This window comes from Collinsella sp. CLA-ER-H7 (assembly GCF_040092345.1).
Taxonomy (GTDB): domain Bacteria; phylum Actinomycetota; class Coriobacteriia; order Coriobacteriales; family Coriobacteriaceae; genus Collinsella.
This window is the reverse complement of the sequence record NZ_JBBNLT010000001.1, coordinates 230,687-287,027: the sequence shown is the minus strand read 5'-3', so window position 1 is coordinate 287,027 and position 56,341 is coordinate 230,687. Positions and strand designations below refer to the sequence as shown.

54 protein-coding genes and 6 tRNA genes (1 of these 60 only partly in view) are annotated in these 56,341 nt (G+C 59.0%); 48 read left to right on the top strand and 12 right to left on the bottom strand.

Features of this window, described 5'->3' with window-relative positions; all coding sequences use genetic code 11:
• The 34 genes from AAAX75_RS01315 to folB form a co-directional block, all read left to right on the top strand.
• Positions 1-56 carry the 3' end of an ABC transporter permease gene (locus AAAX75_RS01315; protein WP_022094871.1) on the top strand. It extends 901 nt beyond the left edge of the window, so the window shows 56 of its 957 coding nt (coding positions 902-957); the start codon falls outside the window, past its left edge; the stop codon is at positions 54-56.
• Between the two features lie 3 nt (positions 57-59).
• Positions 60-2,075, top strand: a complete 2,016-nt coding sequence (locus AAAX75_RS01310) for a dipeptide/oligopeptide/nickel ABC transporter permease/ATP-binding protein (protein WP_117848733.1) — start codon at positions 60-62, stop codon at positions 2,073-2,075.
• A complete protein-coding gene (locus AAAX75_RS01305) occupies positions 2,076-2,903 on the top strand; it encodes an ABC transporter ATP-binding protein (protein ID WP_006236159.1) in 828 nt (275 codons plus the stop codon). It abuts the gene before it with no gap.
• A gap of 80 nt (positions 2,904-2,983) precedes the next feature.
• Positions 2,984-3,961, top strand: a complete 978-nt coding sequence (locus AAAX75_RS01300) for an acetylxylan esterase (RefSeq protein ID WP_349090840.1) — start codon at positions 2,984-2,986, stop codon at positions 3,959-3,961.
• The gene (locus tag AAAX75_RS01295) at positions 3,954-4,805 is read left to right on the top strand and encodes an acetylxylan esterase (RefSeq protein ID WP_349090839.1); all 852 of its coding nucleotides are present in this window, start codon (positions 3,954-3,956) and stop codon (positions 4,803-4,805) included. The genes AAAX75_RS01300 and AAAX75_RS01295 overlap by 8 nt, the downstream gene beginning before the upstream one ends.
• A gap of 68 nt (positions 4,806-4,873) precedes the next feature.
• The gene (locus tag AAAX75_RS01290; protein ID WP_035138887.1) at positions 4,874-5,794 is read left to right on the top strand and encodes a dihydrodipicolinate synthase family protein; all 921 of its coding nucleotides are present in this window, start codon (positions 4,874-4,876) and stop codon (positions 5,792-5,794) included.
• 171 nt (positions 5,795-5,965) lie between these two features.
• Entirely contained in the window at positions 5,966-6,931 is a 966-nt protein-coding gene (locus AAAX75_RS01285; protein WP_270226818.1) for an ROK family protein, read from the top strand.
• Positions 6,932-7,001: 70 nt separating this feature from the next.
• Positions 7,002-7,688: an N-acetylmannosamine-6-phosphate 2-epimerase gene (locus AAAX75_RS01280; RefSeq protein ID WP_022094877.1), complete on the top strand. Its 687-nt coding sequence runs from the start codon at positions 7,002-7,004 to the stop codon at positions 7,686-7,688.
• Between the two features lie 101 nt (positions 7,689-7,789).
• Positions 7,790-8,710 (top strand): RNase adapter RapZ, encoded by a 921-nt coding sequence (gene rapZ / locus AAAX75_RS01275; protein WP_022094878.1) that lies wholly within the window; start codon positions 7,790-7,792, stop codon positions 8,708-8,710.
• 6 nt (positions 8,711-8,716) lie between these two features.
• Positions 8,717-9,646, top strand: a complete 930-nt coding sequence (whiA, locus tag AAAX75_RS01270; RefSeq protein WP_117800625.1) for a DNA-binding protein WhiA — start codon at positions 8,717-8,719, stop codon at positions 9,644-9,646.
• Between the two features lie 193 nt (positions 9,647-9,839).
• A complete protein-coding gene (gap, locus tag AAAX75_RS01265) occupies positions 9,840-10,865 on the top strand; it encodes a type I glyceraldehyde-3-phosphate dehydrogenase (RefSeq protein ID WP_055286941.1) in 1,026 nt (341 codons plus the stop codon).
• A 140-nt stretch (positions 10,866-11,005) separates the two neighbouring features.
• The gene (locus AAAX75_RS01260) at positions 11,006-12,196 is read left to right on the top strand and encodes a phosphoglycerate kinase (RefSeq protein ID WP_035138885.1); all 1,191 of its coding nucleotides are present in this window, start codon (positions 11,006-11,008) and stop codon (positions 12,194-12,196) included.
• Positions 12,189-12,956, top strand: a complete 768-nt coding sequence (tpiA, locus tag AAAX75_RS01255; protein WP_035138884.1) for a triose-phosphate isomerase — start codon at positions 12,189-12,191, stop codon at positions 12,954-12,956. Before AAAX75_RS01260 ends, tpiA begins: the two co-directional genes overlap by 8 nt.
• 5 nt (positions 12,957-12,961) lie before the next feature.
• On the top strand, positions 12,962-14,515 hold the full coding sequence (gene gpmI / locus AAAX75_RS01250) for a 2,3-bisphosphoglycerate-independent phosphoglycerate mutase (protein ID WP_006236146.1): 1,554 nt from the start codon (positions 12,962-12,964) through the stop codon (positions 14,513-14,515).
• A gap of 165 nt (positions 14,516-14,680) precedes the next feature.
• Positions 14,681-14,935 carry a preprotein translocase subunit SecG gene (secG, locus tag AAAX75_RS01245; RefSeq protein ID WP_006236144.1) on the top strand — a complete coding sequence of 85 codons (255 nt, stop codon included), beginning with the start codon at positions 14,681-14,683 and terminating at the stop codon, positions 14,933-14,935.
• Between the two features lie 293 nt (positions 14,936-15,228).
• Positions 15,229-16,905, top strand: a complete 1,677-nt coding sequence (locus AAAX75_RS01240) for an ABC transporter substrate-binding protein (RefSeq protein WP_349090838.1) — start codon at positions 15,229-15,231, stop codon at positions 16,903-16,905.
• 156 nt (positions 16,906-17,061) lie between these two features.
• Positions 17,062-18,099 carry an ABC transporter permease gene (locus AAAX75_RS01235; RefSeq protein WP_022094885.1) on the top strand — a complete coding sequence of 346 codons (1,038 nt, stop codon included), beginning with the start codon at positions 17,062-17,064 and terminating at the stop codon, positions 18,097-18,099.
• Between the two features lie 14 nt (positions 18,100-18,113).
• Complete coding sequence (locus tag AAAX75_RS01230; protein ID WP_055310513.1) at positions 18,114-19,049, top strand: ABC transporter permease; 936 nt, start codon at positions 18,114-18,116, stop codon at positions 19,047-19,049.
• 2 nt (positions 19,050-19,051) lie between these two features.
• The gene (locus AAAX75_RS01225; RefSeq protein ID WP_022094887.1) at positions 19,052-20,143 is read left to right on the top strand and encodes an ABC transporter ATP-binding protein; all 1,092 of its coding nucleotides are present in this window, start codon (positions 19,052-19,054) and stop codon (positions 20,141-20,143) included.
• On the top strand, positions 20,143-21,171 hold the full coding sequence (locus AAAX75_RS01220) for a dipeptide ABC transporter ATP-binding protein (RefSeq protein WP_022094888.1): 1,029 nt from the start codon (positions 20,143-20,145) through the stop codon (positions 21,169-21,171). Before AAAX75_RS01225 ends, AAAX75_RS01220 begins: the two co-directional genes overlap by 1 nt.
• A 593-nt stretch (positions 21,172-21,764) precedes the next feature.
• A tRNA-Leu gene (locus AAAX75_RS01215) sits at positions 21,765-21,854 on the top strand.
• A 59-nt stretch (positions 21,855-21,913) separates the two neighbouring features.
• A complete protein-coding gene (locus AAAX75_RS01210) occupies positions 21,914-24,259 on the top strand; it encodes a SpoIIE family protein phosphatase (RefSeq protein WP_349090837.1) in 2,346 nt (781 codons plus the stop codon).
• 78 nt (positions 24,260-24,337) lie between these two features.
• Positions 24,338-25,084 (top strand): anti-sigma factor antagonist, encoded by a 747-nt coding sequence (locus tag AAAX75_RS01205; protein WP_055286928.1) that lies wholly within the window; start codon positions 24,338-24,340, stop codon positions 25,082-25,084.
• A 105-nt stretch (positions 25,085-25,189) separates the two neighbouring features.
• Positions 25,190-25,265, top strand: a tRNA-Gly gene (locus AAAX75_RS01200).
• A gap of 34 nt (positions 25,266-25,299) precedes the next feature.
• Positions 25,300-25,373 (top strand) — tRNA-Cys (locus tag AAAX75_RS01195).
• Positions 25,374-25,415: 42 nt separating this feature from the next.
• Positions 25,416-25,491 (top strand) — tRNA-Gly (locus AAAX75_RS01190).
• A 179-nt stretch (positions 25,492-25,670) separates the two neighbouring features.
• The gene (locus AAAX75_RS01185) at positions 25,671-27,404 is read left to right on the top strand and encodes a glycoside hydrolase family 13 protein (RefSeq protein WP_349090836.1); all 1,734 of its coding nucleotides are present in this window, start codon (positions 25,671-25,673) and stop codon (positions 27,402-27,404) included.
• Between the two features lie 132 nt (positions 27,405-27,536).
• Positions 27,537-27,612 (top strand) — tRNA-Gly (locus AAAX75_RS01180).
• A 3-nt stretch (positions 27,613-27,615) separates the two neighbouring features.
• A tRNA-Val gene (locus AAAX75_RS01175) sits at positions 27,616-27,690 on the top strand.
• Between the two features lie 633 nt (positions 27,691-28,323).
• Positions 28,324-30,546 carry an anaerobic ribonucleoside-triphosphate reductase gene (nrdD, locus tag AAAX75_RS01170; RefSeq protein ID WP_055309732.1) on the top strand — a complete coding sequence of 741 codons (2,223 nt, stop codon included), beginning with the start codon at positions 28,324-28,326 and terminating at the stop codon, positions 30,544-30,546.
• 427 nt (positions 30,547-30,973) lie between these two features.
• Positions 30,974-31,555 (top strand): anaerobic ribonucleoside-triphosphate reductase activating protein, encoded by a 582-nt coding sequence (gene nrdG / locus AAAX75_RS01165; protein WP_349090835.1) that lies wholly within the window; start codon positions 30,974-30,976, stop codon positions 31,553-31,555.
• Between the two features lie 66 nt (positions 31,556-31,621).
• Positions 31,622-32,179: a GTP cyclohydrolase I FolE gene (gene folE / locus AAAX75_RS01160; protein ID WP_316366328.1), complete on the top strand. Its 558-nt coding sequence runs from the start codon at positions 31,622-31,624 to the stop codon at positions 32,177-32,179.
• A gap of 1 nt (position 32,180) precedes the next feature.
• Entirely contained in the window at positions 32,181-32,762 is a 582-nt protein-coding gene (locus AAAX75_RS01155) for an HD domain-containing protein (RefSeq protein WP_349090834.1), read from the top strand.
• 43 nt (positions 32,763-32,805) lie between these two features.
• Entirely contained in the window at positions 32,806-33,291 is a 486-nt protein-coding gene (folB, locus tag AAAX75_RS01150) for a dihydroneopterin aldolase (RefSeq protein ID WP_349090833.1), read from the top strand.
• Positions 33,292-33,297: 6 nt separating this feature from the next.
• On the opposite strand, the gene AAAX75_RS01145 is transcribed toward folB, so the two are convergent.
• Both AAAX75_RS01145 and AAAX75_RS01140 read right to left on the bottom strand, forming a co-directional pair.
• The gene (locus tag AAAX75_RS01145) at positions 33,298-34,074 is read right to left on the bottom strand and encodes a SprT family zinc-dependent metalloprotease (RefSeq protein ID WP_349090832.1); all 777 of its coding nucleotides are present in this window, start codon (positions 34,072-34,074) and stop codon (positions 33,298-33,300) included.
• 74 nt (positions 34,075-34,148) lie between these two features.
• Positions 34,149-35,162: a membrane dipeptidase gene (locus tag AAAX75_RS01140; protein ID WP_117640822.1), complete on the bottom strand. Its 1,014-nt coding sequence runs from the start codon at positions 35,160-35,162 to the stop codon at positions 34,149-34,151.
• 120 nt (positions 35,163-35,282) lie between these two features.
• Here AAAX75_RS01140 and AAAX75_RS01135 point away from each other — a divergent pair, with 120 nt between their 5' ends.
• The 3 genes from AAAX75_RS01135 (at position 35,283) to AAAX75_RS01125 (ending at position 37,172) form a co-directional block, all read left to right on the top strand.
• The gene (locus tag AAAX75_RS01135) at positions 35,283-35,711 is read left to right on the top strand and encodes a peptidylprolyl isomerase (protein WP_055286916.1); all 429 of its coding nucleotides are present in this window, start codon (positions 35,283-35,285) and stop codon (positions 35,709-35,711) included.
• A gap of 3 nt (positions 35,712-35,714) precedes the next feature.
• On the top strand, positions 35,715-36,293 hold the full coding sequence (locus AAAX75_RS01130) for an urease accessory protein UreE (RefSeq protein WP_022094405.1): 579 nt from the start codon (positions 35,715-35,717) through the stop codon (positions 36,291-36,293).
• A gap of 81 nt (positions 36,294-36,374) precedes the next feature.
• Entirely contained in the window at positions 36,375-37,172 is a 798-nt protein-coding gene (locus AAAX75_RS01125) for an HAD family hydrolase (RefSeq protein ID WP_217107720.1), read from the top strand.
• Between the two features lie 77 nt (positions 37,173-37,249).
• Here the strand turns inward: AAAX75_RS01125 and AAAX75_RS01120 are convergent, their stop codons facing one another.
• The 5 genes from AAAX75_RS01120 to AAAX75_RS01100 form a co-directional block, all read right to left on the bottom strand.
• The gene (locus AAAX75_RS01120) at positions 37,250-37,630 is read right to left on the bottom strand and encodes a transcriptional repressor (protein WP_099431458.1); all 381 of its coding nucleotides are present in this window, start codon (positions 37,628-37,630) and stop codon (positions 37,250-37,252) included.
• A gap of 61 nt (positions 37,631-37,691) precedes the next feature.
• Positions 37,692-38,102 (bottom strand): acylphosphatase, encoded by a 411-nt coding sequence (locus tag AAAX75_RS01115; RefSeq protein WP_022094408.1) that lies wholly within the window; start codon positions 38,100-38,102, stop codon positions 37,692-37,694.
• 2 nt (positions 38,103-38,104) lie between these two features.
• Positions 38,105-39,211: a Gfo/Idh/MocA family oxidoreductase gene (locus AAAX75_RS01110; RefSeq protein WP_349090831.1), complete on the bottom strand. Its 1,107-nt coding sequence runs from the start codon at positions 39,209-39,211 to the stop codon at positions 38,105-38,107.
• A gap of 73 nt (positions 39,212-39,284) precedes the next feature.
• Positions 39,285-39,821: a ribonuclease HI gene (rnhA, locus tag AAAX75_RS01105; protein ID WP_349090830.1), complete on the bottom strand. Its 537-nt coding sequence runs from the start codon at positions 39,819-39,821 to the stop codon at positions 39,285-39,287.
• Positions 39,822-39,869: 48 nt separating this feature from the next.
• The gene (locus tag AAAX75_RS01100) at positions 39,870-40,772 is read right to left on the bottom strand and encodes a LysR family transcriptional regulator (protein WP_152067913.1); all 903 of its coding nucleotides are present in this window, start codon (positions 40,770-40,772) and stop codon (positions 39,870-39,872) included.
• A 273-nt stretch (positions 40,773-41,045) separates the two neighbouring features.
• Here AAAX75_RS01100 and AAAX75_RS01095 point away from each other — a divergent pair, with 273 nt between their 5' ends.
• The 3 genes from AAAX75_RS01095 (at position 41,046) to AAAX75_RS01085 (ending at position 43,835) form a co-directional block, all read left to right on the top strand.
• Positions 41,046-42,356, top strand: a complete 1,311-nt coding sequence (locus AAAX75_RS01095) for an O-acetylhomoserine aminocarboxypropyltransferase/cysteine synthase family protein (RefSeq protein WP_349090829.1) — start codon at positions 41,046-41,048, stop codon at positions 42,354-42,356.
• Between the two features lie 312 nt (positions 42,357-42,668).
• Positions 42,669-43,442 (top strand): hypothetical protein, encoded by a 774-nt coding sequence (locus tag AAAX75_RS01090; protein WP_349090828.1) that lies wholly within the window; start codon positions 42,669-42,671, stop codon positions 43,440-43,442.
• Positions 43,443-43,628: 186 nt separating this feature from the next.
• A complete protein-coding gene (locus AAAX75_RS01085; protein WP_238022794.1) occupies positions 43,629-43,835 on the top strand; it encodes a hypothetical protein in 207 nt (68 codons plus the stop codon).
• A 109-nt stretch (positions 43,836-43,944) separates the two neighbouring features.
• On the opposite strand, the gene AAAX75_RS01080 is transcribed toward AAAX75_RS01085, so the two are convergent.
• Entirely contained in the window at positions 43,945-44,859 is a 915-nt protein-coding gene (locus AAAX75_RS01080) for a ketopantoate reductase family protein (RefSeq protein WP_349090827.1), read from the bottom strand.
• A 327-nt stretch (positions 44,860-45,186) separates the two neighbouring features.
• Between AAAX75_RS01080 and AAAX75_RS01075 the strand changes: the two genes are divergently transcribed.
• The 6 genes from AAAX75_RS01075 to AAAX75_RS01050 all read left to right on the top strand — a co-directional run bounded on the left by AAAX75_RS01075 (position 45,187) and on the right by AAAX75_RS01050 (position 51,773).
• Positions 45,187-46,377 carry an aldo/keto reductase gene (locus AAAX75_RS01075; RefSeq protein WP_349090826.1) on the top strand — a complete coding sequence of 397 codons (1,191 nt, stop codon included), beginning with the start codon at positions 45,187-45,189 and terminating at the stop codon, positions 46,375-46,377.
• Between the two features lie 90 nt (positions 46,378-46,467).
• Positions 46,468-47,487 (top strand): Gfo/Idh/MocA family oxidoreductase, encoded by a 1,020-nt coding sequence (locus AAAX75_RS01070; protein WP_349090825.1) that lies wholly within the window; start codon positions 46,468-46,470, stop codon positions 47,485-47,487.
• Between the two features lie 166 nt (positions 47,488-47,653).
• Positions 47,654-48,520 carry a deoxyribonuclease IV gene (locus AAAX75_RS01065; RefSeq protein ID WP_349090824.1) on the top strand — a complete coding sequence of 289 codons (867 nt, stop codon included), beginning with the start codon at positions 47,654-47,656 and terminating at the stop codon, positions 48,518-48,520.
• A 147-nt stretch (positions 48,521-48,667) separates the two neighbouring features.
• A complete protein-coding gene (locus AAAX75_RS01060; RefSeq protein WP_152067906.1) occupies positions 48,668-49,528 on the top strand; it encodes an ABC transporter substrate-binding protein in 861 nt (286 codons plus the stop codon).
• Between the two features lie 118 nt (positions 49,529-49,646).
• A complete protein-coding gene (locus AAAX75_RS01055; RefSeq protein WP_349090823.1) occupies positions 49,647-51,008 on the top strand; it encodes an ABC transporter permease subunit in 1,362 nt (453 codons plus the stop codon).
• Positions 51,009-51,020: 12 nt separating this feature from the next.
• Positions 51,021-51,773: an amino acid ABC transporter ATP-binding protein gene (locus tag AAAX75_RS01050; protein ID WP_349090822.1), complete on the top strand. Its 753-nt coding sequence runs from the start codon at positions 51,021-51,023 to the stop codon at positions 51,771-51,773.
• A 117-nt stretch (positions 51,774-51,890) separates the two neighbouring features.
• On the opposite strand, the gene AAAX75_RS01045 is transcribed toward AAAX75_RS01050, so the two are convergent.
• Both AAAX75_RS01045 and AAAX75_RS01040 read right to left on the bottom strand, forming a co-directional pair.
• The gene (locus AAAX75_RS01045) at positions 51,891-52,310 is read right to left on the bottom strand and encodes a flavodoxin (RefSeq protein ID WP_349090821.1); all 420 of its coding nucleotides are present in this window, start codon (positions 52,308-52,310) and stop codon (positions 51,891-51,893) included.
• Positions 52,311-52,355: 45 nt separating this feature from the next.
• Positions 52,356-53,060, bottom strand: coding sequence for a DUF3793 family protein (locus AAAX75_RS01040; RefSeq protein ID WP_349090820.1), 705 nt, complete (start codon positions 53,058-53,060; stop codon positions 52,356-52,358).
• A 174-nt stretch (positions 53,061-53,234) separates the two neighbouring features.
• On the opposite strand from AAAX75_RS01040, the gene AAAX75_RS01035 reads away from it, so the two are divergent.
• Entirely contained in the window at positions 53,235-53,618 is a 384-nt protein-coding gene (locus tag AAAX75_RS01035; protein WP_117770151.1) for a heavy metal-associated domain-containing protein, read from the top strand.
• 26 nt (positions 53,619-53,644) lie between these two features.
• Here AAAX75_RS01035 and AAAX75_RS01030 read toward each other — a convergent pair whose 3' ends face one another.
• Positions 53,645-54,070 carry a hypothetical protein gene (locus AAAX75_RS01030; protein WP_226812450.1) on the bottom strand — a complete coding sequence of 142 codons (426 nt, stop codon included), beginning with the start codon at positions 54,068-54,070 and terminating at the stop codon, positions 53,645-53,647.
• Entirely contained in the window at positions 54,063-55,634 is a 1,572-nt protein-coding gene (locus AAAX75_RS01025; RefSeq protein ID WP_349090819.1) for a DNA repair protein, read from the bottom strand. The genes AAAX75_RS01030 and AAAX75_RS01025 overlap by 8 nt, the downstream gene beginning before the upstream one ends.
• Before the next feature lie 169 nt (positions 55,635-55,803).
• Between AAAX75_RS01025 and AAAX75_RS01020 the strand changes: the two genes are divergently transcribed.
• Complete coding sequence (locus AAAX75_RS01020; protein ID WP_349090818.1) at positions 55,804-56,328, top strand: iron-containing alcohol dehydrogenase; 525 nt, start codon at positions 55,804-55,806, stop codon at positions 56,326-56,328.
• The last annotated feature ends 13 nt before the right edge of the window (positions 56,329-56,341 follow it).

The window sequence follows — 56,341 nt, the reverse complement described above, 5'->3', positions numbered from 1 at the left end:
ACATCGTGGTTGACATGCTCTACCTGCTCATCAACCCGCGCATCAGGACGGTGTAGATTATGGTAAAGATTCGAGAGAAGCAAACCGAGCAGCTCGAGAAAGCTGCCTCCAAGGGGCTCAAGCTCGGTGGCTGGAAGAAGATGACGTTGTCTTCTAAGATTGCCGCCGTCGTGCTGGCGCTGGTCGCCCTGACCGCGATTCTGGCGCCTCTTCTTGCCCCCTATAGCCCGGTCGAGATTTTCACTGCTCGCCAGGCTCCCGGCAACGGATTTATCTTCGGTACCGACGATAAGGGTCGCGACATTCTGTCGCGCATGCTCTACGGTGGTCGTTACTCGCTGATCATCGGCTTTGGCGCCACTGCCATGGCTCTGGTCTGCGGCTCGGTCGTGGGCGCCCTCGCGGCGGTTTCGCGCAAGTCCGTTTCCGAGGCGATCATGCGCATCCTGGACATCATCATGTCCATCCCGGGCATCGCCCTCGCGGCCGTCTTCGTCTCCATCCTGGGCAATTCCGTGCCGTCGATCATCTTCGCCATCGGCTTTATGTACACTCCGCAGATTGCCCGTATCGTGCGCGCCAACATCGTGTCCGAGTACGGCGAGGACTATGTCCGCGCGGTCATCGTTTCCGGCGCCAAGGCTCCGTGGATTTTGATTAAGCACGTCCTGCGCAACTGCATCGCCCCGATTATGGTCTTCACCGTTACCCTGGTAGCCGACGCCATCATCTTCGAGGCCTCGCTGACCTTTATCGGCGCCGGTATTCAGGAGCCTACCGCTACCTGGGGCAACATCCTCGCCGATGCTCGCGGTGGCGTGCTCGCTGGCCGTTGGTGGCAGGCGCTGTTCCCGGGCCTGGCCATCATGATCACGTGCCTGGCACTCAACATCCTGTCCGAGGGTATTACCGACGCCATGGCCGCTGCTCCCTCCGCCGCCCTGGATCCGACCGATTCCTCCAAGCGCCGCGAGGCCGACCTGCTGGTCTCCGACCCCGTTCGCGCCTACAAGGAGCAGGCTCAGTCCCTGTCCGCTCGCCTTGGCGCCCTGCGCGATGTCGAACTCAAGCGTAACGACCGCCATGTTCCCGATGAGTCCGTTGAGCCGATCCTTTCGGTCCGCGATTTCTGCATCCAGTTTGAGCACCACGGTGACATCAACGTCGTCGACCACGTTAACTTTGACGTCCGTCCCGGTCAGACCATGGGCCTGGTCGGCGAGTCCGGCTGCGGTAAGTCCATCACCACGCTGGCCATCATGGGCCTGACCGACGATGACGAGCATCTTTCCGGTGAGGTTCTCTGGGAGGGCCGCGACCTGCTCAAGATGAGCAAGAAGGAGTGGTTCGGCCTGCGCGGTACCGATATCGCCATGGTCTATCAGGACGCCCTGTCCTCGCTCAACCCCTCCATGCTCATCTCTGCCCAGATGAAGCAGCTCACCAAGCGCGGCGGCACCCGCAGCGCCGAGGAGCTCCTGGAGCTCGTGGGCCTCGACCCCAAGCGTACGCTCGAGAGCTATCCGCATGAGCTTTCCGGTGGTCAGCGTCAGCGCGTTCTGATCGCTATGGCCCTTACCCGCGACCCCAAGCTGGTCATCTGCGACGAGCCCACGACCGCTCTGGACGTTACCGTCCAGAAGCAGGTCATCAAGCTGCTTAACGACCTTCAGGCCAAGCTCGGCTTTGCCATGATCTTCGTTTCGCACGACCTGGCACTGGTCGCCGAGGTCGCCCATAACATCACGGTTATGTACGCCGGTCAGGTTATCGAGCAGGCGCCCACCAAGGAGCTGCTCACCAACCCGATTCACGAGTACACCCGCGGCCTTCTGGGTTCCGTCCTGTCCATCGAGAGCGGTTCGGGCCGCCTGCACCAGGTGCCCGGCGCCGTTCCGAGCCCGCGCGATTTCCCCAAGGGCGATCGCTTCGCACCCCGCTCGAGCCATCCGCGTATTGGCCTGGACACCCGTCCGGTCTTCAAGCGCGTGCCCGGTACCGAGCACTTCTATTCCGAGCTCCCCGACGAGGTGCTCAAGGCAAATGGTTTGACCCCTCACGCGGAGGTGATGTAGATGAGCGAGACCGCAGTCAACGGCGTCGAGCCGATCATCTTCCTTGATGACGTCCACGTCACCTTTAGGACCCGTACCGGCTCGATTCTGCACCCCAACCTGGTTCACGCCGTCCAGGGTGTAACGATTAAGCTCATGCCCGGTCAGACGATCGGCATCGTCGGCGAGTCCGGTTGCGGTAAGTCCACCACCGCCAACGTCATGTGCGGCCTGCAGGCCCCCACGAGCGGCAAGGTCTACTTTAAGGGCAAGGACGTTACCAAACGTACCGCCGAGGACCGTCGCCACATGGGTCGCGTCATCTCAGTTGTGTTCCAGAACCCGGCCACGGCGCTCAATCCCCGCATGGTCGTTCGCGAGCAGCTGCTCGACCCCATGCGCGTCCACAACCTGGGTACCGAGGCCGAGCAGGAGAAGCGCGTCAAAGAGCTCCTGGAGCTCACCGGTCTGCCCAGCTCCGCCGCCGAGGTTCTTCCCGGTCAGCTTTCGGGCGGCCAGCGCCAGCGCGTCGCAATTGCCCGTGCCCTGTCGCTGAACCCCGATGCCATCATCGCCGACGAGCCCACCTCGGCTCTGGACGTTTCGGTCCGCGCGCAGATTCTGAACCTGCTGACCGACCTTAAGAAGGAGCTCGGCCTGGCCATGGTGTTCATCAGCCATGACATCCAGACGGTCCGCTATATCTCTGACGACATCATCGTTATGAATGGCGGCAAGATCGTCGAGCAGGGCGAGGCCAAGCAGGTCTTCCAGCACCCCCAGGACCCCTACACCAAGATGCTGCTCGGCGCTGCGCCGTCGCTGCTGCACCCCAAGCTCGGCGAATAGCCTCGCTTTCCCTCCCGTGCGCCCGGTTCCCTTGCCGGGCGCACCTCCGTTGCGATTTCGAAAGGTTGGGTTCACGAGCCATGCCAAGTGCTCAGGAGCTACAACATCAATTTGGTGAATATCGAGGCGCCATGCCCCGTCCATCAGATTTCGATCTCTTTTGGAAGGATCGCATGGCCGAGGCCGACGCCGTCGGGCTTGACTATGCGATCGACACGGCATCGGTCACCGATGCCGCGACCTGCCAACTTTTCGACCTCTGGTATACCGGCATGTGTGGCGCTCGCCTGCATGCCAAGTACCTTAAACCCGTCTCGGACGAGCCCGTGCCATTGGTGCTTCAGTTCCATGGGTATCCGGGTGCAAGCCGCAGCTGGTTTGAGCAGGCGTCGTTTGCGGGCATGGGCATGGCACTCATCGCCCTCGACTGCCCCGGCCAAGGAGGTCCCTCCGAGGACATTGGTGGATTTGAGGGCACAACGGTTGCCGGGCATATCGTCGCCGGCATCGACGGCGACCCGGCCAACCTCTACTATGTCCGCTTGCACCAAGATATTCGCATCCTGTGCCGTATTGTTCGCGAGCTCGAGGGCATCGATCTTTCCCGTGTGTTTGTGAACGGCGCGTCGCAGGGTGGCGGTTTGGGCATTGCGACCTGTGCGCTTAACAGTGAGCTTATCAATCGTGCCGCCATCCTCTATCCCTTCCTGTCAGATTTCCGCCTGGTCTGGGATTTGGATGCCGACGACATTGCCTACGAGGGCCTGCGCTATTGGTCTCGCTGGTTTGACGAGGACTCGACTCGTATTGACGAAGCCTATGCCAAGCTGGCGTACTTCGATTCCAAGAACTTTGCCCTTATGGTCAAATGCCCCGTGCTGTTTGGCACTGGCACAGCCGATATCGTCTGTCCGCCAGCGACGCAGTTTGCGGTCTATAACAACCTGACCTGTGAAAAGCGTCATGAGTTCTTTGAAGGCTTTGGCCACGAGGAGATTCAGGATTTTGACGATCTGATCATTCCGTTTTTCTGCAAGGGAGGGGAGGCTCATGTCTAAGTGCGAGAGCAATGTCAATGGGCTGATTGTCCCCGGGCTTGTGGGAATTCCTGGAACGGTTTCGTCAAGGCTCGCAGAATATCGGGACTGGCGCGGTGATGTCCATGCAGATGTTTCTGATTTAGAGACATGCGCTTCGAATCTTGAGATTCAAGGCCCGGCCATTACGGCGATTGACTTTGTTAACCCCTGCGCCCGTTACTCGGAGGTCTCCTTTGAGCTCGGTGACGATGCGATTCACGCTCGTTTGATTGAGCCTGTCGGTCGTGCCCGAGTATCTGAGCGCGTGCCGCTGTGCCTGATGTTCCACGACATCGATCGGCCTGTGCGCGGCTGGCATCACATGACGAGATTTGCCGCCATGGGGTATGCCGTGCTTGCACTGGACGATGAGGTGATTGGACCCAGCGATCTGCGGCAGGGGATTACTTCGCCTGCTTTTGTCAGGCGCGTCCGTTGGGGCTGTGCGTTGGCGAAGGTCGCGCGCAATCTTGATGGCATGGACCCCGACCGCATCTTTGCATGGGGCGAGGGTCTAGGCGGTGGAGTCGCGCTGGCGGTTTCTGCTCTGGACGAGCGGGGTCTCGCCTGCACGGCGGTTGCCAATCCGCTTCCCGGCGGCCTCGAGGCGCTGTCGTCTCGGGTGCGCGGCTCGGTGCTCATGGGCACATCGCTCATGGATACCGTGAGCGATCCCAAGGATCAGTTTGCCGTATTCAACGGTCTTGAGTGTGACCGGAGGCATATCATCTATGCCAAATACGCTCACGAGCGCATCAATGCGTTCGAAAACGAAGTCGTCGACTTTTTTAACCAAACGTTCTACCCGTGTTCTTTGGCCTAGACGGCCTGGACACTGCCAACAAGAGTGGGCGGCATAGGGCTGCCCACCAGACAACTAAGGAGATTCTTGTGGCAACTCAGAAATTCACCGGCGTTATCCCTCCCGTCGTTGTTCCCGATACCGAAGACCACCAGCTCGATGTTGCCTCCTTTGAGCGCAGCATCAACCGCATGATCGATGCCGGCGTCGATGGCTTGTTCTTCCTGGGCTCCTCGGGCGAGGTCGTCTTCTCCACCGACGAGCGTCGCCGTCAGATCATCGCCGAGGCCGTCCGCATCGTCGACCACCGCGTTCCCGTTCTGGTCGGCATCATCGACACCGAGACCGAACGCATGATCGAGCACGGTAAGGTCGCTCAGGAGCTGGGCGCCGATGCGCTTGTCGCCACCTGCCCGTTCTATGCCCTGCAGGGCATGACCGAGGTCGAGGAGCACTTCCGCATCCTGCATGAGGAACTCGACCTGCCCATCTTCGCCTACGACATTCCCGTGTGTGTCCACACCAAGCTCCCTTGGAAGCTCCTTGCCAAGCTCGGTGCCGAGGGCGTTCTGGCCGGCGTCAAGGATTCCTCGGGTGATGACATCTCGTTCCGCTACCTCGTTCAGGAGAACGAGAAGAACGGCCATCCGATGAGCATTCTCACCGGTCACGAGGTTGTTGTCGACGGCGCCTACCTCGGTGGCGCCGACGGTTCCGTCCCGGGTCTCGCCAACGTTGAGCCCGAGGGCTACGTACGTCAGTGGAAGGCCGCTCAGGCTGGTGACTGGGCTACCGTCAAGGCCGAGCAGGACCGCCTCAATGAGATTTCGCACATCTGGGATGTCACCTCGGGCGTCCAGGGCTATGCCGGTGGCGTCGGCGCCTTCAAGACCGCTATGAACCTCATGGGCATCTTCGACAGCCCGACCATGCCGCGCCCGGTGAAGGCCATGACCGGCGAGAACGTCGAGGCGATTAAGAAGGTCCTCCAGGACAACGGTCTCCTGTAAAGCTTCCCCGGGCACCCGATCTTGGGGCTCAAGCGGTCGAGCGTGACCCATTAGGTCAACGCCCGACCGCTTGAGCCCCAACCTCGGGCACTCGGGAAACCTTTACCAAGCTGCGGCGATAACGCCGCCTTCATTTCCTGTAGTTGTTTTTTATCTCCTAAGGAGAGCGACATGGAGAACAAGTACATTTGCTCCGTTGATATCGGCGGAACTAAGATCGCGACTGCCATCATGGAGTACCCGGCTGACGGTAGTGTGCCCCATCCCGTTTTTGAGGCCGAGGTTCCCACCGAGGCCCAAGAGGGCGGCGAGGCCGTCTTCCAGCGTATCGAGGCGTCCATCAAGGCTGCTCTCGAGGCGAATCCCGATGTCGAGGTCCTTGGCGTCGGCATTGGTGCCGCCGGCGTCGTCGATCCCAAGACGGGCGCCATCGCGTATGCCAACGAGATCATGCCCGGCTGGTCCGGCGTTCAGTTGGGGCCGCGTCTGCGCGAGGACCTTGGTCTCCCCGTTGCCGTTGTGGGCGACGTGCAGGCTCATGCTCTGGGCGAGGCCCACTGGGGCGTCGGCAAGGGCAAGTTCTCCGTCTTGTGCCTGGGCATCGGCACGGGCATCGGCGGCGCATATGTCGAGAACGGCCGCGTGATGCAGGGCTTCCATGGTGCTGCCGGCCATATGGGCCACATCGAGTGCTCGGCTGCCGCCGGCATTCCCTGCGCCTGCGGGCGTTCCGGCCATCTTGAGTCGGTTGCTTCGGGCACTTCCATTGGTCGTATGTACGATGAGCGCTTTGGTCGCGTCGACCCCAGCCGTCCTTCGGTCGGTCGCGATGTGAACGACCTGTGCCGTGCGGGCGACGCAAAGGCGACCGAGGTTATCCATGACGCCGGCTTTGCGCTGGGGGCCAGCTTGGGCTCGCTCGCTAACATCCTGGACCCAGAGGTCATCGTGCTTTCGGGCGGCGTGATTCACCAAGGTCCCGATTGGCGTTCGCAGACGTGGAAGGATTCGGTGCACGAGGGCTATGCCAGCCAGGCGCTCGATCCGCTTCAGGACACGCCGATCCTCATCGGTTCTCTGGAGGGCGATGCTCCGCTCATCGGTGCCGCTGAGCATCTTCTTGCCTCGTTGAAGTAAACGTATCTGCTGTAGGAGCCTCCCGAGACAACACGCCTCGGGAGGCTGTTCTGAGAAAGGTTACAGCCTTATGACCGTCGATCCTTTGATTCAATCCCTGAAGGGCAAGCTCGTCGTGAGCGTTCAGGCGTATATGGGCGAGCCGCTTCGTACGCCTGAGACCATGGCTCAAATGTCTCGCGCTTGCGAGCTCGGCGGCGCCGCCGCCATTCGCTGCCAGGGCCTTGCCGACATTGCCGCCATTAAGGGTCGCTGTGAGGTTCCCGTCATCGGCCTGTGGAAGGATGGGCACGAGGGCGTTTACATCACGCCGACGCTGCGCCACGCTCGCGCCTGCGTTGCTGCGGGTGCCGATATCGTGGCGATCGACGCCACCGATCGTCCGCGCCCCGATGGCAAAACGGTCGAGGATACCTTCCGCCCGCTGCACGAGGAGGGTGTGCTCCTGATGGCGGATTGTGCCACCATCGAGGACATTCGCCGTGCTGTTGATATGGGCTTTGACCTGGTATCCACCACGCTTTCTCACGGCGTCGCCGCCATCGACTGCACCATGGCCGATGGCCCCGATCTGCCGCTCCTGCGTCAGGCGACCGAGGAATTCCCCGGTCTTCCCATCATCTGCGAGGGCCGCGTGCACACGCCCGAGGAGGCTCGCGCCGCGATCGATGCTGGCGCCTGGGCCGTTGTCGTCGGCACCGCCATCACGCACCCCACGAGTATTACGAGTTGGTTCAAGGCTGCGCTTGAGGCGTAAGACAGGCCTCGTATCCGCTCGGGGCGGTATACTCAATATAGGCAATTGACCGCGCGGGATCCGGGTTGCTGGGTCCCGCGCTTGTTTTCGGGAGGCAGCACATGCAAAAGGGAGATGCCATGGATGCGGCGGAGCGCTCGGAGCGCATCCCCGATATCGTCATCATCACCGGAATGTCCGGATCGGGCCGCACGCAGGCCATGCACGTGTTCGAGGACATGGGCTATTTTTGCATCGATAACCTGCCTCCACGTCTCATCGCCCAGCTTGCCGAGCTCGTCGGCATCAATACGGGCGTGGGCAGGCATCTCGCCGTCACCTGCGATTTGCGTAGCCAGGGACTGTTTGACGAGCTGCTCGATGCGGTCGCCGCGCTCGAAGAGCGCGAGATGAGCTGCGACATCGTGTTCCTGGAGGCTTCTGACGAGGTGCTGATTCGTCGCTACAGCGAAAATCGCCGCCGTCATCCCATTGCCAAGCCGGGGGAGACTACGGCCGATGCCATTCAGCGCGAGCGCCTTCAGCTTCAGGGCGTGCGCGACCGAGCCGATATGATTATCGACACGAGCCGTCTGCGCACCTCTGCGTTGCGCAACAAGCTACGTATGGCATTTTCCGAGCTGTCCGACCAGCAGCTCATGGACGTCCACGTGTTCTCGTTTGGCTTTAAGCACGGCATGCCCGTCGAGGCGGACATTATGATCGACGTCCGCTTCCTGCCTAATCCGTTCTACGATCCCGAGATGCGCACGATGACCGGTCTCGATAAAAAGGTCTCCGATTTTGTTCTGGACCATCCCAAGACGCAGGAGTTTTGGAAGGCTTGGACACAGCTGCTCGATACGGTGATGCCGGGCTATATCGCGGAGGGTAAGCCGCAGCTTTCTATCGCCATCGGTTGCACGGGCGGCCAGCACCGCAGCGTTGCCATTGCCGAGGCCACGGCCCGTTACCTGGAAGGCGCTCAGTATCATGTGAGCATCTCCCACCGCGACCTGTCGCGCGCCAACACGAAGGCATAGGCCTGCATGTCGTTTACCGCTGAGGTGCGCGACGAGCTTGCGCGCTGCGAACCCGAATGTGAATACTGCGACTTGTCGACGCTTGCCGCCCTCACGCGTGTGAGCGGTACGCTCTCGCTTACCGGCTCTGGGCGGTATCGTTTGACGGTTGCGACTGAGACGGGAGCCGTCGCGCGCACGATGATCACGCTGACGCATCGTATCCTTAAGCTCAAAACGGAGTTCACCGTCCGCAAATCTGTCTTGCATAAGGTTCGAAACTACCTCATCACCTTGCCTGATCAGCCCGATTTGGATAAGGCTCTGGTGCTGCTGGGCATTCTCGACCGTAGGGGAGGGCTCGTCGCAGGTGTGCCGCGTCACATTGTCGCCCGTCCTTGCTGTAGACTTGCCTATATCCGCGGCGCGCTCATCGCGGGCGGCTTCGTGGCCGATCCACGCGGCGATTTTCATTTGGAGATCGCTGTGCAGGGCGAGCAATATGCCAAGGGACTTTGCGATCTGTTGGAGCAGATTGGGGTCCATGCTCGTGTTAATGCACGGCGGGGGTCATATGCCGTGTACATTAAGAGCGCCGAGGAAATCGAGCATCTATTAAAGCTGATTGGTGCCAAGCGCAGCGTTGCCGAGATTGAGGAGGCGCGCGCGGTCAAGTTGGTTAAGAACGATGTGAACCGTCGCGTGAATGCCGAGCTCGCCAACCAGACCAGAAGCGCCGGTGCTGCCCAACATCAGCTTGCGCTTATCGATGAGCTCGAGCAGCGTGGCCTTCGCGATGCGCTTCCGGATGCCTTGGCGGTCTTTTGCGACCTGCGCGAGCGCTATCCCGATCTGTCGCTGCGTGATTTGGGGGAGATGGCTGACCCTCCCTTGTCGAAGTCAGCCCTCTACCATCGTGTTTTACGGCTTGAAAAGCTCATTGAAGCAAACAGGTAGTTTGAAGTAACGACTTATATATGGATTTAGCTGCTATTTTAGTCTTTAAAACGTTTTAACGTAAATTTGATTTTCAATTTCGAGCATTCTCGTGAAATTCAAGTCAAAAAAAAGGTATATTAGGCGAGTGGTTAGTTTGTGGGCCTCAACGGCGGGCGCTGTAGCTCGCGGGGGCCTTACGAAAGGAGACACAATGGCAGTAAAGGTTGCTATTAACGGCTTCGGTCGCATCGGTCGTCTGGCTTTCCGTCAGATGTTCGGTCATGAGGGCTCCGAGATCGTCGCTATCAACGACCTCACCTCTCCCGATATGCTCGCTTACCTGCTGAAGTACGACTCCACGCAGGGCAACTACGCTCGCGATCACGAGGTCGTTGCTGGCGAGGATTCCATCACCGTTGACGGCAAGGAGATCAAGATCTACAAGGAGGCCGACGCTAACAACCTGCCTTGGGGCGACCTTGACGTCGACGTCGTTCTCGAGTGCACCGGCTTCTACACCAGCAAGGCTAAGGCTCAGGCCCACATCAACGCTGGCGCCAAGAAGGTCGTCATCTCCGCTCCGGCCGGCAGCGATCTGCCCACCATCGTGTACAACGTCAACCATGAGACGCTGACCGCTGAGGACAACATCATCTCCGCTGCTTCCTGCACCACCAACTGCCTCGCCCCGATGGCCAAGGGTCTGAACGACTTCGCTCCCATCGTGTCCGGCATCATGACCACCATCCACGCCTTCACCGGCGACCAGATGCCGCTCGACGGCCCGCAGCGCAAGGGCAACTTCCGTCGCTCCCGCGCCTGCTCCGAGAACATCGTCCCGAACACCACGGGCGCTGCCAAGGCCATCGGCCTGGTTCTCCCCGAGCTCAACGGCAAGCTCATCGGTGCCGCCCAGCGCGTCCCGACGCCGACCGGCTCGCTGACCAACCTCTACGCCGTCGTTGACAAGAAGGTCACCGTCGACGAGGTCAACGCTGCCATGAAGGCCTACGCCGAGACCATCCCCGAGACCTTCGCCTACAACGAGGACCAGATCGTCTCCCGCGACATCGTCGGCGAGACCCACGGCTCCATCTTCGACGCCACTCAGACCATGTGCTCTGACCTCGGCAACGGCCAGACCCTCGTTCAGGTCACCTCTTGGTACGACAACGAGAACTCCTACACCTCTCAGATGGTCCGCACCATCAAGTACTTCGAGAAGTTCGTTGCTTAATTTAGCTTTTAGCGAATAGCTCGTTGAGCGTCTAAAGAAGGGCGCGGCCTTATAGGGCTTACACCCTAGGGTCGCGCCCTTTTTATAGGAAATCGTCTGCCGTAATGGGAGGCAGACACGTACGAAAGGTAGAAGCAAACATGGCCTTTACCAAAAAGACCGTCCGCGACATCGATGTCGACGGCAAGCGCGTTCTCGTCCGCGTTGACTTTAACGTGCCTATCAAGGATGGCGTCGTTGGCGACACCACCCGTATCAAGGCTGCCCTGCCCACCATCAACTACCTCGTTGAGCACAACGCTCGCGTCATCCTCATGAGCCACCTCGGCCGTCCCGAGGGCACCGGCTTCCAGCCCGAGCTGTCCCTCGAGCCCGTCGCCAAGAAGCTCGCTGAGCTCTCTGGTCTCGACGTTGCCTTTGTCGCTGACACCTACGGCGAGAAGGCTGCTGAGGCTGTCGCCGCCGTCGAGCCGGGTAAGGTCCTCGTTCTCGAGAACGTCCGTTTTGACAAGCGTGAGAAGAAGAACGATCCCGAGATCGCCAAGAAGCTCGCTTCCTATGGTGACGTCTTCGTTCTCGATGCCTTCGGCACCGCTCACCGCGCCCAGGGTTCCGTCGTGGGCCCCGCCGCTTACCTGCCTGCCGTCGCCGGCTTCTTGCTCGAGAAGGAGGTCGACACGCTGACCGGCATCTTCGCCGAGCCCGAGCGCCCCTTCGTCGCCATCGTCGGCGGTTCCAAGGTTTCCTCCAAGATCGGCGTTCTCGATCACCTCATCGACTCCGCTGACACCCTGATCATCGGTGGCGGCATGGCCTACACCTTCTTCCTGGCTCAGGGCCTGTCCGTTGGTCAGTCCCTCAAGGAAGAGGACTGGGTCGAGCGCGCCGGCGAGATGCTCAAGAAGGCCGAGGAGAAGGGTGTCAAGATCCTACTCCCCATCGACAACCGTGTTGCCGATCACTTTGGCGAGGACGCTGTCCCCGAGGTTGTTGCTTCCGACGCTATCCCCGACGATCGTGAGGGTATGGACATCGGTCCCAAGACCGAGGAGCTCTATGCCGAGGCTGTCAAGGGCGCCAAGACCGTGTTCTGGAACGGCCCCATGGGCGTCTTCGAGTTTGACAACTTTGCTCACGGCACCCAGGCTATCGCCGAGGCTCTCGCCGAGGCTGACTGCACCTCGATCATCGGCGGTGGTGACTCTGTCGCAGCTGTCAACAAGTTCAACCTGGCCGACAAGATGAGCTGGATCTCCACCGGTGGTGGCGCTTCCATGGAGCTCGTCGAGGGTAAGGCCCTGCCCGGAGTGGAGGCGCTTCTCGATGCCTAATCGCACCCTTCTTATCGCTGGTAACTGGAAGATGAACAACGACGTCGCCGAGGCCGCCAAGCTCGCCGACGAGCTGGCTCAGGCTCTGCCCGAGGTTCCGGCTGGCGTCGAGGTGCTCGTCTGCCCTCCGACCATCGACATCACCACGGTTCATGACCGCATTCAGGCTGCCCCCATCGCCCTCGGTGCACAGAACGTGTACTGGGAGGCCAAGGGTGCCTTCACCGGTGAGTCTTCTTGCGACATGCTCAAGTCCGCTGGCTGCACCTACTGCATCATCGGTCACTCCGAGCGTCGCGACTACTTCCACGAGACCGACGAGGATCAGAACAAGAAGGCTAAGGCTCTCGTTTCCGCCGGTCTTGTTCCCGTCTTCTGCTGCGGCGAGTCCCTCGAGGTCCGCGAGGCTGGCACCTATGTCGAGCACGTCGTGAACCAGGTCAAGGCTGGCCTTGCTGGCCTTGAGATCACCTGCCCCAAGCAGGTCGTCGTCGCCTACGAGCCCATCTGGGCCATCGGCACAGGCAAGACCGCTACCGCCGAGGACGCTCAGGAGGTCTGCGGCGCTATCCGTGAGACCCTCAAGGAGATGTTCGGCGAGGAGCTCGCCAACGGCATTCGCGTGCTGTATGGCGGTTCCGCCAAGCCCGGCAACATCGCCGAGCTCGTCGCCAAGCCCGACGTTGACGGCGCCCTCGTGGGCGGCGCTTCGCTCAAGGCTGCCGACTTCGCCTCTATGGTCGTCAAGGCAGGCGAGTAGGACATATGGCACAACGTCATCTTCCTGCACTCCTGATCATCATGGATGGTTGCGGCCTTGCTCCGGCCGATGGCGAGAACGCCGTCGCCGCTGCCAAGACGCCCTTCCTTGATAGCCTGTACGAGAAGTACCCCCACACCACGCTCGGCGCTTCGGGCGAGGACGTGGGTCTTCCCGATGGCCAGATGGGTAACTCCGAGGTGGGTCACCTCAACATCGGTGCCGGACGCATCGTGTTCCAGGAGCTTTCGCGCATCAACAACGCCATCAAGGACGGCTCCATCGCCAAGAACGAGGTTTTTGTCAAGGCTATGGACGACGTCAAGGCTGACGGTAAGACTCTCCACCTCATGGGCCTTATGAGCCCGGGCGGTGTTCATTCTCACATGAACCACGTCGAGGCTCTGGTCAAGATGGCTGCCGAGCACGGCGTCAAGACCGTTCGCGTCCACGCCTTCATGGATGGCCGCGACGTCGACCCGCAGTCCGGTGCTGGCTACATGAGCGAGTTCTGCGCCTTCCTGGCCAAGATCTCCGAGGAGACCGGTTGCGACGCTCGCGTTGCCACCGTCTCGGGTCGTTATTGGGCGATGGACCGCGACAACCGTTGGGAGCGCATCCAGCGCGCCTACGACGTCATGGTCAATGCGTCCGATGCTGATACCGACCCCGTTGCCGGTATCAAGGCCTACTACGAGAAGGACCCGCGCGGCGACGAGTTCGTCGAGCCCTTCGCTGCCCACAACGAGGGCATTCACGAGGGCGACGCGGCCATCTTCTTCAACTTCCGTCCCGACCGCGCTCGTCAGATGACCCGCGTGTTCACGGACAAGGAGTTCGACGGCTTTGAGCGCGAGCAGATCAAGCTTTCGCACTTTGTGACGATGACCGAGTACGATCCGACGTTTGACGTCGAGGTCGCCTTCCCCAAGACGTTCCCCGAGAACGTCCTGGCCGACGTTATTGCCGCCAATGGCCTGAAGCAGCTGCACACTGCCGAGACCGAGAAGTACGCCCACGTGACGTTCTTCCTCAACGGTGGCATCGAGGAGCCCAAGGAGGGCGAGGAGCGCGTGCTCGTCGCTTCCCCCAAGGTCGCTACCTACGATCTGCAGCCCGAGATGAGCGCTCCCGAGGTTACCGAGAAGCTCGTCGCCGCCATCAACGAGGATCGCGCTGATTTCTACATCGTGAACTTCGCGAACTGCGACATGGTTGGTCACACCGGTGTCTTCGACGCCGCCGTTAAGGCTGTCGAGGCTGTTGACGATGCCCTGTCCAAGGTTGTCCCGGCGATTCTCGCCAAGGGCGGCTTTGCACTGATTACCGCCGACCACGGCAACGCCGATCACATGTTTGACGTTGCTTCCGACGGTTCCAAGCATCCGTTTACGGCTCACACCACCAACCGCGTGCCGTTCATCATCGTTGATGAGAAGGCACAGCTCACCGGTATCGAGGACGGCCGTCTTTCCGATATCGCTCCGACCATGCTCACCATGGCTGGTATTGAGCCTTCCGCCGAGATGACGGGCCGCGTGCTCGCCACCGAGGCCTAATAGAAAACAAATACCGTTTTCTAGTAAGGGGGTTGTCCACAACCGGACAACCCCCCTTTTTGGTATTTCTGCCATTTCCACCCCGTCCTTGAGTGGCAGGTAGGGGAGAGCGGGGGATTGTGGTACAGTACTGGAGTTTGAACTGTTCTATTAAGGAGCTTATCTATGGGTCCGTTCCAGATTCTTCTGTTTGTCGTTTGGGCTGTCTCTGCCGTGGCGCTGACGATTCTCGTCCTGATGCATTCCGGTAAGGGCACCGGCGTTTCGGATATGATCGCTAGCTCGCTGTATAACTCCAGCTCTGCCACGGGCGTCATGGAGCAGAACCTCGATCGCCTGACGGTAATTATGGCCGTTGTTTTTGCCGTGTGCGTCGTCCTGTGCATGTTCTTCTTCCCGCAGGGCATCGTCGGCTACTAAGCATCGGCGTATATACGTTTGCAATGGGTCTCGCAGGTGCGGGACCCTTTTTGTTTACATATTTGTAACAGAGTCAAAATATCCCCACATACTTCGCCCAACTAAAGAAATTCTCGACCGTTAACCGGAATTAGCCCCAAATCGTGCATAAAATGCGCTACTGTATTGCGAAACGTTGGTCCGTTGTGCATAACCAGCCATAGCAGCGGGCGGCGTTTTGATGGTTCGGATCGGATTGTCTCGACATATGTCCGACTGAACATTTCTTTGTCCTATCTCATAAGGAGGATGGCATGGCTGATTCTATGTTCCACCAGCCCGTTATGGGTCGTCGCGCCTTTGTTGGCGGCACCCTCGCTGCGAGCTCCATGGCTTTTCTTGCCGCATGCGGCAAGAAGGGCGGCGACGCTTCCGGTTCTGAGTCCGGTTCGACGCTGAACTTCTACATCAACAACCCGGTCTGCATCGACCCCTACAATGTCCAGGAGGACCAGGGCACTCAGGTCGAGTACCAGCTCTTTGACGCTCTGACCTCTTATGACGCCGAGAAGGGCGAGATCGTTCCGCTGGCTTGCGAGTCCTTTGAGGCCAACGACGACGCCACCGAGTTTACCTTCAAGATCAAGAAGGCCAAGTTCCACAACGGTGACGACGTTACCTCCAAGTCCTTCAAGCTCGGTTGGGAGCGTCTGGTCAACACCAAGTCGGCCATCGCTACCGAGTACGGCCCTTCCGAGGTCTCCTATCACCTTTCCATGGTCGAGGGCTATGACGACCTGCTTGCCGGTAACGCTACCGAGCTCAGCGGTGTTACTTGCCCCGACGATGAGACCCTCGTCGTCAAGCTGGCTTCCGCTTACGCCGACTTCCCCTTCGTCGCCTCTCACCCGGCTCTGGCCCCGGTTCCCGAGTGCGCCGAGTCTGATGCCAAGAGCTTCTATCTTGCGCCGGTCGGTAACGGCCCGTTCATGATGGACGGCAAGTGGGAGGATGGTCAGGAGATCAACCTCAAGAAGTTCGACGATTACTATGGCGACAAGGCCAAGATCGATGGCATCCACTTCCAGGTCATCAAGGACATGGAGACCGCTTACAAGGAGTTCCAGGCCGGTAACCTCGATGTCTGCGACGTTCCCGTTGCTCAGATCGACGCCGCCAAGAAGGATCGCGGCGTGTCCAAGGACGGCTACACCATGGGTGACGGCGAGCGCATGCTGCTCGGCTCCGAGCCTTCCACCTACTACCTGACCTGCAACAACACGGCCGAGCCGTTCAACAACGCCGACCTGCGCAGGGGTATCTCCCTGGCCATCAACCGTGAGGCCATCTGCAAGACTATCTTCAAGGGTACCCGTACCCCCGCCGACGGCATTGTTCCTCCGGGCATCGATGGCTACAAGGAGGGCGCATGGGAGTTCTGCGCCTACGACGTCGACAAGGCTAACGAGTACCTGGACAAGGTTGCTCCCGCTGGCGCTAACGGCGATCGTGGCATTAACGTGACCCTTTCCTACAACCAGGATGGTGGCCACAAGGAGATCATGGAGTCCATCATCGGTGACCTCGCCAAGGTTGGCGTTACCGCTGTCTCCGATACCCCTGAGTGGTCTGCCTTGCTCGAGCAGTACCAGAACTTTAACTATCAGTTCGGTCGTCTGGGTTGGATTGCCGACTACCCGATTATGGACAACTTCCTGTATCCGCTGTTCCACTCCGACTCCCTCGGTGGCGACAACCGCTCCGGTTACAACAACCCCGAGTTCGACGCCAAGGTCAACGAGGCTCGCACCACGGTTGACGACGAAGAGCGCGTTGCTAAGATGCAGGAGGCCGACGCTATGGTCGCTGCCGACTGCCCGGTCATCCCGGTGATGTTCTACACGCACACCATCGTCGGCTCCGATCGCATCAAGCACCTCTATGTCGATCCGCAGAAGCACGCTGAGCTGGGTACCGCTGAGCTCGCCTAAGAGTTTGCAGCTTCCGTGAGGGTCAAGTATTTACGTAGACCTCATGGGAAACATACAGTTCTCCCTAACCTGGGGTAAACTGGCTGATGGTAATTTTGGGATGCCGGTCTGGCGATCGGCATCCCATTTAAGTTAATCCCTAGATAGGGGAGTGGTATGGGTAAGTACATCGTTAAACGTGTGCTTCAGTTCATCCCGGTATTTTTGGGCGTTACGCTGATTCTGTTCGCCCTTCAGAATATCGTGCCGGGAGATCCGATCAAGCTGATCGGTGGAGACAAGGCTCTGTCCCCCGAGGTGGAGCTTCAGCTTCGCGTCCGCTATCACCTGGTCCAGTCGGACGAGGACGGCAACGCGATCCTTGACGAGAACGGCGACCCCGTTCAAACGTCGCTCGTGGACCGTTACTTGTATTACATGAACGGCCTGCTTCATGGCGATCTGGGCAATTCGTATCAGCGCAAGCTGCCGGTTACGGAAATTTTTGCCCAGAAGTATCCGTATACGGTCAAACTTGCCGCGTGCGCCATCGTGCTCGAGGCAATCATGGGTATCGGTGCGGGTATCATTTCGGCGGTAAAGCGTTATTCCTTCTGGGATATTTTGGTAACGCTCACCACGTCGATCCTCGTTGCGGTCCCGGCCTTCTGGCTCGGTATGTTGCTGCAGCTGTTCTTTGGCGTCATCCTCAAGGACGCTACGGGCGGTGCAATCTCCATGCCGATCTCGGGTGCCGGCGGTTCCAGCTCTCAGTATCAGGATTGGATGCACTATGTGCTTCCGACCATTACGCTGGCTTCGGTTTCGACCGCTTATGCCGCCCGCATTATGCGCTCGCAGCTGCTTGACGTCATGAACCAGGATTACATCCGTACGGCAAAGGCCAAGGGTCTCTCCAATCGCGCGATCATCGTCAAGCATGCGCTTAAGAATGCACTCATCCCCGTCGTTACCTATATTGGTGTCGACTTTGGTGGCATGCTTTCGGGCGCCATCCTGACCGAGACGGTTTTTAACTGGCCCGGTATCGGCTATGAGGTCTATCGCGCCATTAGCATGCGTGACTGGCCCATCGTTATGGGCGGCGTTACGCTCATCGTCGTCGTCGTCATGGTGATCAACCTGCTCGTCGACATTAGCTATGCATTCCTCGACCCGCGCATCCGCCTTGGCGGTCCGTCGGATAAGGCCTAAGGGAGGTACGTCTCATGCAGGAAACTGATTCTCAGTCTCAGGAGCAGGCTACCGCCACCAAGGCCGCATCTGCTCCCGCCAAGTCCCGCACGCTGTGGGGTGACGCTTTTAAGCGTCTTCGCAAGAACAAGCTCGCCGTTATCGGTGTCTGCTGGATTATCATCGTCGTTTTGGTTGCCCTGACCGCAGATCTGTGGGCTAAGCCCTGGCTCGGTTCGCCGACGGCTTCCGACTCGACCACCATGGCCGAGACGTCGCTGTTGGCTCCGTGTGCAGAGCACCCGTTTGGCACCGACGCCCTTGGTCGCGACATTCTCGTCCGCGTTATCTACGGTGCACGCGTTTCGCTGTCCGTCGGCATTATGGCCACCGCGATCTCCACGGTGATCGGTCTGGTCATGGGTGCTCTGGCCGGTTTCTACGGCGGGATCTGGGATACGATCATCATGCGCTGTGCGGACATCTTCCTGGCGTTCCCGTACGTGCTGTTCGTTGTCGCCATGATTGCCGTTATCGGCCGTGGTCTTCAGAACGTCTTTATCGCCATCGGTATTCTCGGCTGGCCTTCGATTGCGCGCGTCTTCCGCTCTGCAATCTTGACGGTCAAAGAAAACGACTATGTTGACGCTGCGCGCGCGATGGGTGCATCTGATGCTCGTATCGTAGTGCGTCACATCTTCCCGAACTCCGTCGCCTCCATCGTGGTCTACGCGACCATGAACATTGGCGGCGCCATTCTGACCGAGTCCGCTCTGTCCTTCCTCGGCATGGGCGTTATTCCGCCTACGCCTTCGTGGGGCTCCATGATTCAGGATGGTCAGCAGTATCTTCTGACTGCTCCCTGGATGATGATCATGCCCGGTCTGGCAATTCTCTCGACGGTGCTCGCCTTCACCCTGCTGGGTGACGGTCTGCGCGACGCCCTCGACGTCAAGATGAAGGACGCATAAGGATGAAGAAGAACAAGAACTATGTGGACCTGAAGGACCAGCCGGTTCCCGAGGGCCAGCATCTGCTCGAGGTCGATGACCTTAAGATGTATTTCCATACCGAGGATGGTGTCGTTCGCGCTGTCGACGGTGTGTCCTACACGCTCGATCGCGGCGAGACCCTGGGTGTCGTCGGTGAGTCCGGCTCCGGTAAGTCCGTGACCGCCATGACCATCATGGGCCTCATCTCGATGCCTCCGGGAAAGATCGAGGGCGGCGACGTTCGCTATCGCGGTCGTTCTATCCTCGAGATGACCGAGGAAGAGATGCAGCACATTCGCGGAAACGACATCGCGATGATCTTCCAGGATCCTATGACCTCCTTGAACCCGGTCTATAAGATCGGCAAGCAGGTGGGCGAGGGCCTTCGTCTGCACCGTGGCTACTCCAAGCAGGAGGCGCTCAAGCGCGCTACCGAGCTTTTGGACCTCGTGGGTATCCCCGAGCCCGAGAAGCGCGTCAATGAGTATCCGCACCAGTTCTCCGGCGGTATGCGTCAGCGTGTCATGATCGCTATGGCTCTTGCCTGCGATCCCGATATCCTGATTGCCGACGAGCCCACGACGGCTCTGGACGTTACCATTCAGGCTCAGATTATCGAGCTCATGCAGGAAATGCAGGAGAAGAACGGCAACGCCATCATCATGATTACCCATGACCTGGGCGTCGTTGCCGATATGGCCGATAAGATCATGGTTATGTACGCCGGCCGTCCCGTCGAGTTCGGTACTGCTGAGGAAATCTTCTACGAGAGTCGCCACCCCTACACCTGGGGCCTTATCCGCTCCATCCCGGAGCAGGCCATCGAAGAGAAGAAGCCGCTTACGCCGATTCACGGCAACCCGCCTTCGCTCATGAACCTGCCTGAGGGCTGCGTGTTCTCGCCTCGTTGTCCCTATGCGACGGACAAGTGCCGCAAGCAGCGCCCCGAGCGCGTTGTCACCGAGTCTGGTCATTACTCTGCGTGCCACTACTCCGGTGACCCCGAGTTCCTCAAGAACGCTCCTGAGACGTCCCGTACGCGCAAGGATTCCAAGAAGGGAGGCGAGGCGTAATGGCAGATACCAACGAGCGTACTCCGCTGCTGAAGGTCGAGCACCTCTCTAAGGAGTTCCCCGCTGAGTCCGGCATGTTCGCCAAGCGCTTCTCCAAGCGTGTTGTCTCTGCAGTAAATGACATTTCGTTCGAGATTTATCCGGGCGAGACCTTTGGTCTGGTTGGTGAGTCTGGTTGCGGTAAGTCCACGACGGGTCGCACCATCATGCGCCTGACCAAGCCGACCGCCGGTAAGGTGTTCTTCCAGGGCAAAGATGTTGCCGAGATGAGCAAGCATGAGATCAAGGACATGCGTCGCGAGATGCAGTTCATCTTCCAGGATCCCTATGCTTCGCTCAATCCCCGTATGACCATCGGCGAGATCGTCTCCGAGCCCATGACCATTCATGGCGTGGGTACCAAGGAGGAGCGTATCGAGCGCGTCCGCGAGCTGCTGGACGTGGTCGGTCTGAATCCCGAGCACATCAACCGCTATCCTCATGAGTTCTCGGGCGGCCAGCGCCAGCGTGTCGGCATCGCCCGCGCGTTCGCTCTGAAGCCCAAGCTGATTATCTGCGACGAGCCTGTCTCTGCACTTGACGTATCCATTCAGGCCCAGGTTCTGAACCTTCTTAAGGAGCTCCAGGACAAGTTCGGTACCGCATATCTGTTTATCGCTCACGACCTGTCCGTCGTGCAGCACATTTCCGATCGCGTTGCCGTTATGTATCTGGGTAAGATGGTTGAGGTTTCGGACTGGAAGACGCTCTACAGCGAGCCTCACCATCCGTACACGCAGTCGCTGCTGTCTGCCGTGCCGGTTCCCGATCCTGATATCCAGAAGACCCGCAAGCGCATCATCCTCGCCGGCGATCCGCCGTCGCCGCTGGATCCGCCGACCGGTTGCCGTTTCCACACTCGCTGCCCGATCGCTCAGGGTATCTGCTCTGAGAAGCTTCCCGAGTTTAAGGAAGTTGCACCTGGTCACTGCTGCGCGTGTCACTTCGCGGAGCCGTTCCCGATCAAGGAATCGCACATCGATCTGTAGTCGGTTGTTCTCGTCCGGGCCCGCCCTGAAGTTACTTTTCAGAACGTCCTCGGACATGCAAGAAACCCCCGCTGCGCACTTCGTGCGGCGGGGGTTTCTTGCGTCCTGCGGAGTGTTCTGAAAAGTAACTTCAGGGCGGGCCCTACGTTAACTCGGCAGGGGGAGTGCGATTCCTTGATCGCTCACTTAATCTGATGAGAAATTGAGTGAGGCCGGAGCTTTAGCTCCGGCTTCCTTATATAAGGGCTCGGCAAAGCCGAGTCACCAAATTTGCATCAGCCCCCAGAACATGTTAGAGAACGGTGTCTGGAGTACGTGAACGTAGGCCCCGAATCGGTGTTGCCTCCCGGCGCATTCCGCAGGGGGAGCGATATTTTGCAGCACGAAGTGCGTAGCAAAATATCGCTCATGCCCGAGGACGCGCCGGGAGGCAACACCGATACGGGGCCGGACATATAGATCTACCTGCGCATTTACAAATTCGTAAACTTTTTTGAAAAAAGTGCTTGCACAGTTCTCGAATCATAGGTTATTATCTTCCTCGTTGAACGCGCGGGTCCAACAAAACGAACCGTGAATCAACAACATAGCATGTCGGAGTGGCGGAATTGGCAGACGCGCTAGCTTGAGGTGCTAGTGACCGCTTTTTGGTCATGCGGGTTCAAGTCCCGCCTCCGACACCATCGCATTTGAGAAGCCTCTTCGGAGGCTTTTTTGTTACCGATAGACGGTGGGGTCCACGATGGAAACGCTTGAACGCAACGAGTGGGCAGACGTTGCCCAACTAGTCGAGATCACGAGCGATGCTGTCATCATCTGCGAGCTCGACGGAACCATTCTGCATGTGAATAATCGCTTACTTGGTTTGATGTGCGAGGAACGCGCCGACGTCATTGGTGGAGATGTTAAAGACGTCCTGTACTCGTCCGCTTTTGAACGTGCGACGGAACATCGTCTGCCATTTGAAACTGATGGCTCCGAGAACGAACTGATGCTCAAGCTGAGCGACGGCTCCTTTATCCCCGTCTTGGTTCGTGCGGGCTCCGTAACGCCTCCACGCATCTTTGGGCGCCGCGCGCCACGTGTCCTGGTGGCGCTCCATAGCATCGAAGAACAGTATTCGCACGACCGTCAGCTCAAGCGTGCTCTTTCGGAGCTTAGAGTGGCTAACAAGCGCCTCTCTGGCACGCTCTCGGTCATTATGAGTACCGTGGGCTCCGATGAGCTGCCCAGCCTACTTGATACCGTTTTGAACCAGCTTGTAGGAACGCTCGATGCTTCGGGTGCCGCTATCTATTTTTCTGAGAGCGGCGGTTTTAAACTTCGCGGTGTTTCCAAGGAGCTGTACGACAGCTACCTGCCTGAGTTTTTGCCGTATGGCGCTGGCATTCCGACGTATGTTCTTCGTGAGTCGCGTGCCTGTCGCTTGTCGATTCAACAGGACCTTAAGGGTGATAAGGCCGCCTCCGGTATGTTTATGGACCTGGACAATCGTTCTAAGCACCTGTTGCGTATGCAGGATATGCCTCCGTACCGCAGCGAGATCTGTCTTCCCGTTTTTTACGGTACGCAGATCCTTGGCGTGCTGGAAGTTGGTTGGAAACGCCCTCAGGCACCGCTTGCCTATGACGTTAATGTGCTCGAGGTCATTTGCGATTACCTGTCTATCCAGCTGGTCGGCATGGCATCGAGCCTTCGCTCCCGTCGCACGGCCGAGCTTGGCCGCTCGCTCAATGTCTTGCGTGATGAGTTGTTTACCTTTCTAGACGATTCTGCCGCGGCTACCCAGGCGGTATCGTCCGAGATCTGCAATATGCTTAACTGCCATTTTTGCCCTGTTGAGTATGACGCCAGTCTGGATTCCTACGTCATAGATTTTGAAGGCGGCAGTCGCGTTGCCTTGCCGGACGACCCTGAGAAGCTTTTCTTTTCCACGACGGCGCCAGCGGCATGTCTGGGGGCTGGCCCTGATGGCTTTGAGGCATCTGTTTTGGGCGGTACGAGTGCCGAGGACCTTAAACACGTTCGTATAACTCGCGTTGACGAATCGATGCCTATGGGAGGCTGGCTTAGGGCGCATGGTCTGCCTTGTCAAGGCCTCTACGTCGACTCCGGCATCGAGGCGGGGCGCCCGCGCTCTGAGGGTGATGGCAAGCACAGTAACGACGCGATTGTTCCTGCTTCTGTTGCGAAGAGCCCGACGACGCGCGCGCTGCTGCTTCGTGATGGTAGCCAAGAGTCGATTGATGACCTTGAATATGACTACTTGGTGCACTTGGCGCATGACTTTGAACTGATCTACGAAGGCGAATCTCAAAAGCGCGAGGAGCGCCATATCGCTCAGACCCTCCAGATCGGCATGAGAAATTCCCTGGGGGATGTTCCGGGTATCGCAACCGATTCGGTGTACCTGTCGGCCACGAACTCGGCGTTGGTCGGCGGCGATTTCTATACGCTCATCCGACTTCCCGACGACTGCGCCGTCATGATTTTGGGTGATGTGTCTGGCAAAGGCATTGAGGCCGCATCGATGTCCGCGCTCGTCAAGACGGCCCTGACGGCATATGCCTGGGAGGGCGCTGGCCCGGCCCGCATGGCACGCTCCCTTAACAGCATGCTCATGGGCTTTTCGAGGGTCGAGACGTTCGTGACGGCCTTTATCGCCAAGATTGACCTTAAAGCCGGACGCGCAACGTATTGTTCGGCGGGCCATCCTCCGACCATGGTCATTAGGCCAGAGTCGATGCCGCTGGGTGGCGGCGAGGCCCGTGGGGGAGAGGTCGAGCTGCTTGGATGCCAATCGGGCGTAATCGGTGCCTTTGAGAGCATGGTGTACGAGACAGGCGTGTTTACGTTCGCTCCCGGCGACATGCTCTTCATGTATACGGACGGAACGATTGAGGCCCGCGACCGCACCGGAGCGTTCTTTGGTGAGCAGCGCCTTCGTGACCTTCTGCTCTCTGTCTCGGGTGAGGGCGTATCGGGAATCTGCGGCAAGGTCTTGGGCGAGCTTGACCGATTTACCGAATCGGCGCTGGACGATGACATTGCATTGGTGTCCCTTGAGTTTTTACGGGGTCGTTCATAGACGACGCTGGGCGGGCTGAATCCGTACGGTTGGGGAAACGAATGCATCGAGTGGGCTTTTTTGGGGAACCATGGTCGTATGAATGAGTGGAATGACATAGCGGTTTTGACGCCACCAGGCGATATCGACATCGCCACGGTGCCTGCGCTGCGTCGGCGGTTGGATGCTTTGATTGGCCGCGGCGTGCGTCGTGTTGTCATCAACTGTCAGGCTGTTAGCTTTATCGATTCGACGGGCTTGGCATTCCTGCTTACGCGCGCTCGTGAGCTCATGAGGCGAGAAGGCCTGCTTTCGCTCGTCAATGCATCGGGTGAAGTTGTTCGCTTTTTGGAGATTGCTCGTCTTGTCGATATCCTTCATGTCGCGGGGCCGGCACGGGAGTCTATTCCCGCCATTCCGGTGGGGGAGCTGCCTCGCTGGAGTAAGAGCGTCGAGGTCCGTCAGGGTATCGAGAATCTTCCATACTACCGACATCGCATCGCCGAACTCCTTGAATCGCTTCCGTTGCGCCGTGACGAGCGCTACGATGTCGCATTGGCGTCGGGGGAGGCGCTGGGTAATGCCTATGACCATGCGGGCGGTATCGGGTGCGTCCTGACGGTTCAGGCCTATGGCGATCGCGTTGTGGTTGAGGTGCTTGATCGAGGTGCCGGCTATTCTATCGATGAAACGAGCGAGCCGGTCGCATCCGAGGAGCGCGGCCGTGGCATCAAGCTTATGCGTATGCTCGTCGATAACGTGGAGGTTGCTCGTCGTACGGACGGCGCCGGCACGCGCGTACAGATGGTGAAGCTGTTTAGCGGAGCGCTGGAATCGTGTGCCTAGCCAATCGCTTTAGCGCGTTTAGCTACTAAGAACATGCGGCAGACAAGTTTTTTGAAAAAAGTACTTGCGTCTTTTGGACAACTCGCGTAAATTAATAACCCGCAAGCGGACATGGCTCAGTTGGTAGAGCACAACCTTGCCAAGGTTGGGGTCGCGGGTTCGAGCCCCGTTGTCCGCTCCATTGCATTTCCGGACCGTTTAGGCGGTCCTTTTTCGGCGAAGTGGCCAAGTGGTAAGGCAGAGGCCTGCAAAGCCTTTACCCCCGGTTCGAATCCGGGCTTCGCCTCCAGGCAACATCCGGGCGCTCCGGCGCCCGTTTTGTTTTACATATGCGGACATGGCTCAGTTGGTAGAGCACAACCTTGCCAAGGTTGGGGTCGCGGGTTCGAGCCCCGTTGTCCGCTCCAAACGCAACAGCCCGACTACTACGGTAGCCGGGCTTTTTTTGTACCTATCTCCTAGGCTCGAACCCGAGAGGGGGCGAGCGTTTTGGGTCGTGGCTGTGGCGTTGTTTGCCGCGAATGTCCGCTTTGGGCGTATCATCGTGGGCATCTCGCATAACCTCGTTGCAAGGGAGATACGCCCCATGGCTACAGAAAAGTCTTCTTCGCGCTCATGGATGTCCGATGCCGCGATCTATCAGATCTACCCGCGCTCGTTTAAGGATTCGACTGGTTCGGGTCTGGGCGATATCGCGGGCATTACCCAGCAGATGGACTATCTTGAGCGGCTGGGTATCGAGGCCATCTGGCTGAGCCCGTTTTACCCTTCGCCTCTTGTCGATGGCGGCTATGATGTGGCGGACTACTGCGATGTCGACCCACGTCTCGGCTCGCTTGACGACTTCGATGACATGATAGCTGCGGCTCACGCGCGCGGCATCAAGGTCATCGTCGACATCGTGCCCAACCATTCATCCAGCCAGCACCCCTGGTTCAAAGCCGCTCTTGCCGCCGGCCCCGGATCGCCCGAACGCGCCCGTTATATCTTCCGCGATGGTCGCGGCGAGCATGGCGAGCTGCCTCCCACCAATTGGAATGCCAACTTTGGCGGCCCCGCATGGACGCGTGTTGCGGACGGTCAGTGGTATCTGCACATGTTTACGCCCGAGCAGCCGGACTTTGACTGGTCATGCCCTGAGGTTCACGCGCTCTTTTGCGACGTCCTGGCGTTTTGGAGCGATCGAGGCGTCGACGGCTTTCGCATTGATGTGGCGCAGGGTCTCGCCAAGGATCTCGACCGCGATGACCTCGACCGGTGGCATCTCGCCGAGGGCGATGACATGGTTAACGACGGCACCCATCCGCTGTGGGACCGCAATGAGGTCCACGAGATCTATCGCGAGTGGCGCCGCGTGTTCGACCGCTATAATCCGCCGCGCAGTGCCGTTGCCGAGGCGTGGGTGCTGCCCGAGCGCCAGTATCTCTACGCGCGTCCCAGCGAGCTTGGCCAGACATTCAACTTTGAGTTTGCCAAGGCCACTTGGACCTATGATGACATGCACACTGCAATCGAGAAGGGCTTGAAGGCAGCCGTCGAATCCGATTCCGCCTCGACCTGGGTACTCTCCAACCACGACGTGCCGCGCGTGGCGACACGCTATGCCCTGCCGCAAATCAAGGCGACGCGCTACCACCAGATTGCGCTCGACTGGCTCTTGCGCGACGGGTCGTCTTATGACGAGGACCGTGAACTCGGCGAGCGCCGCGCGCGGGCGGCCCTTTTGCTTGAGCTTGCGCTTCCGGGCTCGGCATACGTGTATCAGGGTGAGGAGCTCGGCCTTTTTGAGGTGGCTGATATCCCGTGGGCTGCACTCGAAGACCCTACTGCGACCAATACGCACGGACCGAAGCGTGAGAAGGGGCGCGACGGCTGTCGTGTGCCCCTGCCGTGGGTGGCGGCGGACGATCCCGCGCATGGCGGATCGTTTGGGTTTTCGCCGGCAGACGCCGATGCGGCGCCCCATCTGCCGCAGCCTGCATGGTTTTCCGATTATGCTGCCGATAGGGAAGAAGTGGACCCGACATCGATGCTTGCGCTCTATCGTGACGCCCTCTGGCTGCGGCGCAAGCTGCGCGGGTGCGCCAACGATCTTGCGTGGCTCGATCTTGACGGGCGCACCGGTCTTGCGGATGGTGCCGAGGGCGCTGAGGGCGGCGTCATCGCCTATCGCCGCGATAACGGCTGGGCGTGTGTGACGAACTTCGGTGCAGCACCCGTGGAGCTGCCGGCGGGCAGGGTCCTGCTCACCTCATCACCGCTTGCAGACGGCAGGCTCGCGCAGGACAGCTCTGCCTGGATCATGCTCGGTGAGATGTAGGGGCATCTCGCTGCGAGCCTGCGTTTGTCCGTGCCTTTCGTGACGACTGATGCCCTCGCGAGAGCGTCGCAAAACTTTTTAAAAAAAGTTCTTGCATTTGGGTGGATCATCCCGTATATTAAATCCTCGCAGGCGGACATGGCTCAGTTGGTAGAGCACAACCTTGCCAAGGTTGGGGTCGCGGGTTCGAGCCCCGTTGTCCGCTCCATTTGGGCGTTTAGCTCAGGGGGAGAGCGCTTCCCTGACACGGAAGAGGTCAGAAGTTCAAATCTTCTAACGCCCACCAAATGTTCGCAGCTCAGAGGCTATGTCCTCTGGGCTGTTTTGTTTTACCACCAAGCACGCCGCCAAATAAGCCACCAAATATTGATCCAAGGTCTGTACGCGATGGTCTTCGCATCCCATAGAGGTGCCGGCAGATTGCATACGTCCTGGCCGATCGTGACCGCAACATGTTGGTCAAGCACAATCTTTTGGATTCTTTTGGCGTGAGCGGCTTGGTTTTGGTAGGATTTGTCAGCGGCTTGACTAAGGGGGTTTTATAACTGCCATGCAGGTAGCCGTGTTGGTAACGTTTTACCGACTTGCCAAGAACCCCTCATTTTTAATGCGTCTGCAAAATGACTAATTGCTTTGACCTGCTGAAACACTATATGTTGTGTTTGACCTTAAAAAAGAATACAGGATATAGATGCCTCTTTGTCGTATGATAGATGGCGGACAGAGAACGAAGACCTTAACTGCCTCTTTTGAACGTGTCCTTGAGCCGCTTGATCGGCTCCAGGGAATGTCCGCATGGAGGCTTATGGTTTATCGAGAACACAGATTGCGCGACGGCGCCGCAAGACAGGGGCAAGCCCTGCCGGGTATCGTTTGGCTCTGAAGCGCGATGAGGCTACGATGCGAAAGAGGCAAGAGGATGAAGATCATCAAGCGCAGCGGCACCGAGGTTGTCTTTGACATCGATAAGATCGTCAATGCCATCCGCGCCGCAAACTTGGAGGTCGAGGAGAGCTCTCGTCTTACCGACCGCCAGGTGGTTTACGCGGCGCAAAACGTCGCCGAGGCATGCGAGAACGCGGGTCACACCGTGTCGGTCGAGGAGATCCAGGATCTGGTCGAGGACGAGATCATGCGTCTCGACTGCTACGAGGTTGCCCGCCACTACATCATCTATCGCTATGTTCAGAGCCTGAAGCGCCAGAAGAACACGACCGATGACAAGATCCTGTCGTTGATTGAGTGCAATAACGAAGAGGTCAAGCAGGAGAACTCCAACAAGAACCCGACCGTCAACTCCGTTCAGCGCGACTATATGGCCGGCGAGATTTCCAAGGACCTGACCCAGCGCGTGCTGCTGCCCCAGGAGATCGTGGACGCCCATAATGAGGGCCTGATCCACTTCCATGATTCGGATTACTTTGCTCAGCACATGCACAACTGCGACCTGGTGAACCTGGAGGACATGCTCCAGAACGGCACCGTTATCTCGGGCACGCTGATCGAGAAGCCGCACAGCTTCTCGACCGCCTGCAACATCGCGACGCAGATTATCGCTCAGGTTGCTTCCTCCCAGTACGGCGGCCAGTCGATTTCGCTGACCCATCTTGCTCCGTTTGTTGAGGTGAGCCGTCAGAAGATTCGCGGCGAGGTCGCCCGCGAGCTCGAGGAGCTCGGCGTTTCCGCATCTCCCGAAAAGGTCCGCGAGGTTGTTGAGGATCGCCTGCGCGATGAGATTCGTCGCGGCGTCCAGACGATTCAGTATCAGGTCGTGACCCTTATGACCACCAATGGCCAGGCGCCGTTCGTGACGGTCTTTATGTATCTTAACGAGGCCCGTACGCCTCAGGAGAAGCACGACCTTGCCATGATCGTGGAGGAGACGCTTCGCCAGCGCTACGAGGGCGTTAAGAACGAGGCCGGCGTTTGGATTACCCCGGCATTCCCCAAGCTCATCTATGTACTCGAGGACGATAACGTTCACGAGGATTCCCCGTACTTCTACCTGACCCAGCTGGCTGCCAAGTGCACCGCCAAGCGCATGGTTCCCGACTACATCTCCGAGAAGAAGATGCGCGAGCTCAAGCTGTCGAAGGGCGAGACCGCCGGCAACGGCGACTGCTATACCTGCATGGGCTGCCGCAGCTTCTTGACGCCCGACCGCTCGGGCAACGGCTTTAACAACGTTGCCAACGCGCTGAACTACGACCCGAACAAGCCCAAGTACTATGGTCGCTTTAACCAGGGCGTCGTGACCATCAACCTGCCTGATGTCGCGCTGAGCTCGCATCAGGACATGGACAAGTTCTGGAAGATCTTCGACGAGCGCCTTGAGCTGTGCCACCGCGCCCTGCTGTGCCGTCATGAACGTCTGATGGGTACGCTTTCTGACGCCGCACCGATTCTTTGGCAGTACGGTGCCCTCGCCCGCCTGAAGAAGGGCGAGACGATCGATAAGCTGCTCGTGGGCGGTTACTCCACCATTAGTCTGGGTTATGCCGGCTTGTACGAGTGCGTCAAGTACATGACGGGCCACAGCCACACCGAGAAGGAGGGCACGCCCTTTGCCATGGCCGTCATGCAGCGCATGAACGACAAGTGCGCCGAGTGGAAGGCCGAAAGCGATATTGACTTCTCGCTGTACGGTACCCCGCTTGAGTCGACGACCTACAAGTTCGCTAAGTGCCTGCAGCGTCGTTTTGGCATCATCCCGGGCGTGACGGACAAGGGCTACATCACCAACAGCTACCACGTCCACGTGTCCGAGGAGATCGACGCATTCGACAAGCTCAAGTTCGAGGGTATGTTCCAGCAGCTTTCGCCGGGCGGTGCCATCTCCTACGTTGAGGTTCCCAACATGCAGGACAACCTCAAGGCTGTCATTCGCGTGATGCAGTACATCTACGACAACATCATGTACGCCGAGCTCAACACCAAGAGCGACTACTGCCAGGTGTGCGGCTACGACGGTGAGATCAAGATTGTCGAGGATGACGGCAAGCTGGTGTGGGAGTGCCCCAATTGCGGCAATCGTGACCAGGAGAAGATGAACGTCGCCCGTCGTACGTGCGGCTACATCGGTACCCAGTTCTGGAACCAGGGTCGAACCGAGGAGATCCGCGACCGCGTGCTGCATCTCTAATACCGCTCCGGGGCTGAGCCGGGAGGGCCGCTTGGGCATTTGCTCGCTATTTCGGACAGTCCTGCGCAAGACGAAGGCCACATTAAGTGGCCTTCTTTGCGTGCGGAACTCATATCGAGCAAAAGCCCAAGCGGCCCTCCCGGTTCAGCCAAGTTGACGTAGTTGAGATGTAGCATGCGGTCTGCTCACTCCTCGAAGTTCTTAGCGGAAATGAGTTGACTTGCAACAACGCTTTGCTTGCGATGGCGGTTGAGCTGCAACAAGGTTTTTATTGGACCTCGAACCCTATACTCGATGTTCGCTTCGTTCATTGAGTTACCCTTTGCATGAGGCCGGGACATATCGTCCCGCCCGCAGTTTCGCAGGCCGAAGGCCGAGAATGTTTGAGGACGGGATGATATGTCCCGGCCTCCCGGGAGAGTTACCTATGAACTACGCGAACATTAAGTATTTCGACATTGCTGATGGGGAAGGCGTTCGTACTTCTCTGTTTGTGAGCGGGTGCCGTCGCGGGTGCAAGAATTGCTTTAACTCCGTCGCGTGGGACTTTGCTGCGGGCGAGCCGTTCGATCGCGCCGTCGAGGACAAGATTATCGAGAGTCTCGACCATCCCTTTATCGATGGCCTGACGATTCTGGGCGGCGAGCCTATGGAGCCCGAGAATCAGGTGGGGCTTGTTGACTTTATCGAACGCGTGCGTGCGGCCTATCCCGCGGGGTCGGGCAAGACCATTTGGTGCTTTACCGGCGACGTGCTCGAGGAGCTTATGCCGGGTGGCCGTCATCATACCGAGGTGACGAACCGTATCCTGGCCTGCCTCGACATGTTGGTGGACGGCCCGTTCGTTCAGGATCTGTACGATATCTCATTGCGCTTTAGGGGCTCGAGCAATCAGCGCATGATTGATATGAACGCCACGCGCGCCCGTGCTGTGCGCGAGGGCGTTGCGCTTTGCGACGCCGTGGAGCTTTGGCGGGACGATCCGGTCTATTCGACCCATACTATGTAGCTTGTGGCCGATGCCAAAGGGCGTGGTACCATAGCGCGAACGCAAAATCGGAAAAGTGAGGCCCAGATGGTCGATCAGGAAAAAGTCGAGGCCGCCATTAAGCTGTTGCTTGAGGGCATAGGCGAGGACCCAACTCGTGAGGGCCTGCTGGAGACCCCGGCGCGCGTTGCCCGTATGTATGGTGAGATCGCCGGCGGTATGGACCAGAGTGCCGAGGAGCACCTGTCTAAAACCTTTGCCGTCGCTTCGAACGATTTGGTTATCGAGCGCGACATTACGTTTTACTCGCTGTGCGAGCATCATCTGCTGCCGTTTTACGGCAAGGCCGCCATTGGCTATATCCCCAACGGCCGTGTCGCAGGGCTTTCTAAGCTTGCCCGCACGGTTGAGGTCTATGCCCGTCGTCTGCAGCTGCAGGAGCAGCTGTGTGCACAGGTTGCCGATGCCCTCATGGAGTATCTCGCTCCCCAAGGGGCGATTGTGCTGATGGAAGCCGAGCACATGTGCATGACGATGCGCGGCGTGCAAAAGCCCGGCACCAAGACCGTGACGCTCGCTCGCCGCGGCGTCTTTGAGACTGATCCCGCGCTCGAGGATCGGTTCTTTAGGATGCTGGGCCGTTAGCATGAGGGTCGTCAACGACTTTACATCGAAGACCGATGAGGGGACGCCGCGTCGCGGTTTTATGGCTTCGGGCCTGGCACCTTTTGGCGTCATGCCTCGTATCGATTACATCTGTGCCAACGGCCTGTTCCGGCGCCACCTGGGCAACATTGCTCAGCTGGAATCGGGGCGCATCTTCTGCCGCCACGGTATCGACCATCTGCTCGATGTCGCTCGCATTATGTGGATCAAGAATCTCGAGGAAGATCTCGAGTTTGACCGCGAGGTCATTTACGCCACGGCACTTCTTCACGATATCGGCAAAGATGAACAGTATGAATCGGGTATATCCCATGATGTTGCAAGCGAACGCGTCGCTGATGCGATTCTCGGCGGCATGCCCGATGACGTAGCGTTTGAGCTGGCCGATGCCGCGGCCATTAAGACGGCCATTCTGGGCCATCGAAAGCTGCGCGTGAACAGCCAGCCGCTCGAGCGTCTGCTCTATGCAGCCGACAAAGCGTCGCGCGCCTGCTTTGCATGCCCCGCGCGCAATGCTTGCAACTGGAGCGATGATAAAAAGAACCTGTCGATTCGCGTGTAGTTAGTTTACGCGGTCGGGGTTCTAAACGAAGGAGACGATCGCGATGAGTAACAAGAAACTGCCCGAGAATGCAACCAAGACTGAAGGCGCCGAGCTCGCCCGCCGTGGAAGGGGCGAAATATCCACCGCAACGGCGGTGCCCCACGTGAGCTATGACGACCTGCGCCATGCCGACCGCATTACTATCGACGGTCTCGAGGTCTTTGCCAACCACGGTGTGTATCCCGAAGAGAACGCCCTTGGCCAGAAGTTCATCGTGTCCCTGGTGCTCTATGCCGACCTGCGCGCGGCAGGGGAGCACGACAACCTGGATGCCTCGATTGATTACGGCTCGGTGTGTCACGATGTCGACGGATATCTGCGCGAGCATACGTTTAAGCTCATCGAGGCTGCAGCCGAGGGGACAGCCCAGATGCTGCTGCGTCGTTATCCCTCGCTGCTTGGTGTGCGCATAAAGCTCGATAAGCCTTGGGCTCCCGTCGGTCTTCCCCTGGCAAGCTGCGGCGTCGAGATCGAGCGCGTGCGCTAGTCGACGCTAGAGCTTGTTGAGGGGTGGCTGCTTGAGCCGCTGCGACAGAGCTCTATTGTTGGGGCAGTACGTGTCGAGCAGGGCGTGAAACCGCTGATTGTGGCTTGGCTCGAGCAGATGGACGAGCTCGTGGGCGACAACCATGTCGAGACACTCGATGGGATAGGCGGCAAGTTCGCGTGCGATGCGAATGGCGCCGGATTTGGGCGTGCATGAGCCCCAACGCGTTTTCATGCTACGTACGGAAACGCGGGAAACGGCGACACCCATTGCGATTTCGTACGCGCGCACCATATCGCGCAGCGCCGTGGTGACCTCGGATGCATAGAGTTGGTCGATGCGGGTCTGGAGCTCATCGGGCGTCAGGCCGTCGAGGGTTGCGCGCCGCTTGGCCTGTGGGCGTTCGTTCGATTTGTCGGCACCTATAAAACTTGCGAAGGTGGCCTGCTTGGGCCGCGGTGCGGGTGACGCAAAGTTGTGATCGAGCGCATCTTGTACCGTGATGGGCTTGCCCCAAAGTGCAATGATGGACGAGGGGCTGAGCGGCTCTCGTGCCGTCGCCTGACGTTGCTCGCGCTGGGCAAGTCGACCGATAATCCAGGTGCTGTTGCGCTTCACAAACGCTTCGATACGCTCGCGGCTGGCGCCGAGCGGTGCGCTGGCGTGGACCTCACCGCTCGATGTGACGCGCAGGTTGAAGTTTTTGACGCGCTTTTTGGTAACGACGACGGGGATGGGAGTCCCATCCGGTTGGGGTAGGAAAAGCGTAAATTGCTGCGTCAAAAGTGGTCCTTCAGATTGGGGACGGGCCGGCATGTCGACCGTTCGGCATGCCGGCCCGCTCAGGGGATGTGAAATTAATAACGCTCAAAGAAGGCAAGGGCATTATCGCTGCAGAGCTTCTGCATCACGGTCTTGCCAAAGTGCTTGGAGAGCATGTTCTGGAACTCGGGCATCTTGCTGGCATCGGAGAGGAAGGCGGGCACCGTGGCACCGTCCCAGTCGCCGCCGAGCGCGATGACGTCCTCGCCGCCCAGGTCGAGCCAGTGCTCGATATGTGCCGCCAGCTGGTCGAAGGTGACGTCTGCGGCTGTCTTGTCGGTTGCGTCGTTGGAAAGGAACTCGCTGCAGTAGTTGAGGCCGACGATACCGCCCATGTCGCGAATGGTGCGGAACTGGTCGTCGGTGAGGTTGCGCTTAACGCCGCAAACTGCACGGGAGTTGGAGTGGCTGGCGACGAAGGGACGTGTGGCGTGGGCGACAACCTCGTCAAAGCACTCATCGTTGAGGTGGGAGACGTCAAGCACCATGCCGGCGTGCTCCATCTGCGTAAGTGCCTCGATGCCGGCGGCGGTGAGGCCGGCGTGGGTATCGTGTCCGCTCGCGAGCGGTCCCTGCGCATTCCAGCTGAGCGATGACATGAGTACGCCCAAGCTCTTGAGCACCTCGATCAGCGCGGGGTCCTCGGCAAAGAACGTGGCGTTTTCGATGGTGTGGATGCAGGCGACCTTGCCGTCTTTGAGCGCGGGGCGAATGTCTGCCGCGCTGCGTACGTTGACCATGCGGTCGTGGTTGAGCATTGCCTGGCCGCTCATATGCGCCATGATCTGCGCCTGGAAGCGCGCGGCGTGGGCGGTGGGAATCTCATCGGGGACAAACGTGGCGAAGCACTGTGCCCATGGCGTGTTGCCGATCTTTGCGAGCGAGATGGCGCAGGCGTTGCCCTCGATGAGGTCGAAATCTTGCGGATGCGTTTCGTCGCCGGGGAAATAACCGTCGGTGCCGGCGGTAAAGCGCAGGTCGAGATCGAGCGTGGCCCAGCCGATGCGGTCGGCGGTGTCGCAGTGTAGGTCAAATACGGGATATGCCATGGTTCCTCCGGTTGCAGCGTTTCTTTGCAAACTGTCATTGAATTGTATGACTAGGGTATAGTTAGCGCCATATGTTCACGGCGGCCCGCGTTGTGCGCCGCCCTTATCACGGAGGTTCCCATGTCCAACCAGGGCAAGAAGGTCAAGACTCATTATCGCGGCACGCTCGACGACGGCACGCAGTTCGATAGCTCCTACGATCGCGGCGAGCCGCTGGAGTTCACCTGCGGCGCCGGTCAGATGATCAAGGGCTTCGACGCCGCTGTTGTCGACATGCAGGTGGGCGAGAAGAAGACCGTGCACATTCCTGCTGCCGATGCCTACGGCGAGCACAATCCCGAGATGGTTATTACCTTCCCGGCCGAGCAGGTTCCCAACATCGAGCAGATCGAGAAGGGCATGAAGCTCTTCCTGTCCACGCCGAGCGGCATGCCTGTCCCCGCCGTCGTCATCGACGTAACGCCCGAGGCTGTGACGCTCGATGCCAACCACGAGCTTGCCGGCAAGGACCTCAACTTTGATATCGAGCTCGTCGAGGTCGAGGGTTAGAGCATGCCTGAGCGCTTGGTTTCGACGACATGCTTGGGAAATCTCAACGATCCGTCCTATGAACTTCTGCTTCGCCGGAAGCTGGGCGGCGTCTTTGAAGTTGACGAGCTACTGCTCGATTGGGACCAGGCTGATGTATGCGCGTTTGTGGGCGTGACGGAGCTGGGGCGCACGGTCGATGTTCGGCTGGATACTGCCGACGGCGGTCGTTTTGTCGACGGCGACGTGCTCGCCGTCGACCGTTCGGGCGTGGTGCCCGTGGCGGTTGTCGTGCGCCTGCGCAGCGCCGAGGTTTATTTGGTCGAAGTTGACCGCATGGACCCGATTGCGCTCGCGCATGCGTGCTGGGAGATCGGCAATATGCATGCGCCGCTTTTTCGAGGCGATTCGGACGAGTATACCGTGCGCATGTATACGCCGGTGCAGCCTGTTTTGGGCCGCATGCTCCGGGGCGTCGAGGGCGTTCGGCTCTCGACGGTTACCCGTGAACTCGATTCGGACCGGCGCTTTGCGTCGAGTGCGGCGGATGCCGTTGTGAGTATGGCACCAGACTTTACGATCGTAAAGAAGGCGCGCGGTTAACGTGCGTATAAGTAAGGCGGACTTTGAGAGACAACTATTCAAAGTCCGCCTTTCTGTTGATGAGATGCTGTGGGAGAGCATATGGGTCTTGAAGGAATCAAGCTGATTGCATGCGATTTGGACGGCACGTTGCTGCATCCGGGGGAGCGCGAGCCGCGTTCCGAGGCCTTTGAGCTCATCGATGAGCTGCATCGTCGCGGTATCGTGTTTATGCCGGCGAGCGGCCGTCAATATGCGAGCTTGCGCTATCTGTTTGCCCCGGTGGCCGATGAGCTCGCCTATGTATGCGAAAACGGAGCCCTGGTGATGAGCGAGGGACGTGCCGTTGTCAAGCGTTCCATGGAGCGTAGCCTTGCTATGGATATCGCGAATGCCGTGGTTGCGTATCCCCATGCCGACGTGACCCTTTCGTGTGAGGGACACCTCTACACCATGAGCGGCAACGATGCGTTCGTCGATCATTTGCGCTATGAGGTCCACTGCGATGTGGCGGTGGTCGCCCGCCCCGAGGACATCGACGAGGACGTCATTAAGATTGCCTTCCAGACGCCCGAGGTGGATCAGCCGGCGGCCCTGGAGTATTTTGAGCGCCTCTTTAGCGACCGTGTTGACGTGATGACGTCGGGAACCGAATGGACGGACTTTATCGGTTTCGGTTCGGGCAAGGGCTCCGCGCTTGCCGATTACGGTCGTGCCCTGGGTATTTCGCCCGATGAGATGATGGCGTTTGGCGACAATGAGAACGATCGCGACATGCTCAACGTCGTGGGCCATCCCTATCTGATGGAGAGCTGCAACCCCTCTATGCGTGGCATTAACGACCGCGTCCGCTACGTGCGCACGGTCGAAGAAGAGCTGCGTCGTCTACTTGCTGAGTAGACATTTGGGACATGTCTAGGAATCTACTTTTTGCTGCAAAGTGCGGAAAGGTGGATTTTAAGGCATGTTCCAAACATCTACCGGCAGTCGGGGCAGAGACCCTCGAAGATGGTGTAGTGCGACGTGACGTGCCAGCCGATTTGCTCGGACGCTTTGGCGTCGAGCTGGGCATCGAAGGGGAGCGGTACGTCGATGACGCGGCTGCATGAGGTGCAGATGATATGTGCGTGCGGCTCGATCGTGCGATCGAAGCGGCTGCCGCCCGGCGTCTTGATGGAGAGGATCTCGCCGGCGTCGGCCAAGAGATTGAGGTTGCGGTAGACCGTACCGCGGCTGATTTTGTCATCCTGCGCGCGCACGACGTTGTAGATTTCGTCGGCGGTGGGATGGTTGTAGCTTTGGCGCACGGCGTCAAGAACCAGCTTTCGCTGCTTGGTATTCCTTCTTTGCACCGCCATGCGCCTCGCCTCTTTTCTATCAACGGTCGTAGGTAAATGATACCGTATTTAGCACACAATACTAATAATGAGGACTGAAACCGTCTTCATTGGCAAGTGGGGCTCGGGCCTGGGCATCTACAAGGCGAAAACGCGTTCCCATGCGCTCGTAGGAGGCATGAAGTGCCTCGAGATGAGATAGGATGTCTGCCGGAGCTCCCTGTATCTCCATCTCGACTGAGCCGTCTTCCATGTTACGCACCCAGCCGGTGAGTGCGCGTGCCTGCGCGAGGTTGGTGTTGGTAAAGCGAAAACCAACGCCTTGGACTTGCCCCGCCCAGCGCAGGAAATAACGCAGGGGAGTGTCTTGAGTGGCCTCGTCGCTTGCAAGCACGGTAAGCCTGCGGCGCAGCTCGAGCTCGACGTTTGACGGTTTTTGAGGCTCTCGACTGCCGCCGGTGACGCTGGAGAAGAACGTATCGAAGAGGCCCATCGCTATGCCTGCTTGCCTGCGTCGGCCGGGAAGGTTATGCCGGCCTGCTGACGCACGGCATCCATGATGCGCAGTGAGACGAGCGTGACATCGCGGTAGTGGCCAAGCTCGTGGCGTCCCGCCGGGGTCTCCCAAATCTCTTCCTTAACGTTATCGATGCCGCCGATGGCGGTGATAAAGTCTGTGAGTTCGTATTCCATGGTGTTGCTCGATTTGGGCAGGTCGAGCACGCGGCCGTTGTCGCCCTGTTCGCGCGGCGCCTCGGTCGCCGAGCCGCGTACGACGTCGCCGCGATAGTCGATGCGGACGTTGCGGGGCGTTGACAGATGGTCAATCTGGATAGTGCCACGCTCGCCTTCGATCTGCGAGGGCAGCAGGTCATTCGTAATTTTGGAGTGCGCGAGCTCGACGGAGATGCGGCCTCCGCCATAGCTGGCGAGGATGGAACCGCAGCCGTCGATGGGGCCGTGCGTGAGCTGTCGCGTGGTGGGGTCGAGCAGAGTAGTCATGCTCGTAAGGCCGGAGGGCATGCCGAAAATCTCGACCATGGGCTCGACGGCGTAGACGCCAATGTCCATGAGGGAACCCGATGCCATATTGCAGTCGAAGATATTGGTGGCGCGTCCCGCGAGAATCTCGTTGTAGCGCGAGGAATACTTGCCAAAGCGCAATGAGGCGCGGCGGATGGGGGCGATCTCGCCCAGGGCGTCCTCGATGGCGTGGAAGGCGGGATCGTGGAGGGGACGCATGGCCTCGAGGGCCACGACACCTGCTGCCTCGGCTGCGCGGAAGACTTCCAGCGCCTGTGCTTCGGTGGCGCAGAAGGGTTTCTCGACGATGACGTGCTTGCCACCGGCGATGCAGGCGAGCGCCTGCTCGTAATGGAGCGCATTGGGGCTGCCGATGTAGACGGCATCGACGCCGGCGGCTGCCGCAAGCTCATCGAGTGACGTAAAGTTTCGCTCGCCGCCGTGCTCGGCAGTAAAGGCGGCGCCGCGCTCGGCATTGCGCGAGAGCGTGCCTACGAATACGGCCTGGTCGTTGGCATTGACGACCTGAATAAAGTCGTCGGTGATCATGGACGTGCCGATGGTTGCGATACGCAGCATGTGTCCCCCTTGCGTTGTTTGGCCTACAGGACGAGTGTAGCGCGGGAGGACACAAAAGCGTGCGAAAACGCCGTTACAGGTCGCTCTCGTTAAAGCCGGTGTCGATATCGAGGTTACTGCCGTCGGCCGCCGTGGTGGCGAGCTCATCGCAGCGCTCGTTGAGCTCGTGGCCGGCGTGGCCCTTAACCCAGATGAACTCCACCTTATGCTTGCTCCTTGCGGCAAGCAGGCGCTCCCACAGGTCACGGTTCTTGACGGGCTGCTTGTTGGCAGTTTTCCATCCGCGTTTTTTCCAGCCGTCGATCCAATGTTTATTGAAAGCGTTGACGACGTACTGCGAGTCGGAATGGACTTCGACCTCGCAAGGGCGGTTGAGTGCCTCGAGCGCCACGATAACGGCCATGAGCTCCATGCGGTTGTTGGTGGTCTTGGCGTAACCGCGCGAAAGCTCGGAGGTGAAGGTCTTGCCGGCGGGGTTGGTGTATTTGAGCACGGCGCCGTAGCCGCCGCGTCCCGGATTTGATCGGGCCGAGCCGTCGGTATAGATGATGACCTTCACGGGCTTCCTTTCGTTGGGTACGTTTCGTGTGAGTGACCATTGTAGCGCCATGCCCGCCGGGGGCTAGCAATCTACGATTTCTATCCCGTCTTCCGACAGTTAGTTGGCATGGATGATGCGGTTGAGCTCGTCGAGGTATTGCTGCAAGAGGGAAGAGGGCTTGCGCTCGTTGTGCATGATATAGCCTACGTGCATCGTTGGGGCGTCAGCTAACGGGATCGATGCCATACCCCATTGCATTTCATTGGAGAGGACACCGGTCGACAGGGTGTAACCGTTCGACGTGATAAGTAAGTTAGTAAGTGTTCCGCGGTCCGAGATTCGTATGTTGCGGTCGCAAGGGATATAGCTAAAAGGTTCCTCGGCGTAATAGAAGGAGTTCGAGGTGCCTTGCTCAAAGCTGTAGCGCGTATAGGGTGTAAGGTCGGCAAGGGACAGCTGAGGGCGGCGTGCGAGCGGGTGGCGCTCGCTAACGAAGACGTGGACCGTCGCGTCGAAGAGGGGATGGAAGCTTGCGCGGGCATCGGCGAAGGCTTTCTGCAGAACGCGGGCGTTAAAGTCATCCAGATACAGAATGCCGATATCGCTGCGAAATGCGCGGACGTCATCGATGATCTGCGATGTGGTGGTCTCGCGCATGATGAACTCGAACTTGCTGTCGCGGCAGCGCTCGACCACGTTGACAAAGGCCTCGACCGAAAAGGCGTAGTGCTGGGCGGAAATGGCGAGGCGGGCTTGCGGGGTGCCGCCGTCCTCGTAGCGCGCCTCGAGCATGTCGGCCTGCTCTACGACCTGGCGCGCATAGCCCAAAAGCTCGGTGCCGTCGTTGGTGAGCGTGACGCCGCGGCTGGAGCGCGTGAAGATCTCCAGGTGGAGTTCCTGCTCCAGGCTTTTGACGGCGTTTGAGATGTTGGACTGAGCGGTATAGAGGCGCTGAGCTGCGGCGTTGATTGAGCCGGACTCTGCCACGGCGATCAGAAAACGAAGCTGCTGGAGGGTCATCGGCGCCGTCCTTTCGAGCGTTATCTATAAAACCGATAACAGGTTAGCGCTTTTAAGTGATTGACCGAGCGAAACAATGCTCGTACTATTCAAAACACACAAAGGCGATAGGTAATTAAACCGACCACGGAACCGGGATGCGAAAGGAGGCCCGCATATGAATTGCTTACCAAGACGAATGCCGGGCTCCTGTTTGCGCCCGTCGGCGTGATCAGGAGACAGCGACTTACTTCTCTCTTATTTATTTATTTTTGTTCGATCAAGGAGATCATCATGAGCCAGTTCATCAACAACCCCGAGCACACCTTTGGTTTCGATACCCTGCAGCTTCACGTTGGCCAGGAGAGCGCCGATCCCGCATCCGACTCCCGCGCCGTGCCTATCTACCAGACCACGAGCTATGTGTTCCGCAACTCCCAGCATGCCGCCGACCGCTTTGGTCTTGCCGATGCTGGTAACATCTACGGCCGTCTGACCAACTCCACCCAGGGCGTCTTCGAGGACCGTATCGCCGCACTCGAGGGTGGCGTGGCAGGTCTCGCCGTCGCCTCCGGTGCTGCTGCCATCACCTATACCCTGCAGGCTCTTGCTCAGGCCGGTGACCACGTGGTTGCCCAGAAGACCATCTACGGTGGCTCCTACAACCTGCTGGAGCATACGCTCTCCCAGTTTGGCGTCGAGACCACGTTTGTCGACGCTCATAACCTGGACGAGGTTGAGGGCGCCATCAAGGACAACACCACGGTCATCTATCTAGAGACGCTCGGCAACCCCAACTCCGACATCCCCAACATCGACGCCATCTCCGAGATCGCCAAGAAGCACGGTCTGCCGGTTGTCGTCGACAACACTTTCGGCACCCCGTATCTGTTCCGCCCGCTGGAGCATGGTGCCAACATCGTCGTCCACTCCGCAACCAAGTTCATCGGCGGCCACGGCACCTCGCTGGGCGGCGTGATCGTTGACGGCGGTAACTTCGATTGGAAGGCGAGCGGAAAGTACGCCCAGATCGCTGAGCCCAACCCCTCCTACCACGGCGTCTCGTTTGCCGAGGCTGCCGGTCCCGCCGCCTTCGCAACCTATGTCCGCGCTATCCTGCTGCGTGACGAGGGCGCCTGCATCAGCCCGTTCAACGCCTGGGTCCTGCTCCAGGGCACCGAGACTCTGTCGCTGCGCGTTGACCGTCATGTCGAGAACACCAAGAAGGTCGTTGAGTTCCTGACCGGTGACAGCCATGTTGCCAAGGTGAACCACCCGAGCCTGCCTGAGCACCCCGACCATGAGCTCTACAAGCAATATTTCCCCAACGGTGGTGCCTCGATCTTTACCTTTGAGATTAAGGGTGGCCAGGAGGCAGCTTGGAAGTTCATCGATCATCTGCAGGTCTTCTCACTGCTCGCCAACGTGGCCGACGTCAAGTCGCTCGTCGTGCACCCGGCTACCACCACGCACTCCCAGCTCTCTGCCGAGGAGCTCGCCGAGCAGAACATCACGCCCTCCACGATCCGTCTTTCCATCGGTACCGAGAACGCCGAGGATATCATTTGGGATCTGAAGCAGGCTTTCGCCGCGCTGGACGAGTAAGGCGACTTGTGCAAGGACCCCTTGCGACTCGATAGGTATAACTGCATAAAATGCCTGCTCAAGGCGCCTGTGCGAACAATGGTTGCACAGGCGCCTTTTTTGCATAGAGAGGGCGCAAAAACAGGGTTTTTGACACGCTTTATGCATTCGAGTTGTGGAAAACTCCTGTTGAGAGGATGTGAGTTTTACGCAATTGACGTGCGACTTTTGAGTAAAACCGCAGGTCGCGATTTGCTCGGGGTACTATGCAGCGCGATCGAATCACACGCAGCTCAAACGCAGCAAAAACGCACTACGGAGGTTTCCAGCTACATGAGGATCGATTCACGAAAACCGAAAGCCGCCGCCCTTTCCGCCGCTCTGACCGTGGCACTTTTGGCGGGCACCGGTGCAACTGATGCCCACGCCGCAACACTGTCCGATACGGTTGGGTCTACGCCGTCCGAGACGACGCTGGTGCAGCCCGTTGACTATCGCGGCGATGGTTATGGTTCCATGCAGGAGTGGAACGCCTCGATGGAGGCCAAGCGCGATTCCCTTGAGATGCGTGCTCAGATCATTATGAATATGTATGGCGACTATGCTACCGATGACGAGCGCGCTGTGTTGCAGGGTTGCATCGACGGTGCGGGTAGCTTGTTGACGATGGGGGAGGTCGACGCCAAGTCGACCGAGCTCGATGAGCTGCGCACTGCGCTTGAGGACGCCAAGCGCGAAGCGCTCGAGGCTGCCGCCGAGGCGGAGGCTGCCGAGGTCGCCCAGGCTTCGTACTACAACGCCGGTTACACTCCGTCCTACGCGTCTGCCGCGTCCTACGCGAACGGATCGGGCCTGACGCGCTCTGCGGGTGTCAATAACTACAACGGGCGCCGCGAGACCTATTACAGCAGCAATGTGCTTTATCACTATCGCACGGGCGAATGGACTCAGGATTCTGAGGGCTTCTGGCGCGATTCCGACGGCTATTACGTTGTTGCCGCGGGCGATATGGCCCAGGGCTCGACCTTTACGGGCTCCAAGGGTGATTGCAAGGTCTATGACTCCGGCTGCGCTGCCGGAACCACCGACTACTACACCGGTTGGTAAATTTTCTGCATCACGGATATTTGGCGGACGGGCGTCTTTACCGAGCTTTAGGGCAACGTAAGGACGTCCGTTCTATGTATGCGTTTGAGTTAACAGAGCCCTTACCGTGGCGGTACGCTGGGCGTATGGATGCGGGGCACACTGGTTCTTGAGAAATAAGGTCTTTCTCTTGGAGGAAGTGGTCTTGTGAATGCTCGAGATATTGCCGTTGCCGCCGTCGCGTTGATGCTTGGCTGCCTTGGTCCCACGGCCGCGCTCGTCGCGGGCATGCAGGGGACATGCGGGGCTGCTCCTATCGTGGTCGGCGCGCTGATCGCGGCCACGCTGCTGGGAAGCGCAGGCGTGGTTCTTTGCCGCGACGATGAGGACGAGGTGCCGGGGTCGCAACGCTAACTGTTGTGAGATCGGCCGCCGGTCATAGACGAAGATGAAGGCCGCCGCAGGGGAAAGGTTCCCTTGCGGCGGTTTTGCTGTTAAGGCTGTTGAATGCGGCGCGTCGGCGCTACCAGCTTTTCTCGATATCGCGGATGCGCCGATAGAGCCACTCGTTTTGCGGTGCCTGGATATCGTGTTTGGTTGCGAGGCGGCAGATGGTGCCCGCGAACTCATCAACCTCGGTTTTGCGCCTTGCGATGCGGTCTTGAGCCATCGAGGGCATACCGGCGGGGTCGATTCCCTCGATGAGGTGCACCATTTGCGTCAGGTCTGCCTCGGTCAGTTCAACGCCCTCGGCGTTGGCGACCGCAAGCGTTTCGCGCATGGCGGAAACAAAGCAGTGACGCTGCTCGGAGCCCGGCTCCGTGGCGCTTCCGTAGGTCCCGCCGTAGGCCATGCAGGTCTGGTTGATGCCGTCGTTGAGCATGAGTTTGGCCCACATGCGGTGGGCGATGTCGTCCTCGACGGTATGGGCGATGCCGCAGCGCGTATAGAGCTCGTCGATCGCGGTGATGGTTGCGGGGTTCGTGCCGGCCGCCGCGCCAAAGCGGATTTCGCCCGCATTGGTAAAGGTGAGCGCGCCGTTGAGAAACACGGCGTCCATGCCCTGGCAGATACCAAGAACGGTATGCTCCCAGCCAAAGCGTTCGGCAATCTTTTGCTCGCTCGTAATGCCGTTGCACAGCGAGGCGATGAGCGTGTTGGGTCCCACGACGCGCTCCATAGTCTTGAGTGCTTGGTCGAGACCGGTGGTCTTGACTGTCAGGATGACCAGATCGGCGGGCGTCGCCTCGCTGGCACGGACGGACGTGAGATCGCAGGGCTTGCCGTTGACGGTGAGCGCGTCGTTCGCATGACGCTCAAAACGGGCATCATCCATGACGTATTCGACGGCGTCGTTGCCGAGCGCCCGGGCGATCATGCTGCCGTAGAGCAGGCCGACGCCGCCCTTGCCGATAAAGGCGACCTTGTTGATCTGCATGTGAATCATCTCCCCATGTAAAAGGCGCCCGCGTAAGGGGCGCCTGATGGATTGTATGCTGCCAGGGTGATTGGTGGGTGCGCGGGGCGGCTGTTATAAAAAAGAAACTATTGCGCTGTGCGCTTATGCCACAGGGCAGACCGCAAAGACATGCGCGTGGGCATGGGCGACTCCTTTCATCGGGCTTTTTGCTGATGTTAAAGCGGTGCCGTGACGGCTCGATTTCTGCTGCGTTACGATACGTTCTCGATTGCGATTCCACGATGTTTCGGCTGCGTGACCATTGTGTTTCGCCTTGCCGGGGCGCTGATGGCGAAGGGAGGGGCCGTGCAATACCGTGTTGACCCCAAAAGTGGTAACCGAATATCCGCTCTGGGTCTGGGCTGCATGAGGTTTCCCGGTGCGCCGGGACATCCCGATGCGAAGACGGCCGATGCCATCATCTCCCGTGCGGTGGAGCAGGGGATTAATTATCTGGACACGGCCTATCTCTATCCCGGCAACGAGGCTTGCGTGGGCGCTTCGCTTGAACGCCTGGGCTTGCGCGACCAGGTTTTGCTCGCAACCAAGCTGCCGCATGCTTCGTGCAAATGCGCGGAGGATTTCGATCGGTTTTTCGACGAGCAGCTGCGCCGCCTGCAGACCGACCATATCGACTATTACCTTATGCACAACATCACCTCGCCTGCGCAGTGGGAGCGCGTGGTGGCGCTGGGCATCGAGGACTGGATCGCGCAGCAAAAGGCTGCAGGGCGTATTCGTCAGATAGGCTTTTCGTACCACGGCAGCGCGGCGGACTTCCTTACGATGCTCGATGCGTATGAGTGGGACTTTTGCCAGATCCAGTACAACTACGCTGGAGAGCGATATCAGGCGGGAACGGCGGGGCTCATGGCCGCCGCCGAGCGCGGTCTCGCGGTGTTTGTGATGGAGCCGCTTTTGGGCGGACGCTTGGCAGGCAAATTGCCTCCGCGGGCGCGCGCTGTTCTCGATGGTGCATGCGATCGACATTTGCATACGCCTGCCGCTTGGGGGCTCTCGTGGGTGTGGAATCATCCCCAGGTGACCATGTTGCTTTCTGGTATGACCGATACCGCGCAGGTGGACGAGAATTCGTCACTGGCAGACCTCGCGTTGCCGAATTCGATGACGGCCAACCAGCTCGACACGATTGCGCGCGTGTTGATGGAGTTTGAGAAATCGAACCGTGTGCCCTGCACGGGATGCGGCTACTGCATGCCATGTCCCAAGGGTATTAACATTCCCGGCTGCTTTGCCGCTTACAACGCGAGTTACGCGCACAGCTGGTTTACGGGGCTGTCTCAATACTTTACGGCGAGCGCGGTGCGCACAAGCGAAGCCAAGCTGGTGAGCAATTGCGTCAAGTGCGGCAAATGCACGCGCCACTGCCCGCAGCATATCGATATCCCCGAGCGTCTCGATGACGTGCGCCGACGCTTCCAGCCGGGCCCCGTGACGGCGGTGCTTAAGGCCTTCGGCAAAACGCGCTCCTCATGACCCTTTTATAACTTGCGGTGGAATAGTTCCTGTTTGCGGCAGAATAGGGGCCAAACAGGAACTATTTCACCGCAACTGAAGGGGGCTGTCGTGGGTCATCGGGATTCATGTGATGATTTGCGTGAGGTTTGTTGGGGCGTTTTGGGCGCTGGACACATTTCGCATCGATTTGCATCGTCGCTCAAGGAGGTGGACGGGGCACGGCTTGTGGCTGCTGCCGGCCGCACTCCTTCGCATGTTGAGGAGTTTTGCAGGGCGTTTTCGATTGATGCCGCGCACAGTTATGCCACGGCTGACGATAGCGGCGATGTGGCTTATGATGCGCTGATTGCCGACCCCGATGTCGACGCAATCTACTTGGCTCTTCCGCATGGCATGCATACGCGTTGGGCCTGTCGCGCGCTGCGCGCCGGAAAGGCCGTGCTGTGCGAAAAGCCGGCCGTTTTGAGTGAGGAAGAGGCTCTCTCGATTGCCTCCACCTCTCGCGAGCGCGGCGTGCTGTTTATGGAGGCGATGAAGAATCGGTTTTGCCCGATGCACGCTCGCGTGAAAGACTTGCTTGCGTCGGGTGAGCTTGGCCGTATTGTCTCGATTGAAAGCGTACAAAAGCTCGATTACGGCGAGTCTCCTTCGGGCTATCTGCTTGATCCGTTGCAGGGCGGCTGTCTATATGACATGGGCTGCTATGCGGTTGGTTGGTTTGAGGATTTGCTCGCGGGCGCGTGCGAGGTTTCGTCCCGTGAAGTTCGCTGGCGTGACGTATCGGGCGGCCGCGTCGATTGGGCCGACGAGATCCATATGAGCGTCGGCGGTATACCCATTCATATGGCGTGCGACGGCAAAGCAACATATGAAAGCCGCTTAACGATTGCCTGTGAGCGGGGCTCGTTGGAAATCGAGCGTCTCCATCGCCCCGAGCGCGCTCATGTGAAGTATTCCGACGGTCGAACGCTAGAAATAAATGCCCCGTTTGAGATCGATGATTTCTACGGCGAAATCCAGCATGCGACGCAGCTCATTCAGGCGGGGAAACTCGAGAGTCCCGTCATGCCCCTTGCCGCCACGCAGCGCTGCGCGCACATCATCGATGCAATCCGTCTAGCCCTCTAGGACTTGGCGCTGACGCGTAGGGGATCATGACGCCGGCGCCCGTGGTGCCTGGCGGCCCACATCTCTGATGCCCCTTTTATAACTTGCGGTGGAATACGGTCTGTTTGCGCCAAAATAGGGCACCAATAGACCGTATTTCACCGCAACTGATGAGGGGGAGTTGGAGATGCTGACGATCGGGTGTCATCTTTCGACGACGAAGGGCTATCGGGCGATGGGGGAGACGGCGCTGTCCATTGGCGCCAATACCTTTGCGTTCTTTACGCGCAACCCGCGCGGTGGCAAGGCAAAAGATCTTGACATGGATGACGTGGCGGCTCTGCGCGAGCTTATGGCGCAAAACGACTTTGGACCGCTGGTGGCGCATGCCCCGTATACCTATAACCCCTGCTCCGCTAAGGAGCGAGCGCGCGAGTTTGCCCTGGAGGCCATGGCCGAGGATCTGCAGCGCATGGAAGCACTGCCCGGCAACTACTACAATTTTCATCCCGGTGCGCATGTGGGACAGGGGGCAGACGTCGGCATTCAGATGATTGTCGACACGCTGTGCCAGGTGATGTTTGAGGGACAGCAGACGACGGTATTGCTTGAGACCATGGCAGGCAAGGGCACCGAGGTGGGCCGTAGCTTTGAAGAACTGGCGTGCATTATCGAGGGCGTTGCCGCCAAGTGCCCAGAGCTGTCCGATAAGCTGGGCGTTTGTTTGGACACCTGCCATGTGAGCGATGCCGGCTACGACATCATCCATGATCTGGACGGCGTACTCGACGAGTTCGACCGCGTGGTGGGTATCGATCGCTTGCATGCCGTACACATCAACGATTCGAAGAACCCTTGTGGCGCCCATAAAGATCGTCACGAGTGCATCGGCAAGGGATACCTTGGCAGCGAGGAATTTGGTGGCGGTATGCAGGTTATGCAGAATATTGTATCGAATGGCCGCTTGCGCGCATTGCCATTCATTTTGGAGACACCGAACGAACTTGCAGGTTATGCGGCCGAAATCAAACTGTTAAGGTCATTGCAGCAGTAATGGCTGCCATAAAGTGGGACGCTCCATTCACGTTATAGGTTTGTTTCAATCAGTTTTCTAATTGCAGATTCTTCCAAGCGGGTGCATAATAACCCTCAGTTTTTGCAGACCTCTGAATCACGTGGGGTCATTGGAAGGAGACTGATTATGAAGCTGAAGAAGCTTGGCGCATTTGCCGCCACGGGTGCTATGGCGCTCGCCCTCGCTCTGACGGGCTGCGGCTCGTCCAACGCCACCTCTGGTTCTAATGCCGGTTCCAGCAGCTCTGACGACGCTAAGGTCGAGAAGGTCGACGGCTCCAAGGAGTACGCGCTCGTCAAGGACGGTACGCTGACCGTCGGCACCTCTGCCGAGTACGCTCCGTTTGAGTACAAGGATGACAACGGCGATTATCAGGGCTTTGACCTTGAGCTCATCAAGGCTATCGGCGACAAGCTGGGCCTGGATGTCGAGTATGTCAACAATGACTTTGACACGCTGGTTCCGGGCGTCGCTTCGGGCGCCAAATATGACGTTTCCATCGCGGCTATCACCGACACGCCCGAGCGTGAGAAGGAAGTTACTTTCTCCGATTCCTACTACATGGACGATCAGGCTATCGTGACCAAGGTCGATAACACCGACATCACGGCCGACAACTACAGCGAGAAGCTCAACAACGCCGATGCTACCATCATCGTCCAGTCTGGCTCGACCGCCGAGTCCTTTGCCCAGGAGAACTTCCCCAAGGCCAAGATTGTCCCCTACAAGGACGCCACCGAGTGCTTCAGCGCCCTGCAGTCCGATAAGGGCGACGCCGTAGTCACCAACCGCTCCGTTGCCAGCCAGCTGACCGCCGAGCAGTTCAACACCTGCCAGACCATTAAGCAGATCAGCACCGGCGAGGAGTACGCCATCGCCATCAACCAGGGCAACACCAAGCTCAAGGACGACATCAACCAGGCCATCAAGGACCTGACCGACGACGGTACCGTTGACGCCCTCATGGCTAAGTACAACATCAAGTAAAATAGCTACTTGATTGCTCGCGGGCCCTTTCCGCTTTGGCGGAGAGGGCCTTTGCGCTTCTCTTGACGGAGAGCATTTCCGTCTCGTTTTGCCGGCAACTTCTACGATAGGAGCCACCTTGTCTCGACTGAACAAAGGGGCCGTGGAGCAGCGTTTTCCACTGCCCGCCTTGCTCCAAAAGCTAGTCTGCGTCATGGCCGTGGCGCTCGCGCTGGTGTGTGTGGGGGCATATGCGCCCACGACCGCTCAGGCGCTTGAGACCGCAAAGATTACCGCCCGACCCAACACCGGTTCGGGCAGCGCTGTGGTCGGCGGTACCGAGACGCGCATTACCTGGGAGGTCCAGGCCGATGCCGATGAGGAGCTGAGCGGTCTTTCGCTGACGTTTGTCGACGGCACGACGTTTGGTACCGATGACACGCGATTGACGATGCTCTCGGGCGAGGACCTCATGGATCGTACGCCCATGAAGCCCACGTGCAAGGCTGACGGCCAGACGCTCAAGATTGATTTTGGCGAGACGGCGCCTGCCGGCGGCTTTTTCCGTGTCGAGGTTTACGGCGTGACCTTCCCCGTCGAGGGCGGCGATGAGGCCTTTAGCGGCACCTACACTTTGGCCGATGGCTCGACCAAGAAGATCTCCAAGATTCCGTCGGTGGAGATCAAGGGCGTGACGGCCTTCGATAACTTCCTAGCCGACCTTAAAGAGCAGCCGTGGGTCGAGGCATGGAACTCCAATATGTTCCTGCGCCTGTTCCTGAACCCGGTCATTTTGGTCCAGAGCCTGCCGATCGTCTTCAAGGGCTTCCTCATGTCGCTTTCGATCGTGCTTGTGGCGTTTCCGCTGGCAATTCCCTTCGGTTTCGCCCTGTCGCTCATGCGCATCTCCAAGTCGCGCATCCTGCGCTGCCTCGCCGGCATCTACGTGAATATCATTCGCGGTACGCCGGCGTTCCTGCAGATCTATATCGCGTTCTTCGGTCTGCCGTTGGCCGGCGTCAAGGTTGATGACTACGTGCTCGGCGTCATCGTCATGGCCATGAATTCGTCTGCCTATCTGTGTGAGATCTTCCGCGCCGGTATTCAATCGATCCCCAAGGGCCAAAACGAGGCTGCTCGCTCTCTGGGCATGAATGCCTTCCAGACGCTGCTCTACGTTATGATTCCGCAGACGTTCCGCAATGTTTTGCCTACGCTGACCAGCGAGTTTATCTTGCTTTACAAGGATACGTCCCTGCTTGCGGCCGTGGGCGTGGTCGAGATCGTCATGAATGCCCGCACCATCGTGGCCACGACGGGCTCCATTACACCGTACGTGGTTGCCGCCCTGTTCTATCTGGTCATCACCCTGCCGCTCGCTCGCTTGGTGAGCGGTCTTGAGGCGAGGCTTTTGGGCACGGCCGAGACCAAGAAGAAGCGTCCCGCCAAGAGCGCCGGACAGGTTGTCGCGACGCCCGCCGATCACATCGCCGGTCTGTAAGGAGGTCCTATCATGAGCGAAACCAATAACTCGAACGAGGTCGTCGTCAGCATCAAGAACCTCCAGAAGGCCTTTGGCGACAACGTGGTCCTGCGCGATATCGATCTGGATGTGCGCAAGGGTGAGGTCGTTGTGGTCTTGGGTCCCTCGGGCTCGGGCAAGTCGACGATGCTTCGCTGCATCAATCGTCTGGAACATCCCACGAGCGGCTCGATTATCGTCGAGGGTGTGGACGTGTGCGCCAAGGGCGTCGACCTCAATAAGGTACGCACGCACCTGGGCATGGTCTTTCAGCAGTTCAACCTGTTCCCGCACCTCTCAGTCAAAAAGAACGTCATGCTTGCGCAGCAAAAGGTGCTCAAGCGCAGCAAGGAAGAGGCCGAGAAGATTGCCGTCGAGGAGCTGACCAAGGTCGGTCTTGCCGAGCGTATCGACTTTATGCCGAGCCAGCTCTCGGGCGGCCAGCAGCAGCGCGTGGCCATTGCCCGCGCCCTGTCGATGAATCCGCACGTCATGCTCTTTGACGAGGCCACCTCGGCGCTCGACCCTGAGCTCGTGCGCGACGTCCTGGGCGTCATGCGCGACCTGGCGCACGACGGTATGACCATGATCGTCGTGACGCACGAGATGGGCTTTGCCCGCGATGTCGCCGACCGCGTCGTCTTTATGGACGGTGGCGTCATTGTGGAAGAGGGTACGCCGAGCGAGGTCTTCGACCATCCCAAGAGCGAACGCACCAAGGCGTTCTTGGGCAATATCTCGTAGCCGCTTTATATGACTGACATAGCAGAAAACGGGAGCCGGATGTGATCCGGCTCCCGTTTTTGTTGGGACGCGAATGTGTTTTGGTGCAGAGCGCGTTACGGGCGGAGCTCATTGCCGCTAGGCGAGCTCGGCTCCAAGGGCGCGGCAGGCCGCCTCGCCCTCATCGTCGGGGGCGTCGTAGCAGATGACGGAATCGACGACGTTAACACCCGCCTCGTCGGCGTCCGCCTTCCAGTTGTCCATCCATTCGCCCTCGGCCCACGAATAAGAGCCAAAGAGGACGACCTTCTTGTCGCCGAGAGTCTCCTTGACCTCGTTCCACATCGGCTGGAACTCATCGTATTCAAGCTCCTCGGAGCCCATGGCGGGGCAGCCGAAGGCGAAGGCATCATAGTCGGCGGCCTTGTCGGCAGAGAAGTCGGCGCAGGGGATGACTTCGGCCTCGGCGCCCGCGGACGTGGCGCCTTCGGCGACAAAGTTTGCCATGGCCTCGGTATTGCCCGTGCCGCTCCAATAGACGACGGTGATCTTGCTCATGTTTTGTCCTTTCGGTCGTGCGGCGCTGGCCGCAGCTTGTACGTTCTATCGGGTTGCCTGGGCAAGTTGCGCCAGGCTGCAGCCCTGCTGATAGACAAGGATGAGGTATTGGGTGCAGGCACGGTAGGCATCAAACGTCGCAAGCGCTTGCTCGACATTTTCGTAGACCTTCCAGGCCCCAAAGACCTTGTAGTTCTCGCCGCGCTGGACGATAAACTCGTGTACGTCGTCGTAGGGGTATCCAAGGAAGTAGCCTATTTCGTGCGGAAACTCGCAGGTGCAGTCGTTGCTGCAGCTAGTTTGCTGGGGTAGTGCGCATCGAGTCTGGCTACAGGCGCATTCCGCGACGTTATTGCTCGCGAGCGTGATGCGTGATGCCAAATGCACAAGGCATGTCGAAAGGTCTCTCGTGTCGTAGCCTTCCGAGGCGAGCGCCGTTTGGGCGCGAGGGTCTGCGAAATAGGTGGTGAGGCTTTTGGCTCGGTACATATACACGAGCGCTCCGCAGGGCCGCCAGACCAAAACACTCAGGTGGATACCGAACGGGTCAAGCTCGCGATTGCACTGGGCGATAACGTTGAGCAGGCGTGCTCGGCGTTCTGTGATGGTTTCGGTTGCGGTCGAGCCGTCCCCGTGGGCGTAGGTGCCTGGATAGGTAAAGAGCGATGCCGGCTTGATGCCCGCGAGCGTGGGAGAGCAGTTACGCACGATCGCTGCCTGAAACGTTGGAATGTCTATGGTTCGGGTCACGGCGCTCCTTACGGATCTAAACTGTTAGCCTAGGAAAACTTATACACGAAAGTAAGCCATGGTCAACAAAAAAGTTTGAATAGGGAAACTAATTGACCGAACCGACATGATTTTGGGTTAAGATGGGGACACTCCATGGGGGTATCTAGATAGGGCTACTTGAAAGGGGAACGCATGAGCGACTTGCTCAACCCTGCGAATCTCATCGTGCTGGCCGTCATTGCCGTCGGCATGTTTTTTGGACTGCGTCGCATTGCCGCTTCGACACACGGGAAGAGTTGTTGCAGCGATGGTACGAGCGGCAAGAAAACCAAAAAGGTTGTTGTGGTGGATACCGATGCATCGCACTATCCCTATAGCGATGAGCTGCTCATCGGCGGCATGAGCTGTGACGGCTGCGCTCAGAACGTGGCCAATGCCCTGAATGCGCTGGATGGCGTGTGGGCAACGGTGACGTATGCGGATCACACGGCACGTGTGCGCTCTAAACAGCCGGTTGATCGTGGTGTCCTCGAGACGGCCGTGAAAGACGCGGGCTACTACGTCATGACGCTGTAAGCGCCGCCCTGGATGCGCTTCCTTGGCTAGGCTCGTCCGCGTAGCTCAATGTCTTGGATATCGTCGAAGTCGATGGCGATATCCCTGAGTTTGAGCAGCTTGAACGCGGGAAGCACTTCGTCGAGAATGCCGGTGCGGCTACGATAGCCGTACGTATCGTAATAGGTGACGCGCACCAAGTCGCCACGTTTGAGGCCCTCGAGCTTTTTTGAAAGCTCGAGGGCTTTTTCTTCCGTGAGTTCGCATTTTGGTTCGACGGTGATTTCCTGCTTGCGCACGAGTTCGTAGTATCCCGTGAGGGCGGCAAAGGGCATAAACTGTGCGGCGCGGTTGGCGCGCACGGCACCGTTGGCAGTGAGCTTGGGGTCGGCGGCGCGGCGTCTGCCCTCGGGGTCCGCCAGGCGCTCGAAGGCGGTCGGCGGGCGCACGGGCTGTTGTTTGGGTTTAGGCACGGTGTCCTCCAACTTGGTCGTTGCGTTCGCGTGCGGTGGCGCCGGCGGTAAAACTCAATCCTTTGACCAGGGCGTTCTTGCCGTATTTGCCTTTTACGGCCAACACGGCGCGCGCCAAGTCGCGCTCGCGCTCATCCGCCTCGATATCGCTGAACAGATCGATGGTGGCAAATTCTTCGGGTACCAGATTGCCAAATCCCAGGTTGATGCGCTTGACCGGTCGTTTGGGATCGACGGTCTGCGCCCAAAGCTCATCGAAATAGCCCATGATCTTCTTAAACGAATTGGTGCGCTCGGGCAGCTTGCGCGAAGCGTTGGAGTGCGCAAAGAGTGCGGCATAGCCACCGCGCGGTTTGCCGCCATGCTCTCCCACAAAGATGCCATCGATTGCCTGCGCCTCGCGCACCAGGCGGCGCCGTTCGCCATCTCGCTGGACGGGCTTGGGCGCACGGGGTGCGAGCTCGGGGCCGGCGGTTGCGGCGGGTTCGATGCTCGACGTGCTCGAACGCAAATGCCCGCATCCGTCTACATATTGCGCTGTGCCGCTGGCGTCGAGGCGGCGTATGTCGGCGCGCTCGCTCGCGTAGCCTACAAAGAGCGAGATGCTGTCGCACACCACGTGCTTATCGACCAAGTCCAACACGGCGTTGTCGACCATCTCGCGCAAGACGGTGTAGGCCTGCTCGTAGGCATAACCCTTCGAGAGCACCTGTCCTGTGGTGGTCGAAGTTGCTTGCGGGCGATAGGCTTGGATATCGGCGATGGTTGTCGGTTCGCGCCCAAAGGCGTGGTCGATGAGATATTCGGCATTGACGCCGAGCTCGTCGTAAAGCAGGTTCTCGTCGAGTGCGGCGACACCCATCAGGTCGTAGACGCCATACTTTTCGAGTCGTGCTGCCACGCCGGGGCCGATGCCCCAGATATCGGTGATGGGACGATGGGGCCAGATCTCTTTGCGAAAGGTCTCGTCGTCGAGTATGCCGATGCGGCTGGGTACGTGCTTGGCGGTGATATCGAGCGCTACCTTGGCCTGGAATAGGTTGGGGCCGATGCCGACCGTTGCCGTGATGCCCGTGCGCCTCAAGACCTCGTCGCGCAGCGTGCAGGCAAAGCCTTTGGCATTGGTATGGTAGAGGTCTAGATAGGGCGTCACGTCGATAAAGCATTCGTCGATTGAATAGACGTGAATGTCTTGCGGGCTCACGTATTCCAGATAGATGCCGTAGATTTGCGCCGACACTTCCATGTAGTGCTGCATGCGCGGTACGGCTTTGATGTAGTCGATGCCGTCGGGAATCTCAAACAGACGGCAGCGATTGTGAATCCCTAAGTCCTTCATGGCCTGTGTGATGGCGAGGCAGATGGTCGTGCGCCCGCGCGATTCGTCGGCAACGACCAGGTTGGTGGTGAGCGGGTTGAGTCCGCGGTCGACGCACTCGACGCTAGCGTAAAACGTCTTGAGGTCGATGCAGATATAGGTGTGACGCTCGTGCCCCACGCGTCCTCCCATCAAACACATGTTCTTATCGAATATCTGTTCGATAATACCCGCTCGTCCGGACATCGTCAAAACCTGTCAAAAAGGGACTGGTTTGTTTTGGTAGGTATGGTCGTGCGGTTGGATTGGGTTTTAACGCAGCTCTAAAGAGTGCGAAACAGCTCGGAAAAGCTTGCTTCGTAGCATGAGCCTAACGATTGATACCGCCTATGTGCACGGAAGGGTTGTGGGAAAGATGGTCAATTACGGGTTTGGTATGCCGACGCGCCTTGTTGTGGATGGAGACGTGGCTCGCTGGTGCGGACGATTGGTCGCTCACTACGGTGGCACCAAGGCGCTGGTCGTGTTGGGCGGTGACAAGCATACGCGCGATGAGCTTGTCTCGGCGGCACTTGGCTCGCTTGATCGAGCCCTACTCGAGCGCGTACTTTTCCGCTGCGGCTCGGTTGGGGGCGACGGGGGAGACGAACTGATCGACGAAGCCGTGGCCCTGGCGACCGACGAAGGCGTGGACTTTGTCCTGGCGATTGGCGATGCCGATACTGCTGGCTTTGCGCGCGAGCTCGCGCGTCGCATGGCGGCGCTCGATGCCGGCGAAGACGGTTTTGTCCCTTATGGATGCATTCTCTCGGAGGGCAAGGCGCCTGCTGTCGTGGGCACCGGTGAGGTTCCCGTTTTTGCCATTATCGCTCCCGAATTGCTTGAGGGCATTGGGTCTCCTCTGCGCGAGTTGCTCGGCAGCGTGTGTGCCGCGGCCTAATATTTGGCATAAA

What these genes read in the sequence shown, in the direction of transcription:
- AAAX75_RS01310 (WP_117848733.1), top strand. Translation starts at nt 60, where the DNA reads ATGGTAAAGATTCGAGAGAAGCAAACCGAGCAGCTCGAGAAAGCTGCC.
- AAAX75_RS01305 (WP_006236159.1), top strand. Translation starts at nt 2,076, where the DNA reads ATGAGCGAGACCGCAGTCAACGGCGTCGAGCCGATCATCTTCCTTGAT.
- AAAX75_RS01300 (WP_349090840.1), top strand. Translation starts at nt 2,984, where the DNA reads ATGCCAAGTGCTCAGGAGCTACAACATCAATTTGGTGAATATCGAGGC.
- AAAX75_RS01295 (WP_349090839.1), top strand. Translation starts at nt 3,954, where the DNA reads ATGTCTAAGTGCGAGAGCAATGTCAATGGGCTGATTGTCCCCGGGCTT.
- AAAX75_RS01285 (WP_270226818.1), top strand. Translation starts at nt 5,966, where the DNA reads ATGGAGAACAAGTACATTTGCTCCGTTGATATCGGCGGAACTAAGATC.
- AAAX75_RS01280 (WP_022094877.1), top strand. Translation starts at nt 7,002, where the DNA reads ATGACCGTCGATCCTTTGATTCAATCCCTGAAGGGCAAGCTCGTCGTG.
- rapZ (WP_022094878.1), top strand. Translation starts at nt 7,790, where the DNA reads ATGCAAAAGGGAGATGCCATGGATGCGGCGGAGCGCTCGGAGCGCATC.
- whiA (WP_117800625.1), top strand. Translation starts at nt 8,717, where the DNA reads ATGTCGTTTACCGCTGAGGTGCGCGACGAGCTTGCGCGCTGCGAACCC.
- gap (WP_055286941.1), top strand. Translation starts at nt 9,840, where the DNA reads ATGGCAGTAAAGGTTGCTATTAACGGCTTCGGTCGCATCGGTCGTCTG.
- AAAX75_RS01260 (WP_035138885.1), top strand. Translation starts at nt 11,006, where the DNA reads ATGGCCTTTACCAAAAAGACCGTCCGCGACATCGATGTCGACGGCAAG.
- tpiA (WP_035138884.1), top strand. Translation starts at nt 12,189, where the DNA reads ATGCCTAATCGCACCCTTCTTATCGCTGGTAACTGGAAGATGAACAAC.
- gpmI (WP_006236146.1), top strand. Translation starts at nt 12,962, where the DNA reads ATGGCACAACGTCATCTTCCTGCACTCCTGATCATCATGGATGGTTGC.
- secG (WP_006236144.1), top strand. Translation starts at nt 14,681, where the DNA reads ATGGGTCCGTTCCAGATTCTTCTGTTTGTCGTTTGGGCTGTCTCTGCC.
- AAAX75_RS01240 (WP_349090838.1), top strand. Translation starts at nt 15,229, where the DNA reads ATGGCTGATTCTATGTTCCACCAGCCCGTTATGGGTCGTCGCGCCTTT.
- AAAX75_RS01235 (WP_022094885.1), top strand. Translation starts at nt 17,062, where the DNA reads ATGGGTAAGTACATCGTTAAACGTGTGCTTCAGTTCATCCCGGTATTT.
- AAAX75_RS01230 (WP_055310513.1), top strand. Translation starts at nt 18,114, where the DNA reads ATGCAGGAAACTGATTCTCAGTCTCAGGAGCAGGCTACCGCCACCAAG.
- AAAX75_RS01225 (WP_022094887.1), top strand. Translation starts at nt 19,052, where the DNA reads ATGAAGAAGAACAAGAACTATGTGGACCTGAAGGACCAGCCGGTTCCC.
- AAAX75_RS01220 (WP_022094888.1), top strand. Translation starts at nt 20,143, where the DNA reads ATGGCAGATACCAACGAGCGTACTCCGCTGCTGAAGGTCGAGCACCTC.
- AAAX75_RS01210 (WP_349090837.1), top strand. Translation starts at nt 21,914, where the DNA reads ATGGAAACGCTTGAACGCAACGAGTGGGCAGACGTTGCCCAACTAGTC.
- AAAX75_RS01205 (WP_055286928.1), top strand. Translation starts at nt 24,338, where the DNA reads ATGAATGAGTGGAATGACATAGCGGTTTTGACGCCACCAGGCGATATC.
- AAAX75_RS01185 (WP_349090836.1), top strand. Translation starts at nt 25,671, where the DNA reads ATGGCTACAGAAAAGTCTTCTTCGCGCTCATGGATGTCCGATGCCGCG.
- nrdD (WP_055309732.1), top strand. Translation starts at nt 28,324, where the DNA reads ATGAAGATCATCAAGCGCAGCGGCACCGAGGTTGTCTTTGACATCGAT.
- nrdG (WP_349090835.1), top strand. Translation starts at nt 30,974, where the DNA reads ATGAACTACGCGAACATTAAGTATTTCGACATTGCTGATGGGGAAGGC.
- folE (WP_316366328.1), top strand. Translation starts at nt 31,622, where the DNA reads ATGGTCGATCAGGAAAAAGTCGAGGCCGCCATTAAGCTGTTGCTTGAG.
- AAAX75_RS01155 (WP_349090834.1), top strand. Translation starts at nt 32,181, where the DNA reads ATGAGGGTCGTCAACGACTTTACATCGAAGACCGATGAGGGGACGCCG.
- folB (WP_349090833.1), top strand. Translation starts at nt 32,806, where the DNA reads ATGAGTAACAAGAAACTGCCCGAGAATGCAACCAAGACTGAAGGCGCC.
- AAAX75_RS01140 (WP_117640822.1), bottom strand. Translation starts at nt 35,162, where the DNA reads ATGGCATATCCCGTATTTGACCTACACTGCGACACCGCCGACCGCATC.
- AAAX75_RS01135 (WP_055286916.1), top strand. Translation starts at nt 35,283, where the DNA reads ATGTCCAACCAGGGCAAGAAGGTCAAGACTCATTATCGCGGCACGCTC.
- AAAX75_RS01130 (WP_022094405.1), top strand. Translation starts at nt 35,715, where the DNA reads ATGCCTGAGCGCTTGGTTTCGACGACATGCTTGGGAAATCTCAACGAT.
- AAAX75_RS01125 (WP_217107720.1), top strand. Translation starts at nt 36,375, where the DNA reads ATGGGTCTTGAAGGAATCAAGCTGATTGCATGCGATTTGGACGGCACG.
- AAAX75_RS01120 (WP_099431458.1), bottom strand. Translation starts at nt 37,630, where the DNA reads ATGGCGGTGCAAAGAAGGAATACCAAGCAGCGAAAGCTGGTTCTTGAC.
- AAAX75_RS01115 (WP_022094408.1), bottom strand. Translation starts at nt 38,102, where the DNA reads ATGGGCCTCTTCGATACGTTCTTCTCCAGCGTCACCGGCGGCAGTCGA.
- AAAX75_RS01110 (WP_349090831.1), bottom strand. Translation starts at nt 39,211, where the DNA reads ATGCTGCGTATCGCAACCATCGGCACGTCCATGATCACCGACGACTTT.
- rnhA (WP_349090830.1), bottom strand. Translation starts at nt 39,821, where the DNA reads ATGGCGCTACAATGGTCACTCACACGAAACGTACCCAACGAAAGGAAG.
- AAAX75_RS01100 (WP_152067913.1), bottom strand. Translation starts at nt 40,772, where the DNA reads ATGACCCTCCAGCAGCTTCGTTTTCTGATCGCCGTGGCAGAGTCCGGC.
- AAAX75_RS01095 (WP_349090829.1), top strand. Translation starts at nt 41,046, where the DNA reads ATGAGCCAGTTCATCAACAACCCCGAGCACACCTTTGGTTTCGATACC.
- AAAX75_RS01090 (WP_349090828.1), top strand. Translation starts at nt 42,669, where the DNA reads ATGAGGATCGATTCACGAAAACCGAAAGCCGCCGCCCTTTCCGCCGCT.
- AAAX75_RS01080 (WP_349090827.1), bottom strand. Translation starts at nt 44,859, where the DNA reads ATGCAGATCAACAAGGTCGCCTTTATCGGCAAGGGCGGCGTCGGCCTG.
- AAAX75_RS01065 (WP_349090824.1), top strand. Translation starts at nt 47,654, where the DNA reads ATGCTGACGATCGGGTGTCATCTTTCGACGACGAAGGGCTATCGGGCG.
- AAAX75_RS01060 (WP_152067906.1), top strand. Translation starts at nt 48,668, where the DNA reads ATGAAGCTGAAGAAGCTTGGCGCATTTGCCGCCACGGGTGCTATGGCG.
- AAAX75_RS01050 (WP_349090822.1), top strand. Translation starts at nt 51,021, where the DNA reads ATGAGCGAAACCAATAACTCGAACGAGGTCGTCGTCAGCATCAAGAAC.
- AAAX75_RS01045 (WP_349090821.1), bottom strand. Translation starts at nt 52,310, where the DNA reads ATGAGCAAGATCACCGTCGTCTATTGGAGCGGCACGGGCAATACCGAG.
- AAAX75_RS01035 (WP_117770151.1), top strand. Translation starts at nt 53,235, where the DNA reads ATGAGCGACTTGCTCAACCCTGCGAATCTCATCGTGCTGGCCGTCATT.
- AAAX75_RS01025 (WP_349090819.1), bottom strand. Translation starts at nt 55,634, where the DNA reads ATGTCCGGACGAGCGGGTATTATCGAACAGATATTCGATAAGAACATG.
- AAAX75_RS01020 (WP_349090818.1), top strand. Translation starts at nt 55,804, where the DNA reads ATGGTCAATTACGGGTTTGGTATGCCGACGCGCCTTGTTGTGGATGGA.